General features: G+C 61.0%; 50 protein-coding genes (2 of these 50 running past the window's edge). 20 read left to right on the top strand and 30 right to left on the bottom strand.

The genetic code is table 11. The features are described 5' to 3' along the window. Positions 1–398: the 5' end (the start) of an aminofutalosine synthase MqnE gene (gene mqnE / locus OHL11_RS17015; protein ID WP_263372744.1), read on the bottom strand. The gene continues 751 nt to the left of window position 1, outside the view; the window shows 398 of its 1,149 coding nt (coding positions 1–398); it begins with the start codon at positions 396–398; the stop codon falls past the left edge of the window. Between the two features lie 131 nt (positions 399–529). Here mqnE and tmpT point away from each other — a divergent pair, with 131 nt between their 5' ends. Then, the gene (gene tmpT / locus OHL11_RS17010) at positions 530–1,168 is read left to right on the top strand and encodes a thiopurine S-methyltransferase (protein ID WP_263372743.1); all 639 of its coding nucleotides are present in this window, start codon (positions 530–532) and stop codon (positions 1,166–1,168) included. 56 nt (positions 1,169–1,224) lie between these two features. Here the strand turns inward: tmpT and OHL11_RS17005 are convergent, their stop codons facing one another. The 7 genes from OHL11_RS17005 to OHL11_RS16975 form a co-directional block, all read right to left on the bottom strand. Then, positions 1,225–3,357: a WD40/YVTN/BNR-like repeat-containing protein gene (locus tag OHL11_RS17005; protein ID WP_263372742.1), complete on the bottom strand. Its 2,133-nt coding sequence runs from the start codon at positions 3,355–3,357 to the stop codon at positions 1,225–1,227. A gap of 161 nt (positions 3,358–3,518) precedes the next feature. Further along, on the bottom strand, positions 3,519–5,153 hold the full coding sequence (locus tag OHL11_RS17000; RefSeq protein ID WP_263372741.1) for a hypothetical protein: 1,635 nt from the start codon (positions 5,151–5,153) through the stop codon (positions 3,519–3,521). A gap of 225 nt (positions 5,154–5,378) precedes the next feature. After that, on the bottom strand, positions 5,379–5,990 hold the full coding sequence (locus OHL11_RS16995) for an NADH-quinone oxidoreductase subunit B (RefSeq protein ID WP_263372740.1): 612 nt from the start codon (positions 5,988–5,990) through the stop codon (positions 5,379–5,381). Positions 5,991–6,080: 90 nt separating this feature from the next. Then, positions 6,081–6,803, bottom strand: coding sequence for a hypothetical protein (locus OHL11_RS16990; protein ID WP_263372739.1), 723 nt, complete (start codon positions 6,801–6,803; stop codon positions 6,081–6,083). Further along, positions 6,793–9,357 carry a [protein-PII] uridylyltransferase family protein gene (locus OHL11_RS16985; protein WP_263372738.1) on the bottom strand — a complete coding sequence of 855 codons (2,565 nt, stop codon included), beginning with the start codon at positions 9,355–9,357 and terminating at the stop codon, positions 6,793–6,795. The genes OHL11_RS16990 and OHL11_RS16985 overlap by 11 nt, the downstream gene beginning before the upstream one ends. Positions 9,358–9,429: 72 nt before the next feature. Further along, positions 9,430–9,768, bottom strand: a complete 339-nt coding sequence (locus tag OHL11_RS16980; RefSeq protein ID WP_263372737.1) for a P-II family nitrogen regulator — start codon at positions 9,766–9,768, stop codon at positions 9,430–9,432. A 33-nt stretch (positions 9,769–9,801) separates the two neighbouring features. Further along, positions 9,802–11,196, bottom strand: a complete 1,395-nt coding sequence (locus tag OHL11_RS16975) for an ammonium transporter (RefSeq protein ID WP_396270041.1) — start codon at positions 11,194–11,196, stop codon at positions 9,802–9,804. Positions 11,197–11,233: 37 nt separating this feature from the next. Between OHL11_RS16975 and OHL11_RS16970 the strand changes: the two genes are divergently transcribed. After that, positions 11,234–11,557: a hypothetical protein gene (locus OHL11_RS16970; protein WP_263372735.1), complete on the top strand. Its 324-nt coding sequence runs from the start codon at positions 11,234–11,236 to the stop codon at positions 11,555–11,557. Next, positions 11,529–12,422 carry an N-acetylneuraminate synthase family protein gene (locus OHL11_RS16965; protein WP_263372734.1) on the top strand — a complete coding sequence of 298 codons (894 nt, stop codon included), beginning with the start codon at positions 11,529–11,531 and terminating at the stop codon, positions 12,420–12,422. Before OHL11_RS16970 ends, OHL11_RS16965 begins: the two co-directional genes overlap by 29 nt. Here the strand turns inward: OHL11_RS16965 and OHL11_RS16960 are convergent. Beyond that, positions 12,402–13,529: a GGDEF domain-containing protein gene (locus tag OHL11_RS16960; protein WP_263372733.1), complete on the bottom strand. Its 1,128-nt coding sequence runs from the start codon at positions 13,527–13,529 to the stop codon at positions 12,402–12,404. The genes OHL11_RS16965 and OHL11_RS16960 overlap by 21 nt on opposite strands. A gap of 73 nt (positions 13,530–13,602) precedes the next feature. On the opposite strand from OHL11_RS16960, the gene OHL11_RS16955 reads away from it, so the two are divergent. Next, complete coding sequence (locus OHL11_RS16955) at positions 13,603–14,127, top strand: KdsC family phosphatase (protein ID WP_263372732.1); 525 nt, start codon at positions 13,603–13,605, stop codon at positions 14,125–14,127. After that, entirely contained in the window at positions 14,124–15,956 is a 1,833-nt protein-coding gene (locus OHL11_RS16950) for a thiamine pyrophosphate-binding protein (protein ID WP_263372731.1), read from the top strand. The genes OHL11_RS16955 and OHL11_RS16950 overlap by 4 nt, the downstream gene beginning before the upstream one ends. Here OHL11_RS16950 and OHL11_RS16945 read toward each other — a convergent pair whose 3' ends face one another. Both OHL11_RS16945 and OHL11_RS16940 read right to left on the bottom strand, forming a co-directional pair. Further along, positions 15,957–16,394 (bottom strand): hypothetical protein, encoded by a 438-nt coding sequence (locus tag OHL11_RS16945; protein WP_263372730.1) that lies wholly within the window; start codon positions 16,392–16,394, stop codon positions 15,957–15,959. Further along, the gene (locus OHL11_RS16940; RefSeq protein ID WP_263372729.1) at positions 16,378–17,064 is read right to left on the bottom strand and encodes a hypothetical protein; all 687 of its coding nucleotides are present in this window, start codon (positions 17,062–17,064) and stop codon (positions 16,378–16,380) included. Before OHL11_RS16940 ends, OHL11_RS16945 begins: the two co-directional genes overlap by 17 nt. Positions 17,065–17,240: 176 nt before the next feature. Between OHL11_RS16940 and OHL11_RS16935 the strand changes: the two genes are divergently transcribed. The 6 genes from OHL11_RS16935 (at position 17,241) to OHL11_RS16910 (ending at position 21,893) form a co-directional block, all read left to right on the top strand. Further along, on the top strand, positions 17,241–18,122 hold the full coding sequence (locus tag OHL11_RS16935; RefSeq protein ID WP_263372728.1) for an SDR family oxidoreductase: 882 nt from the start codon (positions 17,241–17,243) through the stop codon (positions 18,120–18,122). Between the two features lie 74 nt (positions 18,123–18,196). Beyond that, a complete protein-coding gene (locus OHL11_RS16930; RefSeq protein ID WP_263372727.1) occupies positions 18,197–18,808 on the top strand; it encodes a D-sedoheptulose 7-phosphate isomerase in 612 nt (203 codons plus the stop codon). A gap of 6 nt (positions 18,809–18,814) precedes the next feature. Next, entirely contained in the window at positions 18,815–19,486 is a 672-nt protein-coding gene (locus tag OHL11_RS16925; RefSeq protein ID WP_263372726.1) for a hypothetical protein, read from the top strand. Between the two features lie 65 nt (positions 19,487–19,551). Beyond that, entirely contained in the window at positions 19,552–20,544 is a 993-nt protein-coding gene (locus OHL11_RS16920; protein ID WP_263372725.1) for a phosphorylase family protein, read from the top strand. Beyond that, positions 20,544–20,834: an ankyrin repeat domain-containing protein gene (locus OHL11_RS16915; protein WP_263372724.1), complete on the top strand. Its 291-nt coding sequence runs from the start codon at positions 20,544–20,546 to the stop codon at positions 20,832–20,834. Before OHL11_RS16920 ends, OHL11_RS16915 begins: the two co-directional genes overlap by 1 nt. Before the next feature lie 15 nt (positions 20,835–20,849). Next, positions 20,850–21,893, top strand: a complete 1,044-nt coding sequence (locus OHL11_RS16910; RefSeq protein WP_263372723.1) for an NAD-dependent epimerase/dehydratase family protein — start codon at positions 20,850–20,852, stop codon at positions 21,891–21,893. Here the strand turns inward: OHL11_RS16910 and rfbH are convergent. Then, positions 21,834–23,216, bottom strand: coding sequence for a lipopolysaccharide biosynthesis protein RfbH (gene rfbH / locus OHL11_RS16905; protein WP_263372722.1), 1,383 nt, complete (start codon positions 23,214–23,216; stop codon positions 21,834–21,836). The genes OHL11_RS16910 and rfbH overlap by 60 nt on opposite strands. A 98-nt stretch (positions 23,217–23,314) precedes the next feature. Between rfbH and rfbF the strand changes: the two genes are divergently transcribed. Then, positions 23,315–24,085 (top strand): glucose-1-phosphate cytidylyltransferase, encoded by a 771-nt coding sequence (gene rfbF, locus OHL11_RS16900; protein ID WP_263372721.1) that lies wholly within the window; start codon positions 23,315–23,317, stop codon positions 24,083–24,085. 19 nt (positions 24,086–24,104) lie between these two features. Beyond that, on the top strand, positions 24,105–25,532 hold the full coding sequence (locus OHL11_RS16895; protein ID WP_263372720.1) for a M28 family metallopeptidase: 1,428 nt from the start codon (positions 24,105–24,107) through the stop codon (positions 25,530–25,532). A gap of 59 nt (positions 25,533–25,591) precedes the next feature. On the opposite strand, the gene OHL11_RS16890 is transcribed toward OHL11_RS16895, so the two are convergent. From OHL11_RS16890 to OHL11_RS16880, 3 genes are all read right to left on the bottom strand, one after another. After that, a complete protein-coding gene (locus OHL11_RS16890; protein ID WP_263372719.1) occupies positions 25,592–26,728 on the bottom strand; it encodes a ribonucleotide-diphosphate reductase subunit beta in 1,137 nt (378 codons plus the stop codon). Between the two features lie 26 nt (positions 26,729–26,754). Next, positions 26,755–29,616, bottom strand: coding sequence for a ribonucleoside-diphosphate reductase subunit alpha (locus OHL11_RS16885; RefSeq protein ID WP_263372718.1), 2,862 nt, complete (start codon positions 29,614–29,616; stop codon positions 26,755–26,757). A 377-nt stretch (positions 29,617–29,993) separates the two neighbouring features. Then, on the bottom strand, positions 29,994–30,989 hold the full coding sequence (locus OHL11_RS16880) for a winged helix-turn-helix domain-containing protein (RefSeq protein ID WP_263372717.1): 996 nt from the start codon (positions 30,987–30,989) through the stop codon (positions 29,994–29,996). A gap of 11 nt (positions 30,990–31,000) precedes the next feature. On the opposite strand from OHL11_RS16880, the gene OHL11_RS16875 reads away from it, so the two are divergent. Genes OHL11_RS16875 through rfbG form a run of 4 tightly spaced genes read left to right on the top strand, consistent with a single transcriptional unit; the run spans position 31,001 to position 33,978 of the window. Next, complete coding sequence (locus OHL11_RS16875; RefSeq protein ID WP_263372716.1) at positions 31,001–31,756, top strand: hypothetical protein; 756 nt, start codon at positions 31,001–31,003, stop codon at positions 31,754–31,756. Between the two features lie 28 nt (positions 31,757–31,784). Beyond that, a complete protein-coding gene (locus OHL11_RS16870) occupies positions 31,785–32,471 on the top strand; it encodes a CDP-alcohol phosphatidyltransferase family protein (RefSeq protein WP_263372715.1) in 687 nt (228 codons plus the stop codon). Beyond that, on the top strand, positions 32,468–32,893 hold the full coding sequence (locus OHL11_RS16865) for a GtrA family protein (RefSeq protein ID WP_263372714.1): 426 nt from the start codon (positions 32,468–32,470) through the stop codon (positions 32,891–32,893). Before OHL11_RS16870 ends, OHL11_RS16865 begins: the two co-directional genes overlap by 4 nt. Before the next feature lie 5 nt (positions 32,894–32,898). Then, positions 32,899–33,978 (top strand): CDP-glucose 4,6-dehydratase, encoded by a 1,080-nt coding sequence (gene rfbG, locus OHL11_RS16860; protein WP_263372713.1) that lies wholly within the window; start codon positions 32,899–32,901, stop codon positions 33,976–33,978. A gap of 59 nt (positions 33,979–34,037) precedes the next feature. Here the strand turns inward: rfbG and glgX are convergent, their stop codons facing one another. The 4 genes from glgX to OHL11_RS16840 form a co-directional block, all read right to left on the bottom strand. Then, positions 34,038–36,203 (bottom strand): glycogen debranching protein GlgX, encoded by a 2,166-nt coding sequence (glgX, locus tag OHL11_RS16855; RefSeq protein WP_263372712.1) that lies wholly within the window; start codon positions 36,201–36,203, stop codon positions 34,038–34,040. Between the two features lie 83 nt (positions 36,204–36,286). Further along, positions 36,287–38,383, bottom strand: a complete 2,097-nt coding sequence (locus OHL11_RS16850) for an NHL domain-containing protein (protein ID WP_263372711.1) — start codon at positions 38,381–38,383, stop codon at positions 36,287–36,289. 63 nt (positions 38,384–38,446) lie between these two features. After that, the gene (locus OHL11_RS16845; protein ID WP_263372710.1) at positions 38,447–39,775 is read right to left on the bottom strand and encodes a replication-associated recombination protein A; all 1,329 of its coding nucleotides are present in this window, start codon (positions 39,773–39,775) and stop codon (positions 38,447–38,449) included. Continuing rightward, a complete protein-coding gene (locus OHL11_RS16840) occupies positions 39,775–40,557 on the bottom strand; it encodes a TrmH family RNA methyltransferase (RefSeq protein WP_263372709.1) in 783 nt (260 codons plus the stop codon). The genes OHL11_RS16845 and OHL11_RS16840 overlap by 1 nt, the downstream gene beginning before the upstream one ends. Before the next feature lie 72 nt (positions 40,558–40,629). Here OHL11_RS16840 and OHL11_RS16835 point away from each other — a divergent pair, with 72 nt between their 5' ends. Together OHL11_RS16835 and OHL11_RS16830 are read left to right on the top strand one after the other, a co-directional pair. Beyond that, positions 40,630–41,271 carry an L-threonylcarbamoyladenylate synthase gene (locus OHL11_RS16835; protein ID WP_263372708.1) on the top strand — a complete coding sequence of 214 codons (642 nt, stop codon included), beginning with the start codon at positions 40,630–40,632 and terminating at the stop codon, positions 41,269–41,271. 97 nt (positions 41,272–41,368) lie between these two features. Continuing rightward, entirely contained in the window at positions 41,369–42,043 is a 675-nt protein-coding gene (locus tag OHL11_RS16830; protein ID WP_263372707.1) for a YdcF family protein, read from the top strand. On the opposite strand, the gene OHL11_RS16825 is transcribed toward OHL11_RS16830, so the two are convergent. The 9 genes from OHL11_RS16825 to lnt all read right to left on the bottom strand — a co-directional run bounded on the left by OHL11_RS16825 (position 42,044) and on the right by lnt (position 56,157). Further along, complete coding sequence (locus OHL11_RS16825) at positions 42,044–44,575, bottom strand: phosphocholine-specific phospholipase C (protein WP_263372706.1); 2,532 nt, start codon at positions 44,573–44,575, stop codon at positions 42,044–42,046. A 143-nt stretch (positions 44,576–44,718) separates the two neighbouring features. Further along, positions 44,719–46,125 carry an aminotransferase family protein gene (locus OHL11_RS16820; protein WP_263372705.1) on the bottom strand — a complete coding sequence of 469 codons (1,407 nt, stop codon included), beginning with the start codon at positions 46,123–46,125 and terminating at the stop codon, positions 44,719–44,721. A gap of 15 nt (positions 46,126–46,140) precedes the next feature. Continuing rightward, entirely contained in the window at positions 46,141–47,589 is a 1,449-nt protein-coding gene (locus OHL11_RS16815) for an NCS1 family nucleobase:cation symporter-1 (RefSeq protein ID WP_263372704.1), read from the bottom strand. Then, positions 47,586–49,001 carry a dihydropyrimidinase gene (gene hydA, locus OHL11_RS16810; protein ID WP_263372703.1) on the bottom strand — a complete coding sequence of 472 codons (1,416 nt, stop codon included), beginning with the start codon at positions 48,999–49,001 and terminating at the stop codon, positions 47,586–47,588. Before hydA ends, OHL11_RS16815 begins: the two co-directional genes overlap by 4 nt. Before the next feature lie 63 nt (positions 49,002–49,064). Next, positions 49,065–50,486 (bottom strand): NAD-dependent dihydropyrimidine dehydrogenase subunit PreA, encoded by a 1,422-nt coding sequence (gene preA, locus OHL11_RS16805; protein WP_263372702.1) that lies wholly within the window; start codon positions 50,484–50,486, stop codon positions 49,065–49,067. Then, a complete protein-coding gene (locus OHL11_RS16800) occupies positions 50,486–51,886 on the bottom strand; it encodes an NAD(P)-dependent oxidoreductase (RefSeq protein WP_263372701.1) in 1,401 nt (466 codons plus the stop codon). Before OHL11_RS16800 ends, preA begins: the two co-directional genes overlap by 1 nt. Positions 51,887–52,061: 175 nt before the next feature. Continuing rightward, positions 52,062–53,315, bottom strand: a complete 1,254-nt coding sequence (locus OHL11_RS16795; protein WP_263372700.1) for a Zn-dependent hydrolase — start codon at positions 53,313–53,315, stop codon at positions 52,062–52,064. A 117-nt stretch (positions 53,316–53,432) separates the two neighbouring features. Further along, a protein-coding gene (gene prfB / locus OHL11_RS16790; RefSeq protein ID WP_263372699.1) for a peptide chain release factor 2 occupies positions 53,433–54,567 on the bottom strand; the annotation gives its coding sequence in 2 pieces (ribosomal slippage) (positions 53,433–54,497 and positions 54,499–54,567; 1,134 coding nt in all). 6 nt (positions 54,568–54,573) lie between these two features. Further along, positions 54,574–56,157, bottom strand: coding sequence for an apolipoprotein N-acyltransferase (gene lnt / locus OHL11_RS16785; protein ID WP_263372698.1), 1,584 nt, complete (start codon positions 56,155–56,157; stop codon positions 54,574–54,576). A gap of 172 nt (positions 56,158–56,329) precedes the next feature. Here lnt and OHL11_RS16780 point away from each other — a divergent pair, with 172 nt between their 5' ends. Further along, on the top strand, positions 56,330–56,602 hold the full coding sequence (locus OHL11_RS16780; RefSeq protein ID WP_317890661.1) for a hypothetical protein: 273 nt from the start codon (positions 56,330–56,332) through the stop codon (positions 56,600–56,602). 54 nt (positions 56,603–56,656) lie between these two features. Here OHL11_RS16780 and OHL11_RS16775 read toward each other — a convergent pair whose 3' ends face one another. Both OHL11_RS16775 and OHL11_RS16770 read right to left on the bottom strand, forming a co-directional pair. Beyond that, positions 56,657–57,283 (bottom strand): class I SAM-dependent methyltransferase, encoded by a 627-nt coding sequence (locus tag OHL11_RS16775; protein WP_263372696.1) that lies wholly within the window; start codon positions 57,281–57,283, stop codon positions 56,657–56,659. A gap of 19 nt (positions 57,284–57,302) precedes the next feature. Continuing rightward, positions 57,303–57,671, bottom strand: the 3' portion of a protein-coding gene (locus OHL11_RS16770; RefSeq protein WP_263372695.1) for a bactofilin family protein. Its footprint extends 177 nt past the window's final position; 369 of the gene's 546 nt are visible here — the last part of the coding sequence; its start codon lies beyond the right edge, outside the window — the gene reads right to left on this strand; its stop codon occupies positions 57,303–57,305.

The following is a 57,671-nucleotide window of genomic DNA, read 5'->3' as shown; positions in this document are numbered from 1 at the left end:
AACGGCAGATCCGGGTGCAGACCGCCAACGATGTGGAACTCGGTAACGGCTTCAGTCAGGCCCTGACCTGCAGTTTCCCATGCCTCTTCCAACGCCATCGTGTAGGTGTCGGGATCGCCCTTCTTGCGTCCAAAGGCGCACAGACGGCAACTTGCCACGCAGACGTTCGTGGGGTTGATGTGGCGGTTCACATTGAAGTACGCCAGATCGCCGTGCAGGCGTTCGCGCACGAGGTTCGCCATCCAGCCCACGGCCAGAATGTCGCCCGAGCGATACAGCGTCACGCCATCCTCAAAGGTCAGCCGTTCGCCGCGCTGTACCTTCTCAGCGATCGGTTCGAGCAAGGGGTCGTCGGTCTGGAAACCATGTCGCGGCTTCTGCGTGAGCGGGGTCTGCATAGGAATATTCTACGCCCGGTGCACCCGACTACCAAAGTGCGCGGGCCTTAGGCTCTTTACGATTTTCACTTTCGATCCAGCGGCGAATGCTCTACTCTGACGACGAAAACAGAGCCCGCTGAGAGGTCCGCATGGAACCAAGTTTCTGGCATCAATCCTGGCAAAACAACCGCATCGCCTTCCATGAGGGCAAGCCGAACTCCCTGCTTGTGAAGCATCTTCCCGCGCTGGGATTGAAGCCGGATGCGTGCATTTTCGTCCCCCTGTGTGGCAAGACCGCCGACCTACGATGGCTGCGCGATCAGGGCTTGCGCCCCATCGGCGCAGAGCTTAGCGAACTCGCCGTAGCTCAGTTCTTCGAAGAGCTCGGCACCGCTCCACGCGTCGAGGATGCAGGCGCACTGAAGCGATTCAGCGCAGACGGCATCACCATCTACCTTGGCAATATCTTCGACCTCACGCCCGAAACGCTTGGCTCCATCGACCTGGTCTACGACCGCGCGGCGATGGTCGCCTTTCCGCCCGAGACCCAGCCGGCATACGCCGAGCAGGTGCTACGCCTGAGCGCCGCCGCGCCGATCCTGCAGATCACCTTTGAGTACGATCAGTCAACGCAGCCCGGGCCGCCCTTCTCCACTCCCGAAACGCAGTTGAACGCGTACTACGGCAAGCACTACGCCTTGGAGCTGCTCGAACGCATCGACGTCCCGGGTGGCCTGAAGGGTATCAGCCCGGCGCAGGAAAGCATCTGGCTGTTGGAACCGCGATAACGCTTGCAAGAGTGAAAAGGCGTGGCCCGAGAGCCACGCCTTTTCACTCTTGCAGACTATTTGCCGAACTTCGAGTTCACCATGCGCGGCTGCACGACCATGCCATCAAAGAGCGAGGCCCCGATCAGGTGGTCACCCACCGGTCGCACGAATCGCAGATTCCATCCGGTCTCCACGTAGTTCACCTTGTACTCAGGAAGCGTAACGGAGAACGCAAACGGCGAAGCGCTCGACGTGACGAGAATCCGGTGCTGCAGCGCATCGAAGTGGATATTGTCGACCTGCGTAATGAAGAGGTTCTTCAACGTCTTCCAGTTCTCGCCGAGGTCGGTGGAGTAATAAACGCCCTCGCGGCCACCCACCCAAAGATTGCCGAGTTCATCGACCGCAACCGCGCCAATCTGCGTGAGGTCCGCCGGAAGTGCCACCGTGTCCCACGTCTTGCCCATGTCAACGGACAAAGCCATCCGCTTCAACGTCGCCGCCAGAAGCATCTTCGGATTCCCGGCGAGGAAGCGAGCATCGGGCATCGCCAGCGTAACTACCGGACTCCAGGAGGCACCGTCATCCTCCGAACGCACGATGCCGCGCGTCGTGCCTGCGAACACCGTGCTACCGATCGGCTCAAGCGCGTAGATCACCTCGTCCATGCGCGTCGGCGCAGGAGGCGGCGTGGAACGCACGGGCTTGCGTGCCGGGGGAGTCTTCTTTCGGGTCTTGGTGTTTGCCGGAGCGCCGTAGTAGAACGCCACGTTGGCTTTGTGCACCACCTTGCCCCGTGTCGCTGGCGCGGCCTTCTTCGTAGCAGGCTTACCAGTCGCCGGAGCCTTGTGCGGCTCGGGCTTTGCCGCTTCCGGCGCCGGAGGGGGCAAAAGAACGCTCGAGTCCTTCCATTCATCTTCAGCGAGCCGGAAGACGCCGTGTCCTGTGCCCGCAAGCACCGTACCGCTTGGCAACGAGGCCAGGCTGAAGACGTCTCTACCGCCGAGTCCGGTGCTCTGCTGCGCCCAATGAATGCCACCATCGCTGCTGGTAAAGACGCCCCCGGTCGTCTTGTCGTTCACGACACCGACGTACATACGACCGCTTCCCTTCGCATCCATCACGTAGGAAACAACCTGACGCGCCGAGAATCCTGTATTCGACGACTCGAAGATCGCGCCGCCATCGAAGCTTACGAGCACGCCACCGCGATCAGTCGCCAACAGCAGATGTTGCGAGTTCGTCGGGTCGACCCAAACGTCGTTGACGATCACGTCGCCGCCTGTCAGGCGCACCCATTGCATGCCACCATCAAGCGTGCGATACAGCCCTTCCGTTGTTCCGGCGTAAACCGTACCGAGAAAGCGTGGATCCTGCGTCAGCTTACGCGTGCGGCGAGCAGACGACGGAATACCGTTGATCTTGCGGAACTGGACGCCCGCGTCATAGCTCTTGTAGATACCCGAGCAAGCGCTGGCGTAGACGGTCTTAGGGTGCTGCGGATCGATGATGATCGAAAACACGTCCGAGTCATCGATGATGCCGTTCTTGATGTTCTCCCAGTTCTTGCCGCCGTCAGTGGTCTTCCAGGGGAGATGCCATGTGCCGGCGTAGATCACGTCCGGGTCCGTCGGGTCGATGGCGACCGACTCCACCTCATGGATCTCCGTAGAGCCCGGGGGCGAGATGAGCGCCCAGTGATCGCCGTTGTCCGAAGAGCGAAAAACGCCCTTGAGCGTGCCCGCGACGAGGTAGCGCGGATCCTGCGAGGCGCGCGCCAGCGAGCGAATCGATTGCCCGCGCATCTGCGCCTGGTCGTACCAGGTCTTGCCACCATCAATCGAGACGTAAAGCCCACCCTCAGGACGGTCCACCACCCAGGTGCCGACGATCAGTCGCTTTGGATTCTCGGGATCGATGAGCATGTGGTCGATGACCAGATCATTGCGATGCGCGATCTGCGCGAGACGTGCCCAATCGTGGCCGCCATTGCGGGACTCATAGATCCAACCATTTGCCGTACCGAGGAATAGATGGTGAGCGTCGCTCGGGTCCTGCGCAATCGCGCGCGCGTCGCCGCCATAAGGGCCGAGGGGAAACCAAGGCACAACCGCCAGAGCACGCAGGCCCAGCGTAGAAACGAGAAAGAGAAAACAAGCCCAGCCAAACAGGCGATACCGCATGCCGCGCACCCAAAGCTCCATCATTTTGTCTACTTCAATCTTATGCGACAAGACCGCGGCGTTTTGCCCTGTCCGTCGATCTTTCGTAGCGATGGTTTATTTCCCATCAGCTACGATGCAGCCGGTAGAAATGCGAAGGCCGACCGGAAATCCGGTCGGCCTTCGGTTAGAAGCAAGCCAGAGGCTTACATCTTGTGGTGGTGCTTCTTGTGGGCCATGTGAGCCGTGCGGGGCACAGCCTTGACCTTGGCTTCGTCGACCGGGGTGAGACCCGTCATGTCGAGCGTTGCACCGACCGGGATCAGGGTCGTCGCGCTGCTCTTCGTGCCGGCTGCACCGGTGTAGACCGAGATGCGCGAGGCGTCGAGGCCCTTGTCCACAACGAGGTATTCCTTCTCGTTGACTGCACGTTCTGCAGCCTTGTGGTCAGGCATCTTCTCCGTGGGCTCCGAGCTGCCGATGACAGCCAGCTTGGACTGCGGATCACGCTGTGCCGAGAGAGCGATGTCGTCAAGGCAAGCCTTGGCTTCATTGTCCACGCGGGTCGGGCGCTTCTTGTCCTTGTCGAAGGTGATGGTGCAGAGGCTCTTGGTGACAACCGGTGCGGGCGGCGGAGCCGAAACCGTCACGGTGGTCATCTGCGATGCCGTCTGGCCCTTGTCGTCGACAACGTTGCAGGTCACGGTAATCGTGCCGGGAGCAACGCCGGTCGTCTGGAGGGTCGCCGTCGAGGTGTTGCCGCTCACGGTACCAGCAGTTGCCGAGTAGCTGTAGGTCAGCGGACGGTTCTGCGGGCTTACGCCGTTAGCAGTGATGGTCGAAGGATCGCCCGGGTTCACGGTCGACGGGGTTGCCGAGCAGCCAACTGTCGGGGGCTGGAACGCGGTCACAGTGAACGTAGCCGAGCAGTCCGAGAACTGGCCGGGCTTCATGCCCTGCGAAACGTGGCCCTTGACCGTGTAGGTGCCAGCCGAAAGCGTCTTCGTGTCGACCGAAGCCACGTTCGAAGTGCCAGCAACCGGACCTGCATCCGAAGTCCAGGTGTAAGCTGCATCCTTCTTCGGGTTCAGGTTGGTGGCCGTACCGGTCACCGTGATCACATCACCCGGGTAGATCGTGCCCGTCGGAGCCGTCACAGCGCAAGCATAGGTGACAGGCGGCGGAGGAACGATGTGGCCGAAGTGCATCAGGATACCCGACGAGAGCTCAGCCGAACCGAGGTTCGCGCGGCCGCCGAGGTTGCCAGCGGTCGGGATCGTCGTCGCCGGACCATAGTTCAAGTGGGTGTAACGGTAGTCAGCCTCGAAAAGGCGAATGCCGAACATGTGGTTGAAGAACGGCAGATCATAGTCCATACCGCCGCCGACCATCAGACCCGCACCCCAGGTCCAGGGCTCGTGCTCGAGCGTCGCGGGAACTTCGCTGTTCGGGCCACCGCCGCGAATACCGCCAGCGAGACCGTGAGCAAAGAGCGTGAAGTTCTGCATCGGAGCGCGGAAGATCGGGCCAGCGTAACCGGAGTAGAAGCCATCATTCTGACCATCCGGGTTCGCGACTGCAACGACTTCCAAACCTGCGTACTTGTTGAAGTAGTAAGCTCCGCTACCGATCGCGCCTACGTCAACCGACGAGAAGCGGATGTTGGACGGCTTCACCACACCATGGTTGCCCATGTACGAATAGCCCAGGAAAACATCCGCGCGCGAAGGATTCGTTCCGCTAGGAGCGGCCGTCTGTGCGATCAGGCTCGCCGAACCCAGGCTGACCGCACATGCAGCCAGCGCGTACCGGCCGATATTGCGAAAACGACGTTGAGACATTCTAAAATCCTCCACTCAAATAACTGCAGTTTGTTGCGGACTTTCACGTCCAGGCCCGCTAATGTTTGTTAGTTCCCCAAAATTTTACCGCAGATGATTTTGGTGTCCAGAACAAAATCACTGCAGCGCTTCAAGTTAGCACTCTACCCAAAGAAACTCTTTGGGCAATCTCTTCGTCTCAGGCCGAACCTTGGTGGTTATTGCTCCCCCAAAGTCCGCCCCTTGCTAGGCCAGGTTCAAAGCTTCCTTGAACGAACCGCGGCTGGCCTGAATCTTTTCCTGCAAAAGCGTGATCGCGTAGAGCAGCTGCTCCGGACGCGGCGGGCAACCCGGCACATAAACATCGACCGGAATCACCTGATTCACACCCTGTACCAGCGCGTAGTTGTTGAACACGCCGCCCGACGTGGCGCATGCGCCCATCGAGATAACCCACTTCGGCTCCGGCATCTGTTCATACAGACGACGAATCACCGGTGCCATCTTCTGCGAAACACGACCCGCGATGATCATGATGTCGCTCTGACGGGGCGAGGGGCGAAACACCTCAGCACCGAAGCGTGCAATGTCATAACGCGAACCGCCCATCGACATCATCTCGATAGCGCAGCAGGCAAGGCCGAAAGTCATCGGCCAGATCGAGTTCTTGCGAACCCAGTTGATCGCAGCGTCCATGGAGGCGAGTACAACTCCATCCGGAAGCTCGCTTCCCCAAACAACCTCGTCCACCTTGTCACGGTTGATGCCCAGGCTCTCGATGGAACCGAACAGGCGGCGGTCGGCGCTCTCAGTGGGGCGGCCGTTGGTCGTTGTCGTATTGGCGGAATTCTGGCTCATACGCTCAAGTATAAGGGCGTTCGCAATACTTCTGTAATCCCTTGTCTCGCTTTCACAAGCTGCGGTTATTTATAACGATGCGAAACCGAACTACCGGGTTGGTTTCGCGTCGCAGGAAAAGTGTTCTGCGACGAGAGCACCTGCCGGTTTCGCACCTCGCGGCAGCTCGATCCAAACCTTAAAACGGATGCGCGCGAGGCGTCCGAGCGCCGACGGCGGCTCACCCTGCACCACCTCGTGGGGTGTGTCCGCCCATCGAGACGCCACCGAAGCAGCCATCGGCGCCTGGTCGCGTAAGCCCGGGACAAGCTCCACATCCATCAGCTGGAAGCGCGCTTCCGGTTGCGTCACCACGAGCCGTGCCAGTTCATTCATGGCGCTGCCGTCCTTCGCCAGAACGCGTTGCTCCAGGGAGACGAGCTGGTCGAATCGCTGGCGATCGACCGCGTAGCGGAAGTGGCGAGGGTTCCAGGCACCCGCGTCCTGAGCGCGGAACGCCCAGTCCGTCGAGATCAACAGCGGCGACACAGAACGATACGGCGGCGTGGCCACCTCGGCCCAGTCATGCGGCTCGCGGACCTCATGCCCCTGCCGCATCTCCAGCACACGCACGATCCAACCAGACTTCAACGGCTCGACAAAGAGCTCCAGCCCGGGCGTGAACTCCTGGCGGAAGGCTTCTCCGCTGCCTACCTCACCTTGCACGGTGACTGCGGAGCAAGCCCCTTCCGGCACCGCCTTCACCGGCTTCGACGCGTTCGCGAGCGGAGCGGCCATCAAGCAGAGTGCTGCCATCCATCGACTAATTCGCATTGAGTTCAATCGCTTCTTGCAACGCATCTCGGAGCTGCTTCTTTTGATCTGGAGAAAGGCGTTCGGCGTTGCTCGAAAGGTAGAAGACATCAATCGCGACTTCCCCTTCCGTATCGATGAGCGCAACCTCGACGTTCAAGCCAGCGGCAGAGATCACCGTGCTCACCGCGCGCAGCAGTCCGGGAACGTCCTGCGTCACGATCTGCAGCAACGTTGCGTGGCTGCTCGCAGAGTCATCGAACTCAATCCGTGTTTCCACCAGCACGCGCGGCGCACGGCGCTTGGCGCGACGACGGCTGCGCAGCATCGACTCCACATCCGCCCGGCCGGCGACCATCTCCCGCACGCTCGTCACAAAACGCTCGCGTTCGCTTTCGTTCAACTCCAGCGTGCGGAACGTGTCGGTGAAGCGGAAGCTATCGACAACGACACCCGCCGCATTGGCAAACGCGTCTGCGGTCACGACGTTCATCCCCCACGCCGCAAGCGCGCCCGCCATGCCCGCGAAGAGGCGCGGGCGGTCCTGCGTGACGAGCGTGATCTCGCACATGTTCATGCCGTGCCGGAAGGCGATCTGAAACGGCTCCTCGGCGAAATGGCGCGTCATCTCGAAGTGGCGGAAGATCGTCTCCGGCGCGCGGGTCTCCAGGTAACGCTCCGGGAAGCCTTCAAGGAAGGTCGTCGCGATCTCTTCTTCGCCGCGTGCCAGCTCCATAAACCTCGCCACACGCGTATCGCGACGGCGCACGCCCTTCACGCGGACTTCGCCGGTGCGCACGCGCTCTTCATCGACACTGCGATCCAGCTGGTTGGCCGTGGACATCGAAAGACGCCACAGGTTCTCGGCCTTCCACGGCGTCAGCGCGTCCGGGTGCACGGCGTTGATGTCCGCATAGGTGAACAGGGTCAACATGCGCAGCGCTTCCGGCGTCTGCACCTTGCTGGCAAAGGCGCGCACAGTCTCCGCGTCGAAGATGTCGCGGCGCAGAGCGGCGGACATCTCCAGATGGTTCTCGATGAGCCCCAGCACGAGGCCGGCATCGTAGGAGTCCATCTCCAGCCGTTCGATCACCGAGGTCGCCATGCGCGCGCTTTCGGCTGCGTGGTCATCGCTGGCCCTGCCCTTGCCGGTGTCGTGCAGCAGCGCGGCGAGGTACAGCAGCCCGGGGTTCTGCAGCTCACGAATCATGGCGCCGAACTTCACGCGCCAGTCGGGCGCGCCCTGCGGAGCCGGCTGCTCGAGGCCGTGCAGCGTCTCGATCAGCACAAAGGTGTGCTCATCGACGGTGTAGCGATGGTAGGCGTCGCGGATCACCAGCGCGTCGATGCCGTGGAACTCCGGCAGGATCAACTCCAACATGCCGATCGCGTGCATGGTCCGCAGCGCGTTCGCGGCAAACTCGCCGGTCAGGATCTTTGAAAGCGAGCGCCATAGTCCGGGGCCTTCTTCCAGATGCGCACTCAGCAATGGAATGCCGTCGCCGATGCGCTCTTCAGACTCGGGCGAGAGCTTTGTGCCGGTGGCCGCCATCGCAGCGAACACCGCAAGCACGACCTCAGGTTCATGCGCGGGGTCGCTGCCCGACGCCATGCGGTCTTCCAGCTCAATGCGACGATCGCGAATGCGGAAACCTGTGCCCGAAGGAATCTTGAGCGACTTGACGGTCTCATCCGCGCTGAGCCGCATCCCTGTCAGTTCGGCCTCGCGCGCATGGGCACGCTCCACCACGCGCGCATGGCGGAAGTACACACGCATCCAGTAGGAACCGTCGGCGCTGCGGCGGTCGGGACCACGGCTCAAGCCAATGCCGAGTTCAGCAGCCGCGTCCTGCGAGCGCCACTCCAGCGTGTTGTCGTCGCGCTCGTGGCGATAGTGCAGGAACACGCGCACCGAGGTCAGGAATTCTTCGGCTTCGCGGAACTCCTCGGCCTGCATCATCGGCACGTCGCGTCCCTTCGCCGAAAGAATACGGTGCAGCCAGATCGCCACATGCCCGTCGCGAAGACCGCCGGGGCAGTCCTTGATGTTGGGCTCGAGGTGAAAGAGCGTGTTGCCGTACTTCTTGTGGCGTTCGCGCGTCAGTGAACCGAGCTCCGCCAGAATCGACTTGTCGTGCTTGAAGAGCCGTGGGAGGCAACGCTCCTGCATCCGCGACAACAACTTCGAGTCGCCGCCGAGAGGGCGGAAGTCCATCAGGCTGAGCCCAAACTCGGGGTTCGTGGCCTCAAACTTTTCGCAGTCGCTGGTGGGTCGAGACGAGAGTGCGATCTTCAGGCCACAGTCCCAGAGAGCCTGCGACACGTGCCGAATCGCTTCTTTCGCCAGATCGTTCTTCTCGACCAGAAAAAGCAGGTCCACGTCGGAACTGGGGAAGAGCTGTCGGCGGCCGTAGCCACCCACCGCGCCGAAAGCGACGCCGTTGGCGAGCTTTGGCTCTGCGGCCATTTCGGCCGACCACAAGCGGCCTACCAATTCGTCTACCAGCGCTGTGCGCGCGGCCAGAGCAGCCGGTCCATCGGCTGTGCGCTCGAAGTCACGGCGGATGTCAGCCATCCGCCGTTCGTATTCGGCACGCAATGTTTCTTCGCTTGTCGTCAACGCTTCCCGATCGTGGTTTAGGTGCTCTTAGAGCGCGATTTCGCCGCGCTCGTCATTGCGAATGCGGATAGCTTCGTCGATCTTCGAAACGAAGATCTTGCCGTCGCCGATGCGGCCCGTGCGGGCTGCGGTGATGATGGCCTGGATGGCTTTCTCGGCCATGTCGTCGGTCACCACAACCTCGAGCTTGATCTTCGGCAACAGGTCCACGGCGTACTCGCGTCCGCGGTAGAACTCCGTATGGCCCTTCTGGCGGCCGTGTCCACGCGCCTCCAGGATCGTGATGCCCGCGATGCCGGCTTCGACCAGCGCGTCCTTTACGGCTTCCAGCTTTGACGGCTGAATGACCGCCTCAATCTTCTGCATGTCGTTCTGCTCCTCTTGCTGCGTTGGTTGAGGTTAGGCAACGTCCCAGTCGTAGCCTTCTTCGCCATGCTGGGTAATGTCCAGACCTTCGCGTTCGTCTTCCTCACTCACGCGCAGACCAATCAACTTATCGACAACAAACAGAATAATCAACGTGCCGACGATGGAAATCACCCAGGCGATCGCCACGCCGATGAACTGGTTGAGCAGCTGCTTGTGATTTCCGGCGAAAAAGCCGTCGATGTTCGTACCCTTGTTCACAAAGGCACGCGCAAACAAACCGGTCAGGATCGCGCCCAGCGTACCGCCCGAGCCGTGTACGCCGAAGGCGTCCAGCGAGTCATCGTAGCCGAAGATGTTCTTCACCTTCACGACCATGTAGAAGCAGAAGACGCCGGTGATCAGACCGATCCAGAGCGCAGCCATCGGCGTGACGAAGCCTGCCGCCGGCGTGATGCCGACAAGGCCCGCTACCGCACCCGAAATGCCGCCCAGCGCGCTCGGCTTGCCGTTGCGGATCCACTCTGCCGCAAGCCAGCCGCAGGCCGCAGCGGCAGCCGCGAAATGCGTCGCCACGAAAGCACTGGTCGCCAGGCCCGAGGCCGCGAGCGCCGAACCGGCGTTGAAGCCGAACCAGCCCACCCACAGCAGACAGGCGCCGATGAAGCTGAGCACCACCGAGTGCGGCGGCATCGGCTTCTGCGGATAGCCCACACGCTTGCCGATGTACAGAGCCGTCACCAGCGCGCTGACGCCCGAGGTCACGTGGACCACCGTGCCGCCCGCGAAGTCGAGGCATGGGAATTTGCCGCCGGTCGTGTTCAACAGACCGCCAACGCCCCAGACCATGTGCGCCATCGGTGAGTACACGAGGATCGCCCAGAGGATCAGGAAGACCACCATCGCCGAGAACTTCATGCGCTCGGCAAACGCGCCGGTGATCAGCGCCGGGGTGATGATCGCAAACATCAACTGGTAGACCATGAAGGTCTGCGAAGGAATCGTCGCTGCGTAGGGGCCAGGGTCCGTGCCCACGCCGTGCAGGAAGACATTCTGGAAGCCGCCGATGTACGGCGCCAGTGCTCCATGCCCCGGGGCAAAGGCCAGCGAGTAACCGAACAGCGCCCACAGCACCGTGATGATCGCCATCATGGCAAAGGTCTGCATCATCGTCGCGAGGATGTTCTTCTTCCGAACAAGGCCGCCGTAGAAGAGCGCCAGACCAGGGCCGCTCATCATCAGTACCAGCGCGGCGGAGACGAGCATCCAGGCGTTATCGCCGGCGCTCTGCGCGCTGGCAATCGCCGTCGCGTTGGCGGTATTCGCCTTCTCCAGCGCGGCGATGCGCTCGGTCGAGGCCGTTGCCGCCGTTTGCGCCCAGGCACTGCCCGCAGTGAGCAGCAAGGCCCCCACCGCGCTCACGCGCATCCACTGCTTTGACTTGACTACGCTGCCACACAAACCCATGAGCACCATCCTGTTATCCGGCAATCCCGGACGGAAAATACTTCATCCCCTGCACGCCAAGGCGCTAGAGAAAGAGAACTTTGAGGTGTGCCGCTACGGCTCAACGAGGTGCCGCGCGGCGGACACGCAATGGAGGAATCAGTTGCGTTTACTCTACAACACCCTGTGCGGAAATCTGTCCGCTTTTGGAACGACAAGCCCTCTTTTACTGCGGAAACTCGACCTCAACGGCGCGCGGCCTTGCAACAATCGCCGTATTCGCCGGGCGCTTCGCCCGGCCAGCGGAGCTGTCTATGAAGAGCGTCAGGATCGGCAAGCGTGAACTCGGCCCGGGTCTCCCCTGCTACATCATTGCGGAGATCGGCATCAACCATAACGGCGACCTCGACCTCGCCAAGCGCCTCATCTCCGTCGCCGTCGCGGCGGGCTGCGACGCGGTCAAGTTCCAGAAGCGCACGGTTGAGGTCGTCTACAGCGCCAAGGAACTCTCTGCTCCGCGCCCGAATCCCTTCGGCACCACCAACGGCGACCTCAAGCGCGGCCTCGAGTTCGACGAACTCGACTACGCGGAGATCGCCAGCTTCTGCCAGCAGGTGAAGATCGACTGGTTCGCCTCACCGTGGGACGAGGCCTCGGTCGACTTCATGGAGCACTTCGACACGCCTGCTTACAAAGTCGCCTCGGCGTCGCTTACGGATGACAACCTGCTGCGCCGCATCCGCCGCACAGGAAAGCCCGTCATCGCTTCCACAGGAATGAGCACCTATGACGAGATCGATCACGCTGTCCGCGTGCTCGGCACCGACGACCTCGTACTCCTGCACACGACCTCGACTTACCCCGCGCAGTACGGCGAGCTCAACCTGCGAGCCATTCCCTCGATGGCCGAACGCTACGGCGTACCGGTCGGATACTCCGGCCACGAGACGGGTATTCCCACTTCAGTGGCTGCCGCGGTGCTCGGCGCCTGCTGTGTGGAGCGCCACATCACGCTCGATCGGGCGATGTGGGGTTCGGATCAGGCAGCATCGCTCGAGCCCAACGGCATCAGCCGTCTTGTGCGCGACATTCGGCTCTGCGAACAGTCCATGGGCGACGGCATCAAGCGCGTCTACGACGAAGAGATCCCCGTCATGCAGAAGCTGCGTCGCGTTGGCGCAAACGCATTAGCTCAAGCGGGAGCGTGATTGCTTTTGCCGGTAGAGGTCCATATCGCTCGCGTGAACGAAGTCGGCGTACGTGCTTTCCGTGCGAGGAACGGCGGTGTAACTACCGATCGAAACCGACAAGTCGTAGGGCTTGTGGTCGTGCGTCCGCAGGTCCTTGGACGCGAGCTCGGCGTGGATACGCTGACAGATCATCTCCGCGGCAGCCATCGGGCAGTCCAGCAGCAGCACCATGAACTCGTCACCGCCCACGCGCACCGCAAGATCGCGCGATCGGATCGACTTCTCGAGTGCCTCGGCGACTGCCAGCAACCCGGCGTCGCCGATCATGTGTCCGTGCGTGTCGTTGATCTGCTTGAAGAGATTGATGTCTACGGTCAGCAACGAGACGGGGCGTTGATGGCGTGCGGCCGAAGCGATGATCTGCGGTGCAAGCTCCTCAAGCCCACGGCGATTCAGCAGGCCCGTCAACGGGTCTCGCATCGCCATGTCGCTCAGCTCGACATGGCCGCGGACCATATCCATCCACAGAAAACACATACACATGCCAGCGATCAGCACCACGCCGACCCAGCGAATGTTGCCGGTGAGATGTGCGCCACGCACCATCGCCACCACAAACACCGTGCTGTTCAGGATGTGGGCCGCGAAGATCGTGGCCATGATGTAAGCCGGCACACGCACCTCCGGAATCTTCGTCCGCAACAGCAGAATCACCGCCGGCACCAGAAAGAATGGCATTCCAATCGAGGCGATGAGGATGCGGATCGGCAGGTTCGGATGGACGTAGGTGTAGAACGCCAGAAAGCCTGTGACGATGAACGCCAGAACGACAAAGTACGGCACAACCGGACGCTCGTAGTTGATGTAGAGCGCCAGCGCCTTGTTCAACAGCGCCAGCATGATCAGGAAGAAGAGATTGCCGCAGACGATCGTCAGGAACGGCGGCCACACCTCGCGAAAGGACTGCAGCTCAAGGCCAGCCGCGCCGAAAAGCGTAGCCGCAAAGAACCAGCGGATGCTGGCATTGGCGTTCGACAAGCGACTGGTCTGATGCGCGAGAAGAACTACCAGGCCCAGGACCAGCAACATGCACGCCTGCAGTTGTTGAACCGAATGAACATTCATGAGAACTAGGTCCAGTTTAGTCGCTTCCACCACAAATACGCGGAGTTCCTCGACGCTAGGCCGCAAACTCCTGATGATGAAGGCCGTGGCGTTTGACGTCGATGGCGTCCTGACGGACGGACGTCTCACCTGGAGCGCGGCCTCCGATGCGGAGACGAAGAGCTTCCACTTCCGCGACATCATGGGGCTGTCGTTGTTGCGCCGCGCGGGAATCACGCTCGCGCTCATCTCGGGCGAACCCTCACCCTTAGTCGATCGCTTCGCCGCGAAGCTGCGTATCCCCTTCGTACGCAAAGGCGTCCGCGATAAAGCATCTGTACTACGCGAGTTTGCGGAAGCCCACGCGTTGAACCTTGATCAGATCGCCTTCGTCGGCGACGACGTGAACGACCTGCCCGCGATGGAGCTTGCAGCGCTTGCCGCCTGCCCGGCTGATGCGGCGGCCGAGGTCATCGCCTTTGTGCAGAAGGCCCACGGCTTCGTGACCGTGCGCAACGGCGGATGCGGCGCCGTGCGTGAGTTCGCCGACGCCATGCTCCGTGCGCGCGGCTTGACCGGCCGCGAAACCTTCCAACTCCCTGCACCCGAGACACCATGAAACTTTCCGATTACGTCTTCCAGTTCGTCGCCTCCAAAGGCGTTCAGCACGTCTTCCTCGTCAGCGGCGGCGGGGCCATGCACCTCAATGCGTCGCTTGCGCAGAACGCGAATCTTGAGGCGATTTGCAACTCGCACGAGCAGGCCTCCGCGATGTGCGCCGAAAGCTACGCGAAGGCCACGAACGGCCTCGGCGTTTGCCTCGTCACCACCGGCCCGGGAGGCACGAACGCTGTCACCGGCGTCGCTGGCGCGTGGCTCGACTCCACGCCAACGCTCTTTCTCTCCGGGCAGGTCAAGCGACCCGACCGCATGTTCGATGCCAACGGCAAGCACCTCGGGATGCGCCAACTCGGCGTGCAGGAAATCGACATCACCTCGATCGTTGCGCCGATCACCAAGTACGCCAAGGTGCTCACCGACCCGCTTGACGTGCGCTACGAGCTGGAAAAGTGCTTCCACCTTGCAACGACAGGCCGCCCCGGACCGGTGTGGCTTGATATCCCGCTCGACGTGCAAGCCGCACCGCTTCCTGATCCGACGACGCTTCGAGGCTTTGATAGCGCTGAGCGGGATCGAACCACCGACCACAGCCTGCAAGCAGAGGTCGCACGCGTCGTCGAAGCACTCCGCAAAAGCTCTCGCCCCCTGCTCTTCGTCGGCAACGGCACGCGGCTTGCCCGCGCGGAAGAAGCCTTCACCGAGCTACGCCACATGCTCAACATTCCCACAGTGGCCACGTGGTGTGCCGCAGACCTCGTACCGTCCGACACGGCGAGCTTCGTGGGCCGCCCCGGCAACGTTGCAGCGCGCGGAGCGAACTTCGCGTTGCAGAACTGCGACTGCCTGCTCGTGCTTGGCGCGCGGCTCGATATGGCGATCACCGGCTACGCGCCACAGCACCTCGCGCGCGAGGCGCATCGCATCGCGGTTGACATTGATCCCGCCGAATTGCAGAAGCTCGCTCCGCATCTCCAGCAGCCGATCGTTGCGGACGTTGGACTCTTTCTCGACGAGCTTCTAGCGCAACTCAAGGCGATGCATGATCCGCTCGACCACGAACGCTGGGCGGCATGGAACGCGCGCGCCGCGGACTGGAAGCATCGCTACGGCGTGGTCACCGAAGAACATCGCAAGCCGGAGGGACTGGTCTCGATCTATCACCTCGCGGAGGTGATCGGCACAGAATCCATGCCGCAGGACAAGATCGTCTCCGGCTCCTCGGGCGCGGGCATCGAGATCTTCCTGCTCGCCTGCCCCACCCGCAACGGACAACGCCTCTTCCACACGGCGGGGCTTGGCTCGATGGGCTATGGCTTGCCAATGGCGATCGCCGTCTCTCTCGGCAGCGAGCGCCAGCGGACGATCCTCGTCGACGGCGACGGCGGCTTCCAGTTCAATATTCAGGAGCTGGAGACCGTGCGCCGCCTCAACCTGCCGCTGAAGATCTTCGTGCTGAACAACGGTGGCTATGCGTCGATTCGCGCCTCACAGGAAGCCTACTTCGGCCAGCCACAGCTTGGTGCGAGCCGCGAAACCGGCATCACCGTGCCCGATCTCACGAAGGTCGCGAACAGCTACGGCATTCCTGCAGTCACGATCCATGACCAGACGCGGCTGCGGCTGGAGGTGCAGCGGGCGCTCGCGCTCGAGGGCCCCGTGGTGATCGATGTGCGGGTGATCGCTGACGAAATGCGCGCGCCTCGGCTGCAGAGTTATCAGCGTGAAGACGGCTCGTTTGTCTCCAGGCCGCTGGAAGACCTCTTCCCGTTCCTGCCACGCGAAGAGTTTCTTTCCAACATGATCGTGAAGCCGCTGGAGGAGGAGTGATTACACGCGGCCGCTAATGCCCGTCGCGCCGCCAACGTTCATGGTGAACACGCTTGCGCCCGTGTAGCCACCGACGATGATCATGTAGCCGTTGATCATCGCGAATGACTCCGGCCCAGGAATATTGTTGAAGGTGCTCTTCACCGTCATCGCCTGAGGTGCGCTCGCGTCCAGTTGCAAGATCGTGCCTTGCGCGTAGCAACCCACAAAGACGGACGTGCCGACGACCTGCACAGGAATCGCCGCGCACGACGGCAGCGAAAACGTCTGCAAACTACGCAGGCTCGACAGCACCGTTGCGTCAATCGAGATGATCTGCCCTGCGTCATACAACGTCACGTAGGCGATGTTATTGCTGAGCACGATCTTTTGCGGAGAGTGCGCCACCGTCAACGGCACTCCCTGCAGCGTCAGTGTCGCTTCATCCAGCGCTTGCACGTTGCTCGATTGGTCGATAGGGCTTGCTCTCTGAGCCGGCCGCGACCAGAACCTTGCCCGCTCCCACGGTCAGCGCGCCGGGGTTCACGAACCCGCCGGAAGCAGGGCTGGCCAGCGTCGTAGTCTTCACCAGTACGGGCACCACCGGGTTCGATAGATCAACCTTCGCCACAGCACCGTTAGAGAGGTGGCTCACCCCGAAGAGGGGGATAAACATCGTCTTTCCGTCCATCGCGACGCCGGGAAACGGCGTTGACAGGCCGGTCATCGTTCCAAGAGGAGAGAGCGTTCCGGCTGCGGCGATCCTGAGTGTGACGAGCGACTGCGTGTCATAGCAAACAACCGCCAGTGCCGTGACGCTGGAGGTGGAAACGACACCCATGCCGCTAGGATCGGCGCATGGCATCGAGTAACTCGCAACCAGCGATTGCTCCCCGTTGCTAACGCTATACGTGAAGATCTGTCCCGTTCCCTGAAAGCTGATGAACTCGAAAGAGTTGTAAGTGGCCACCGCGATCGGAGCTCCGGCAGCACTCGGCGTCACCTGAGAGATCACTCGAATGGGGTCTGACGCGGCGGGGCCCGTGCCGCAACCCACCAAGGCAACACTAGCGGTTGCGAGTACGAGTGCCTTCCATAGCCATTGCCAGTGGAACCTGACCGTCTTCAACCCTTCATATCCCCTTCAAGGAAAGTCCGCACACGCCGACGCACAGAGACGCAGGCGACAGAGCCAGAAGCTACTTACGGAAGGACAGAGTTAGCGTAACAGACGCAACGCACTGAGAAAGCAGCTTCTTTGCGGTCACGACGTGCTCATCACCCGCAGCCGCTACACTATCTCTTGTGAGCTCACAGAATGGTTTTCTAGTCGTCGGGTCAACAGGTCAGCTTGGAACCGCGCTTTGCGCGCAACTCGGCGCGCGGGCGATTCCCGCAGCGCGTCGTCCGCCAAGCGAAGCAACGGTGGTGCTCGACCTCGAGCAGCTGGCCGCAGAGCCATCGCTGGCCGCAGAAATCGTTGCTGCCACCAAGCCCGCAGCCGTCATTTGCGCCGCTGGCGCAACGGATGTCGAGCGCTGCGAAACGGACCAGGCATGGGCCGCCGCCGCCAACCATCTTGGCCCGCTGGCGCTGGCTCGCGCCGCGAAAGACGTGCCCTTCGTCTTCCTCTCCACGGACTACGTTTTCGACGGCGAAGCAGGCCCCTACGCAGAGGACGAAGCCCCCCATGCCCTTTCGGTGTACGGCCAGACGAAGCTCGATGGCGAGTTGGCAATCCTGCGCGAGCATCCGAACGCTCTGGTGCTGCGCACAACCACCGTTTACGGCCCCGATCCACAGAAGAAGAACTTTCTCTACACGCTGACCCGCGTTCTGAACGCAGGCAACACGATGCGCTGCCCCACCGACCAGCTCGCTACGCCGACGCATGTCGACGATCTGGCAACCGCCACGCTGAAGCTGCTCGAACAAGGCGCCACCGGTCTGGTGCACGTCGCGGGACCGCAGTTTCTCTCACGCTATGAGTTCGCGCAGATCGCCTGCGAAATTCTTGGCCTGCCGACAGATACATTGCAGTCGCTCACCACGCCAGAGCTTGCACAAAAGGCCGCGCGCCCGCTGCTCGGTGGCTTGAAGATCGACAAGCTGAATGCGCTCATCGGCCCTGGAGTGATGCGCGCGCCGGAGCAAGGTATACGCGACTGGAAGGCAACGCTCGCCTAGCCTCAAGCAACCTCACAGCCGCCGTCGTGTTCTACCTTCCATAGGCCCTGACGCCAAAACATTCTGGAGTTTGCATGATCGAGATCGTCAAGAAGCAGTTGCTGCAGTCCGTTGAAACGATGACGAAGGTCGCCGCCGATGAAAGCCTGCACGCCATCGTGGTGGAGGCTGCACGCCTTACGGCAGAGAGCATGAAGAACGGCGGCAAGCTGCTCGTTTGCGGCAACGGTGGATCCGCCGCGGACGCCCAGCATCTCGTCGCCGAGTTCGTCGCGCGGCTCACCATCGACCGCCCAGCCCTGCGCGCCATCGCACTCACCACGGACTCGTCGATCCTCACGGCGATCGGCAACGATCACAGCTTTGAGCACATCTTCGAACGCCAGGTGGAAGCGTTGGGGCGCGAAGGTGATGTGCTGCTCGCGATCTCGACCTCCGGCAACTCGAAGAACTGCGTCCTCGCGCTCGAACAAGCGAAGAAGATGGGCATCCACACCGTCGCCTACACCGGCAACGACGGCGGCAAGATGAAGTCGCTCGCGGACCTGAACGTCATCATCCCATCGAACGTGACGATGAACATTCAGGAATCGCACCTCGCGCTCGAACACATCCTCTGCATGCTGGTCGAACTCTTCTACTTCGGCCCCGACTTCGGCAAGCAGCCCAAAAAGCTCTCTGAGTAAACGGCCGTGACCAAGGAACACCTCTCCATCTCGATCACACCAGATAGCGTGGATATCCGTTTCCTTCCATCTCGATCGAAACCGCGAGCGCGCCTCTACGGTCTTTTGATTTTCTCTGCGTTTCTTATAACCATGGATGTCCTGGCTCTCCTCTTGCCGGGCAAACATGGCGATCCGAGCATGTGGCACTTCATGATTGACGGTGGCCGCGATAGTCTGGATCTGACCCCGCTGATCCTCATAGCCATCGGGAATGCGTTGCTTTGTTGGCCTTGGTCCAGCTATATTCGCGCGGCCTATCCTCCTGACGAGAGCATTCACTGTGACAAGAGCGTGCTTGTCGTAAGTCGCGCCGCTTGGTTCGACTTCAAAAACCGAACAATGAAGTCCAAGACCTACCCTCTCGGCCAGGTATCAGGACTTCGATACGCAACTATTGCCTCCAACTGGGGCGCTTCTATAAGAGGCATACGTTTCTCCTCGCAAGGTCGCCGTTGGATGCTTCCAGAGATCGAGCCCGAAGAGGCGAAGAAGGTGTTGTCGGGGCTCAGAGCACTAGGAGCGGATGCTCCGGAAGACCCGAAGCTTGATAAGCTCATCGCCGAGGCGGCCTACATGAGAGGTGGGGACACCGGTTGGATGGACCGAAGTTGGATGGATTCAGACAACAAGCAGTGACCACGTAGCATAGCGATATACGAAACTTCATTTCCACAGATCAAACAATGCGATAGCGTTACAGCATGATCCTTCGCACGCTTGCATCGCTCGCGCTGGCCGCTGTATCGGCCACGGCTTTTGCGCAGTTCCCTGCTTACGACGCAGCGCCACGCATCGGCGTGCTCATCCCCAAGGGACCACCTGAATACAGCCAGTGGTACACGGCGCTCAAGGATCGCAAGGACGTCGTTGACGGTCCTTTCCAGTACAACTCCGGCACCATCGCGGGCGTGCCCGTCGTGCTGTATCTGCAACCGACCGATGGCGTGCTCGCGCGGGCGCTCGGCGAATTCAGCATGATCCGCGACTTCAACGTGAAGACCGTGATTTATGCAGGCACCTCCGGCGGCCATCTTCCGAAGGGACAAATGGGCGTCGGCGACATCGTGCTCGGTGCACAGAACGTGAACCACGGCGCGTACCATCTGCTCGCTGACGGCACCATCGACCCCGGCACCTTCAACTCCATGCAGAAGGACATGCTGCACTTCGACGGTCTCTATGCCGACCCGAAAATGCTGCAGCTGCTCGCCTGCTCCGCCAAGCGCGTCGCCGACACGACCAAGCTTCCCGCCTTCAGCGAGCCCGTGCGCAGGGACACTACGCCACAGGTCTTCTACTTCGGCATCCAGGGCACCTCGACCATCTGGAGCGATAACAAGGCCTACACCGAAGCCACGATGAAGGTCTTCCACGAGATCGACGAAGACGGCGATTGGGCGTCGAACCTTGCGGCAACGCTCTACAAAGTTCCGTTCATCGAGGTTTCGGTGATCTCAAACAGCATTTACGCCTATCCGACCGCGGATCACGGCACGCCGAAAGCTCCCAAGGGCGAAGCGAACTCGCATCTGCTCGCGCAGCGCATCTCCAACCGCGTGGCGCTCGACCTGATCGAGCATGATGGTCAGCGACTCCTCACAGGTACATGGACCGAACCCACGACCAGCCCTTTCCCGGAGTCGTTCTACAACGATCCGCTGAATCCACAAGCGCTGCTGAAAGACTGTAAGTAATGGCTATCTCGTATCGTGCAGCACAAAACCTCATCAAGCGCGGCGACGCAGAAGGCTTGCGCGCGGCGCTCGCCGCAAAGCTTGATCCGAACGCCGCGAACCCCAACGGCTGGACGCTCCTCATGCTCGCTGCCGTTGAAGGCAATGTCGAAATGGCCGAAGCGATTCTTGAGCGCGGCGCCAGCACCAACAACCGCAACAGCAAGGGCGAAAACGCTCTGGCCATCGCAGAAGCACGCGGCCACGAAGAGTTTGCAACCTTCCTGCGCTCACGCGGAGCTTCACTCTAGCCGATAACGTTCGTGATGCCCACGCGCCCGATTCCGAACGAGGACCTAGCGCATGTGCTCGAACACGCGCGCCCTGCGTTTGAAGCTCTGCGCGATGCGAAGATCTTCATCGCGGGTGGCACCGGCTTCTTCGGGCGCACTCTCGTCGAATCGCTGCTCCATGCCAACAGGACGCTGAGCTTAGGCATCACGGCCACGCTCTTGACGCGGGATGCACAGAGCTTCGCCGCAAGCGCGCCGCACATCGCGGAAGACCATGCGATCAAGCTGTTGCAGGGCGACCTCGCAGAGTGCGAGCTTCCCTCTATGGACTTCACCCACGTCCTCCATGCCGCCGCAGACTCCGCCGGAAAGCAGGCGCTCGTCAGCGAAGTAGCATTGGCAGAGTCGATCGTTGCAGGCACGCGCAACCTCCTGCGGCAGTTGCGCGCTCAGTCTGTGCGTCTGCTCTACCTCTCCAGCGGAGCCGTCTACGGCAGGAGCTGCTCAGAAAATTTCCTCGACGAAGACACTCCGCTGCTCGACGCTCACGCCACTGCCGCGAATTATGACGAAGCGAAGGTGCTTGCGGAGGAACTCTGTCTTGCGGCGTCCCGCAACGCAGGTTTCGACGTCGTCATCGCACGCTGCTTTGCTTTCGTCGGACCATATCTTCCACTCGACCAGCACTTCGCTCTCGGCAACTTCATCGACGACGCATTGCAGCATCGCCCCATTCACATTCGCGGTGACGGTTCCCCCCGGCGAGCATGGATGCACACGGCGGACCTTGCTGTCTGGCTATGGACGTTGCTTGTGCAAGGTCGCTCGCAGCGTGTCTACAACGTGGGCTCTGACGAAGCGTACAGCCTTCGTGAGGCGGCGCAGATCACCGCTGACACACTGCTGCCCGGCCTCGCGATAGACGTCGGAGAAGCACTGCAGGCCGGACCAGCGAAGAGCTACGTGCCTTGCGTGCAACGTGCCCGCCATGAACTCGGCCTGCAGGTGCGCATCCCCCTAGCGGAGGCTCTGGTGCGCACCGCTCGCTGGCATCGAGTCCTGAACGATCACCAGTAGGCCGGCGACGGCTTGCGCAATGAATGCATCGACCGTCCGCACGACATGGTCCAACATCGCCTCATCCAACCCCGGATAAACGCCGAGCCAGAAAACATTCTGCATCACCCAATCGGTGTTCTCGAGCGCCCCCACGACGCGATACTTCAACCCTTGATACGCAGGCTGACGCACGAGATTCCCCGCAAACAGATTCCGCGTTCCGATCCTGGCCGCGTTCAAAGCCCGCACCATCTGATCACGGCTAAACGGAGCATCCTCCTTGACGCCCACGGCAAACCCAAACCAGCTTGGCTCCGCCTCGGGCATGGCGACGGGCAGCACAAGGTACTCTTCAAACGCTGCAAAGGCGCGCTGTAGATACGCGAAATTCCTGCGCCGCGTCGCGATGAACTCGTCCAGCTTGCCCAGTTGGCTCACACCCAGCGCCGCCTGCATATCGGTCGCCTTCAAGTTGTAGCCAACGTGCGAGTACGTGTACTTGTGGTCGTAGCCGCAGGGCAACGTGCCGAGTTGCTGATCGAATCTCCGCCCACATGTGTCATCCGCGCCGGGTTCGCACCAGCAATCCCGCCCCCAGTCGCGAAAGCTCTCGACGATTGTCCGCAGCAGCGGGCTATTCGTCAGCACGGCTCCGCCTTCGCCCATCGTGATGTGGTGCGCAGGATAAAAACTCAGCGTGGCAAGGTCACCAAACGTGCCGACCTGCCTGCCCTTCCAGGTGGAACCGAGCGCGTCGCAACAGTCTTCGATCAGCCATAGATCGTGCGCGCGGCAGAAAGCCGTCACTGCGTCCAGATCGAAGACATTCCCCAGCGTATGCGCAATCATCACGGCCCGCGTGCGGTCACTGCGCGCGGCCTCCAGCATGTCGGCATCAATCTCATAGGTCGACCGCGTCACGTCCACAAATACGGGCACAAGCTGGTTCTGAAAGATCGGGTTCACCGTCGTTGGAAAACCACACGCGACCGTGATCACCTCATCGCCGGGCTTCAATCGCCGCTCGCCGAGTCGCGGTGACGTCAGAGCGCTTAATGCGACGAGGTTTGCACTCGACCCCGAGTTCACTAGCGATGCTGAACGCACTCCAACCCACCGCGCCAGCCTGCGCTCGAACTCCTGCGCCCAGCGCCCCGTCGTGAACCAGCCATCGAGAGACGCATCGACGACGGCTGAGAGATCATCGGCATCGATCACCTTGCCCGACACCGGCACCGCACTCGAGCCCGCCACAAACTCGCGCGCAGCAAACTGCTCCGCATGAAACTCTCGCGTCAGTTCAAGGATCTGCTGGCGTATCGCGTTGGAACGGGTGCTCATCGTGAGGCTCAGGTTAGCAACGAAAACCCCGCGCCCCTGCTGTACGATGAGGGCATCGTGAGCTTGTCGTTCCAAATTGAAATGAGCGGTTTCTAAGAATGAAAGCAGTCATCCTGGCCGGCGGTCTCGGCACACGCATCAGCGAAGAAACATCGTCGCGCCCGAAGCCGATGGTGGAGATCGGCGGACGCCCGATCCTCTGGCACATCCTGAAGCTCTACTCGCAGCACGGCGTCAACGACTTCATCATCTGCTGCGGCTACAAGGGCTACATGATCAAGGAGTTCTTCGCGAACTACTTCCTGCACACCTCCGATGTCACCTTCGACCTGCAGCAGAACAAAATGACCGTGCACAACTCCGTCGCTGAACCGTGGCGCGTAACGCTCGTCGACACCGGCGACGCCACCGGCACCGGCGGTCGACTGCGCCGTGTGCAGCAGTACCTCGAAGGAGAAGACGCCTTCTGCATGACGTATGGCGATGGCCTCGCTGACATCGACATCACCGCGAGCATCGACTTCCACCAGCAGCACGGCAAAGCCGTCACCATGACGAGCGTGCAACCGACTTCGCGCTTCGGCGGCCTCGGCCTCGATGGCACGACAGTCACCTCGTTCGAAGAGAAGCCGAAGAACGAAGGCGGCTGGGTGAACGGCGGTTTCTTCGTGCTCTCGCCCAGGGCACTCGCCTCGATCACGGACGACGCGGAGATGTTCGAGCGCCAACCCATTGAAGATCTCGTAGCCGCCGACGAGGTGCGTGCGTTCTTCCATCGCGGCTTTTGGCAAGCGATGGACACGCTGCGTGACAAGAACCAACTCGAAGCTTTATGGCAGAGCGGCAGAGCGCCGTGGAAGACCTGGTAGCCCCCGAAGGAGAAGCCCGATGAAACACGTTGTTCTCGCCACGACCTTGCTGGCAGCCGGAGTCTGCTCTGCTCAAACGCGGGACTCGCTGGCGTATGGAAAGCCGCTTGCGAAGCAGCCTGCAGATGCGAAGATCGCCGCAGCCCTGCGAGGCGTCTCCCCCGACAGCATCAGGAGCAACATCGCGACGCTGGTGAAGTTTCAGAACCGCAGCACGATCTCCTCGAACACAAAGGACCTTCCGCCAAACACCGGTGTGCTCGCGGCGAGTGACTGGATTGAGCAGCAGTTCAAAGCCATCAGCGCCCAATGCGGTGGATGTCTCGAAGTGAAGGTCGACGACTTCATCGAACCCGCAGGCACCGGCAAGTTTGCACGTATCACCGAGCCCACCCGGCTGCGCAATGTCTACGCGATTCTGCGCGGCAGCGATCCGCAAGCAGCGAAGCGTATGTACCTCGTCACCGGTCACTACGACACGCGCGTTGCGGATGTGATGGACACTCACGACTTCGCTCCGGGTGCGAACGATGATTCTTCAGGAACGGCCGTTTCGCTGGAATCGGCGCGTGTGCTGTCGAAGCTGCACTTCCCGGCAACGCTCGTCTTCGTTGCCGTTGCGGGCGAAGAGCAGGGGTTGAATGGCAGCAAGCATCTTGCGCAGCTTGCGAAGAAAGAGGGCTGGCAGCTCGAAGGCGTGCTGAACAACGATATCGTCGGCGGCGACACCACGCCCGGCGAGAAGCTGCAGAACAAGTCGCTCGTGCGCGTCTTCTCACAAGGCATCAACACTCACGCATCGACGGAGGAGATCGCGAAAGAGATCACGCTCGGCCTCGAGAACGACTCGCCGTCGCGCGAGTTGGCACGCTTCGTCCTCGCAGTGGACCGCAGCTATTTTCCTGCGCAGCCCAAACGGTTCGATGCCGTGATGGAGCTTCGCCTTGACCGCTTCCTCCGCGGGGGCGATCACTCGTCGTTTTCGGCGCTTGACTTCCCTGCTATCCGTTTCACTGAGTGGCGCGAGAACTTCAACCACCAGCACCAGCACGTTCACACAGAGAATGGTGTCGAGTACGGCGATCTGCTCAAGTATGACGACTTCAACTACATCGCCAACGTGGCCCGCTTGAACATGGCGACGCTCGCCTCGCTCGCAAGCTCTCCAGGCATTCCGCAGAACGTGCGCGTGGTGACCTCAAACCTCGATAACAACACAACACTCAAGTGGGAGGTCCCCGCCGCGCCCACTACTGGCGAACTCGCATACCGCATTGTCTGGCGCGATACGGCAGAGAACGAGTGGCAGCGCTTTGTCTCCACCGACGCGCATGAGTTGACGCTGCCTGTGTCGAAGGACAATGTTTTCTTCGGTGTCGAGGCCTGCGATAAGGCGCTCGTGCACTGCAGTCAAGCCGTACCGCCCATGCCTGAACGTCGTCAGTAGCTTTCATGCAAAGCGAAAGGCACGGCTCGCGCCGTGCCTTTCGCATTTGTAGTTGAAAGCTACTCCCAGGTAAGCGATCCGCCGTTCTGGTACTCGATCACGCGCGTCTCGAAGAAGTTCTTCTCCTTCTTCAAGTCCATCGCTTCGCTCATCCACGGGAACGGGTTCTCTGTAGCCGGGAAGACAGCCTCGAGGCCGATCTGTGCGCAGCGACGGTTCGCGATGAAGTGCATGTACTGTTCGCACAATGCGGCGCTCAAGCCAAGGAAGCCCGTGGGCATCGTGTCGCGGCCATAAGCCGCTTCAAGCTCTGCCGCAGAGCGCAACATACCGCGAACCTCTTCCTGGAACGCATCAGTCCAGATGTGCGGATTCTCTGCCTTGATCTGATTGATGACGTCGATGCCGAAGTTCAAGTGGATCGACTCATCGCGCAGGATGTACTGGTACTGCTCGGCGATACCGACCATCTTGTTGCGGCGTCCGAGCGAGAGGATCTGCGCGAAACCGGTGTAGAACCACATGCCTTCGAAGACGACGTAGAACGCGATGAGATCGCGCACGAAAGCCTGATCGGCGTCAGCGGTGCCGGTCTCGAAGTTCGTGTCGCTCAGGTGCTGGGTGTACTTGATCGCCCAGCTCGCCTTTTCGGTGATCGACGGCACTTCGCGGTACATGTTGAAGAGTTCGCCTTCATCCAGACCAAGCGACTCCACGATGTACTGGAAGGTGTGCGTGTGCACAGCCTCTTCGAACGCCTGACGCAACAGGTACTGGCGGCACTCAGGGTTAGTGAGGTGACGATAGATCGCCAGCACAATGTTGTTCGCGACCAACGACTCCGACGCAGCGAAGAAGCCGAGGTTGCGCTTGATCGCACGACGCTCATCATCGGTGAGGCCGTTCGGCGACTTCCACAAAGCGATGTCCGCCTGCATGGAAACTTCCGTCGGCATCCAATGATTGTTGCAACCGGCGAGATACTTCTCCCACGCCCACTTGTACTTGAGCGGCAGGAGCTGGTTCACGTCGGCGCGGCAGTTGATCATCGCCTTGTCGTCCACGCGAACACGCGCGGCGCCACGGTTGATCTGGCCGAGACCGGTCGGGTCGTTGCCCGCGATGTCCTCATGCGAGGGTTGCGTAAGCACCAGAACCGAGTTGTCTTCTTGTACAGGTTCGTTCCAATCCAGCATTGTCTATTCCTTCTCTTTCCGGGGGCTTACTGGCAAGCTTCGCATTCGGGATCGTCAATCGCGCACTGCTTCGGCGCGGCGACGGCAGCGGCGACTGCTGCAGGGGCCACGGCCACTGCGTTCAGCTTGCCGTCGGTGCGCTTCACCGTGGACTTCTCCACGTGCGTTGCCGAGCTGGAACGCAGGTAGTAGGTCGTCTTCAGGCCAGCGTGCCATGCTTCGCGATAGAGCGCGTCGAGCTTCTTGCCGTTCGGCTGCGCGATGTAGAGGTTCAACGACTGCGCCTGATCGATCCACTTCTGGCGGCGTGCAGCAGACTGCACAATCCAGGTCGGCTCGATCTCGAAGCTCGTCGCGTACAGCTCGCGCAGGTCTTCGGGAATGCGCTCGATGCGCCCCAGCGAACCGTCGAAGTACTTGAGGTCCGAGACCATCACTTCGTCCCACAGGCCGCGCGCCTTCAGGTCATGCACCAGCGAAGCGTTCACGACGGTGAAGTCACCGCTCATGTTCGACTTCACGTAGAGGTTCTGATACGTCGGCTCGATCGACTGCGTGACACCGCAGATGTTCGAGATCGTCGCGGTCGGTGCGATCGCCAGCGTGTTCGAGTTACGCATGCCGATCTCGACAACCTTCTTGCGCAAACCGTTCCAGTCCAGCGTCGACGACAGGTCGAGGTTCAACAGGTGCGAGCGGTTCTTCTGCAGAATGCTGATGGAGTCGATCGGCAGGATGCCCTTGCTCCACAGCGAGCCTTCAAAGGTCGGGTAGCGGCCGCGCTCTGCAGCAAGCTCCACAGAAGCCGCGATCGCGTGATAGCTGATCAGCTCCATGCTGGTGTCAGCGAACTTCGCAGCAGCTTCCGAAGCGAACGGAATGCGCATTGTGTACAGCGCGTCCTGGAAGCCCATCACGCCCATGCCTACCGGACGATGACGCAGGTTGGAATTGCGCGCCTCCGGCACCGTGTAGAAGTTGATGTCGATGACGTTGTCGAGCATACGCATCGCCGTCGTTACCGTCTTCTTGATGCGAACTTCATCGAGACCATCGGGCGTCGTGTGGTTGGCCATGTTCACCGAACCCAGGTTGCACACCGCGATTTCCTTCGCGTTCGTGTTCAGCGTGATCTCCGTGCAGAGGTTCGAGGAGTGCACCACGCCGATGTGCTGCTGCGGCGAACGCAGGTTGCACGGATCCTTGAAGGTGATCCACGGGTGGCCGGTCTCAAACAGCATCGAGATCATCTTGCGCCACAGGTCCACAGCGCGGATCGACTTGGAGACCTTCATCTCGCCCTTCTGCGCCTTCGCTTCGTAGAACGCATAGCGCTCTGCAAACGCGTTGCCGAAAAGGTCGTGCAGATCAGGCGTTTCGTCCGGCGAGAACAGCGTCCAGCTCGCATCCTTCTCCACGCGCTCCATGAAGAGATCGGGGATCCAGTTCGCCGTGTTCATATCGTGCGTACGGCGACGATCGTCACCGGTGTTCTTGCGCAGGTCGAGGAACTCCTCGACGTCGATGTGCCACGTCTCGAGATAAGCGCACACAGCGCCCTTACGCTTGCCGCCCTGGTTCACCGCAATCGCCGTATCGTTCGCAACCTTGAGGAAAGGAACCACGCCCTGCGACTGGCCGTTGGTGCCAGCGATGTGCGAGCCGAGGCCGCGTACCGGGGTCCAGTCGTTGCCGAGGCCGCCGGCGTACTTCGAGAGCAGAGCGTTGTCCTTGATCGACTTGAAGATGCCGTCGAGGTCATCACCGATCGTCGTCAGGAAGCACGACGAGAGCTGCGGGCGCAGCGTACCGGCGTTGAAGAGCGTCGGCGTCGAGCACATGAAGTCGAACGAGCTAAGCAGGTTGTAGAACTCAATGGCACGCGCATCGCGATCGAGCTCGCGGATCGCAAGGCCCATCGAAACGCGCATCAGGAATGCCTGCGGCAGCTCGAAGCGGATGCCTCCCTTGTGCAGGAAGTAGCGATCGTACAGCGTCTGCAGACCGAGGAACTGGAACTTGCCATCGTTCTCGGGCTTCAGCGCGGCAGCGAGGCGCGGCAGGTCGAACGCACCGAGTTCGCGGTCGAGGAACTGCATCTCGACGGCCTTCTTCACGTACTCCGGGAAGTACTCGGCGTAGCTGACATTGATGCCAGCCTGCGTGTTCTGCTGTGCCGCCGGCATGATGAAGCCGATGGCTTCGTTGCGGAGCAGGTTCAACAGCAAGCGTGCGCTGACGTAAGCGTAGTTCGGTTCCTTCTCAACGAGCGTGCGGGCCGACATCACCTGCGCCAGGCCAAGCTCCTTGAGCTGCAGGCCGTCGTAAAGGTTGCGGCGTACTTCGGAGAGCACTTCCTGCACGGAGACGCCTTCGAGACCGGCGCATGCCGCCTCGATCGTCTTCAGCAACTGTGCATCATCCAACGGCTCCACACGGCCATCGGGAAGCTTTACTTTGTAGGCCGGGCTCGACGTGGCAGCAGCAGCAACTTCCGGAGCCGCCTGGCGCTGCTTGGAGCGCTCTTCGCGATACAGCACGTAAGCGCGCGCGATCTTGTGCTCGCCCGAACGCATCAGCGCGAGTTCGACCTGGTCCTGAATGTCTTCAATCTCAATGGTGCGCGAGCCGCCAGCGCGGCGCTCGAGCGCGCCTACGATCTGCGACGTGAGCTTACGCACAGACTCGTGAATGCGGGCCGAAGCCTCCGCACCCGTGCCCTCGACGGCCACGAAAGCCTTCGAGATCGCCACGGAAATCTTGTTTGCATCAAAGGGAGAAACGGCGCCGTCGCGACGAACGACACGCAGTGCAGTCACGGCCTCCGCCTCGGAGGACATCGGGACTGGCGGTTGAGGCGAAAAGCTGGGCGATGTGTGGGCTGCCATGGAGCGTCTCCTTGCCGTAGATGGTCGAGCGAAGAGACAACGGTGCCGCGAGTCGGAACGCCTCGTCGGACTATTGCTTCCTCGCCTTCCCTCGAAGGCGGTTCGTATTCTTTGTTTCCCGGTGGCTGTTTTCAGGGCCAGAGGATGAGCCGTCTGGGGGTCGAGTCCGCGTCAAAAAAGCGGCTCGTACCCTGGCGTTCAGTCTCTGCTGTGACCGCAAGAAGCGGCTCCGGAATTGCACCGGACTCCCTCACGCCGTTTGTCGCCATTCGGCGCAACCATCGGAATGAGGCAACTATATCTGGGCGTTTCCCCAGTTGCAACACTAGATTTTGTGGATATCGTGCAGGATCATAGAATGCCCGGGCGAACCCGCGTCACGCTTGAAGATTCTCTGCAGCACCCATCAAAACCAGTGATCTTTGGGCAAAGGGTGCGTAAATCAGCGGGACAATACAGGCGATCGCGGCTCCCACGCTGAGGTGGTGCAGGAGCAAAATCGGCCCCAGAGCCCATCCGAGGTCGACCACAAGCAGTAGTGGCCACATCCGAAGGAACCTCAAGCGAAAACCGGGCGCCGAAAACAGCACCGCAGAGATGAGGAAAAGCCTCACCGCGATCAGCAGCGCCGCAGACACCCAGACGGTTGTGAAGACGCCTTCCGGCCAGGGTGAGAGCAGGTCGTGGACCTCGGCGAGGTTGGCCAGCGTGCCCACGTAGAACGCGAGGTACATCGCCTGCAGCGCCAGGAAGAGTCCGCGCACGAGCTGCGGTGAGCTACTCGGGAGATCTTCCGGTTGAGCCAGCAGCGTCCACTCGGGCTTCGCCGTGATTTCTACTACAGGCTTGGAAGCTTCAGCATCCCGCAGGATCTTCTCCACCGGTGCCACAAACCGGTAACCCCGGCGCGCAAGCGTCTCCACGAACTTCGGGGCGGATGCCCTATCGCCCAGCGCCTCGCGCAGGCGATTGATGGCTGAGTTCACGCCGTGCTCGAAATCCACGAAGGTGCCCGTTGGCCAAAGGACGGCGCAGAGATCCTCGCGCGTCACCAGCTCGCCCGGTCGCTCCAGCAGCAGTTGCAGGACCTGCAAGGGCTGCACATGAATCCGCACCCGCATCCCACGATGCCGCAGTTCTCCGGTCGCTGCATCCAGCTCAAAATCGCCGAAACGATAGAGCGGTGCGGCCGGGTTGGGCGTGGGCTGGGAACTCATGGCTCGCGCCAGTGTACCGAACTCGCCGCGAGAAGGCTCATCACACGCCACTAAGGCCCCCCGGTAAACCTCACAATTCAGACCACTTCCGCCGTGAGATTCGTTTGAGGTGAGTTTGAGCCTCTTTCCATTGCCGCGCTCGCGAGCGGCGGCCACACTCAGGAACCATGAAGCCGATCTTCTCGTTCCTTCTTTTGATGTGCGTGGCCGTCCTCACCTGCGGCATCGCCCAGGCTGAGGTTCCCAGCCGAGCCAACAACGATGCCTTCGACCGCTATGCGGCAGAGGTGGAAGCTCGCCTTCCTCGCCAGAAGGCCGCCTTCGCGAGCGTCCACGAAGGCCAGCCAACGCTCCGGCGGATGACGCCGGATCTGCCGCCGCCAGACCTCCGAGGCGCAATGCTGCATCACTGGCAGGGCGACTTCTTCCTGCCGGGAGGGCGTGCCGATGAGCTGCAGGCGCTCCTGCGCGACGTGAACCGGTTCCCGCAGCGTTTCGCTCCGCAGGTCGAGCGCGCCACCGCCCTGCCCTCTCCGCCCGGTCACCTGCTCAGCGTGATGCGCCTCCGGCAGCACCACGTGTTGACCGTGGTGCTCGACGGCCACTTCGATACCACTTTCCCCGCACAGGGCTACAGCATTTCGCGCTCCACGCGCGTTGACGAGATCGCTAATGCAGGTACCGCCGGCGAACACAGTTTGAGCGACCGCGAGAACCACGGCTTCCTGTGGCGACAGAACACCTACTGGCTTTGGTGGGAGCGCGACGGCGGTCTGTACGTGCGGCTCGAAACACTCTCGCTCACGCGCGACATCCCGACCGGCCTCGGCTGGGCTGTCCGCCCCTTCGTCGAGAGCATTCCGCGCGAGTCCCTCGCGTTCACCCTGCAGCACGTCGCCGACGCGCTGCGCCACGCCCGCTAAGACGTCCTCGCAGAGCCAGGAGAACACCATGTCCACGACCACAGCCCTTCCTACCTTCGCCCACGCCACGCGCGTCAACCGCTCGCTGACCGCAGCATTGGAGAAACGTACACTCCTCTGGCTCGCGGAGCGCACGCCTGCGTTCGTGAACTCCGACCACCTCACGCTACTCGGCTTCCTCGCTCAAATCTCCGCAGGCGCGAGCTTCGCGATGACGCACTGGGACCGGCGCTTCCTGCTGCTTGTGCCGATCTCCATCGTGCTCAACTGGCTGGGCGACAGCCTCGACGGAACCCTGGCACGCGTGCGACGGCAGGAGCGTCCGCGCTTCGGCTTCTACGCCGATCACGTCGTGGACCTCTTCGGCGCGCTCGCGCTCATGGGCGGCCTTGCGCTGTCGCCGTACGTCCATGCGGTCGTGGCGATGGCGATGCTCATCGGCTTCCTGCTGCTCTCGGCCGAAAGCTTCCTTGCGACCTATACGCTCGGCAAGTTCGAGCTCTCCCACGCACTCTTCGGTCCTACGGAGATCCGCATCCTGCTCTGCTGCGGCGCAGCCGCACTGTGGCACTCGCCAAACGCTCACCTCTTCGGATACAGCTTCCTGCTCTTCGACATCGGGGGCGTCATCGCTTCGTTCTGCATGTTCGCCATGGCTGCCTGGTGCGCGGCAAAACACACCGCGCAGCTCTTTCGCGAGGAGCCGCGGGCATGACACGGCTTGAACGCTGGCTACGCTTCAATGGAGTCGGCATCATGGGTGCCGCGCTGCAACTCTCTTCCGTGGCCCTGCTCCATCGCTTCGCGCCGCGGCATTACATGCTGGAATCGCTACTCGCGCTGGAGATCACGCTGCTTCACAACTTCCTCTGGCATCGCCGGTGGACGTGGCAAAACACGAACGCATCGTGGCCGCAGTCGCTGCTGCGCTTCCACCTTACGAACGGCCTTGTCTCTTGCGTCGGCAACCTCGTGTTGATGCCGATTCTGGTAAGCATCATGCGATGCCCACCAGTCATCGCGGCCGCCATGACGATCATTGCCTGCTCGCTCATCAACTTCGCCGCGAGCGAACGTTGGGTCTTCGCCTCCGCATCTCCGCTCGCGTCGCGAAGGCGCGGCGAAGTATCCTGTTAGCGATCATGCCGACGATTTCAGCAGAGTTCTGGCGCGGCAAACGCGTCTTCCTCACAGGACACACGGGCTTCAAAGGCAGTTGGCTCGCGCTCTGGCTTGCGAGCAAAGGCGCTGTTGTTCGCGGCTATGCGCTCGATCCTTCGACGACGCCGAATCTCTTCACCGATGCGCGCGTCGCGTCGATGATGGAAGACGTGCGCGGAGATATTCGCAACGGCGCACAGCTCGAAGCATCGCTGCAAGCTTTCGCGCCAGAGGTCATCTTTCACCTGGCCGCACAGCCACTCGTGCGCGCAAGCTATGACGATCCCCTGGGCACCTACGAGACCAACGTACTTGGCACGGCTCGCCTGCTCGATGCCGTGCGCCGCACGCCGTCTGTGCGAGCCGTCGTTTCCGTGACGACCGATAAGGTCTACGAAAACCCTGAAACGGCCGAGCCATTCCGCGAAGGTGATCCACTCGGCGGATACGATCCTTACTCCTCGTCGAAGGCATGTGCGGAGATCGTCACCGCCGCTTATCGGCGTAGCTACTTCCCGCTCGACCGTATTCACGAGCATCGGTGTGCCATCGCCACAGCGCGCGCTGGCAATGTCGTCGGCGGCGGCGACTGGTCGCAAGACCGACTGCTTCCTGACCTGATTCGCGGCTTCCTCGCGAGAGAAGCAGTGAACATCCGCCACCCCAATGCTGTGCGCCCCTGGCAGCATGTGTTGGAGCCTCTTGCCGGTTACATAGCGCTTGCAGAGCATCTGCTCTCGGACGAGCGCTCACGTTATGCCACGGCCTTCAACTTCGGCCCCGCAGATGCAGATGCCAAGCCCGTGAGTTGGATCGTTGAGCATATGAGCCAGCGCTGGGGTGAGGGCGCGACGTGGGAACTCGACACAAGCGACCATGTGCATGAAGCGCAATATCTGAAGCTCAATACGGACCGCGCTCGTGATGAACTAGGGTGGCAACCTCACCTGCCACTGGCGAGTGCGCTGGATTGGCTCGTGGACTGGTACAAGGCATGGCAAGCGGGCGAAGATATGCAAGCCTTCACGCTTCGTCAGATCTCCTCCTACGAATCACTCTAAGCCATAAGTAAGGCAGGCCGGACAGATGTCCGGCCTGCCTTACTTGTAAGTTGATTGAGTTAGATCGTTCGTGCCGGACGCTGTTTCGAAGCCGACTTCGCGACGCTCTCCACACTGTCGCTATAGACGCGGATCGCGCGTCCACCGACGATCGCCTTGTCGTGCGTTTCGCTCTCTGCGAACGGATCTGCGATGTTCTCGGTGTCGAGCACCTGCCGCCACGGCGACTTGCTCGGAGGATCAGGCAGCGTATACTCCACGCCCTGGTCCGATGCGTTGAAGATGATCAGGAAGCTGTCATCGACGATCTTCTGTCCATCTTCATCCATCTGGTTGAGCGTCTTGCCGTTGAACATCACGGCCACGGACTTGGACCACGGCTCGTTCCACACCTCTTCCGAAAGCTCGTTACCGTCGGTGCCGAACCAGGTCACATCGCGCACCACGGACCCACGAATCTGCGAGTCCTGGAAGAATTTGCGGCGATGCAGGTTCGGATGGTCCTTGCGCAGTTGAATCAGCTGCGCCGTGAAGTCGTGAAGACGCTTGCGCGGCTCGTCGAGGTTCCAGTCGTACCAGGTGAGTTCATTGTCCTGGCAGTAGCAGTTGTTGTTGCCCATCTGCGAACGCGCAAACTCATCACCACCGGCGATCATCGGAACGCCCTGACTCAGCAGCAGCGTCGTCAGGAAGTTGCGCGTCTGACGCTCACGCAAATTGTTCACATTCTCGTCGTCGGTCGGGCCTTCCGCGCCCATATTCCAACTGTCGTTGTTGTCCGCGCCGTCGGTGTTGTTATCGCCGTTGGCTTCGTTGTGCTTCTCGTTATAGCTGACGAGATCGCACAGCGTGAAACCATCGTGCGCCGTGATGAAGTTGATCGATGCCGAAGGCTTGCGGCCGTCGCCTTGATACAGATCGCTCGAGCCACAGATGCGGTAAGCGAAGTCTGACAACACACCGTTGTCGCCCTTCCAGAAGCGACGGACGGTGTCGCGATACTTACCGTTCCACTCCGCCCAAAGCACGGGGAAGTTGCCCACCTGGTAGCCGCCCTCACCAACATCCCAAGGCTCAGCGATCAGCTTCACGTCGGCCAGCGTCGGGTCCTGATGAATCGTATCGAAGAACGCGCCGAGCTTGTTCACGTCGTGCAGCTCGCGAGCGAGCGTTGATGCGAGATCAAAGCGGAAGCCGTCGACGTGCATCTCGGTCACCCAATAGCGCAGCGAATCCATCAAAAGCTTCAGCACCTGCGGGTGGTACACGTTCAGCGTGTTACCCGTTCCCGTGTAGTCCATGTAATGCTGCGGGCTGTCCTGCACGGTGCGGTAGTACACCGAATTATCGACACCCTTGAAGGAGAGCATCGGCCCCTTTTCGTTGCCTTCGCAGGTGTGGTTGTACACCACATCGAGAATGACTTCGATGCCCGCGGCGTGCAACGCCTTCACCATCTCTTTGAACTCAACGACCTGCTGGCCGTCGTCGCCGGAGGAACTGTAACGCGCCATCGGAGCGAAGTAGCCCAGCGTGTTGTAGCCCCAGTAGTCATGCAGACCGCGATCGGCAAGATGGCCTTCATCGATGAAGTGATGCACAGGCAGCAACTCCACCGCCGTGACGCCAAGCTTTCTCAGGTACGCGATGCTCGACTCATGCGCAAGGCCTGCATAAGTACCGCGGAGCTTTTCGGGGATATCAGGATTGCGCTTGGAGAATCCACGCACATGCATCTCGTAGATGATCGATTCCGCGATCGGCGTCTCGGGCGGGCAATCATTGCCCCAGTCGAAATGGCCATCGACCACGACAGACTTCGGCGTATACGCGGCCGAATCCTGCTCGTCCTTCTTCATGTCGTCGCCGCTCATCACGTCGTACGGATAGATCGGGCCCTTATGGTCGGGCTCGCCGGCGATCGCCTCGGCGTAGGGGTCGACCAACAGCTTCGCCGGATTGAACCGATGGCCGTTCGCCGGATCCCACGGTCCATCCACGCGGTAACCATAACGCTGGCCCGGCTTAATGTCCTTCACCAAGCCATGCCACACGAAGGCGGTCGTCTCTTTGAGATCGACGCAATCGGTCTGCTTACCGTCGTCGTCGAAAAAGCAGACGGTGACGCGGGTGGCGTTCTCGGAGTAGATGGCAAAGTTGGTGCCCTGCGAAGTCACGGTCGCGCCCAACGGATGGGGCTTACCTGGAAGAAGCTTGCGTTCCATAGTGGCGGTATCTTTCTCGTCTGAAGTGCTTTCAAAGAGGTAGATGCACGCTGGGCTGCGGAAAGCTGTATCGAACGCGTACGCTATTCGACCGTGAGTTGAACCGTCGCGCTGTGCGTCACGATCGCACCCGCCAGATTCGTCCCGGTTCCTGTCACCGTAATCGCGTACTGCTTCGTCTTGAGCGAGCTGTCCGGCACCGTTCGCGCTCCGCACCCTGCAAGACCGATCAGCAACGACGCGAAGGCCACTCGGCGGTAGCGGCGGCGGAGCGAAAGCGCTCCCAGCGGAAGGAAAATGGCGTACCAGAGCCCTGAGCTAAGTAAGCTTTGAGCAAGGAGCTTGTCCGTGGGGAAAGACATCACCGTGGTGGCTCCGCCAGCTCCCGGCACGACCTGCGGAGGAGCGAAGGTCACGGTCACACCGCTCGGCAGCCCACTTGCGCTCAGCGCGACCGCTCCGCTGAAGACTCCGCTGATCGAGGTCAACCCTAAGGTGTAATTCGCGACGGAACCAACGGGGAGCGTCTGGTTCGCGCTCCCGCTCGTCGCGATCGAGAAATCCGGTTGCAAGTTGACGATCGCAGTTTGTGCGGTAGACGCGCTTGCCGAGAAGTTCGCATCGCCGCCGTAACTCGCGACGAGCGAATGCGAACCTGCTGCGGCGTTCAGCCAGACCGCGACAGCACTCCCGCCGCTGAGTTGCGCTTGCGCAACGACGCTTCCCGCGTCGAGAAAGCTCACCGCACCTGTCGGTGTTCCCTGCGCGGCCGCTACCTGTGCGCGCAGCGTCATCGGCATCCCGGCGTAGCTGCTTGCAATGCTCGACAGTGTCGTGGTGGTCGCGGCGGGCTGGCCGACGATCGTAAGCGTGACAACGCTGCTGGTCGCGGCGGGGTTGAACCCGTCGCCGAGATACTGCGCAGTCAGCGAGTGCGCCCCCGGCGTCAGTGAAGTTAGAGAAAAGGACGCGGCTCCGCTTGAATTCAGATTTGCTGTGGCGATCAGCGAGGCTCCGTCGAGCAACTGCACGACTCCCCGCGGCGTGGCCGCTTGTCCAGTGATAGCCACACTCGCAGTAGCGGCAGTCGCCGTGAGCGCTACCTGCGAATTCCTTCCTGCGCTCATCGCAGCTGCATGATAGACGTCGCCGTCCCCTAGCAAGGCGCGAATCACACGGTTCGACGAGTCCGCGAAGGCAAGCGCTCCATACGGCGAGGCCGCGACGCCGCGCATGTTGTTCGCTGCGGCTGCATTCGCAACGGCTCCGTCCGTTGCCGCGCCTTGTGTTCCGCTCGCCGCCACGGTGGTGATGATGCCCTGCGCAGAGATCTGTCGCAAACGCTGATTGTTGGCGTCCGCAAAAACGATGCTGCCATCGCTCAGCGCGAGCACACCTCGCGGCAATGACAACTCTGCCGCTGCGGCTGCGCCACCATCGCCTGAATAACCGCGCACACCCGTGCCCGCGAGGGTTGTGATCGTGCCATCCGTCGCGACGATCCGTAGACGATGATTGCGAGAGTCCGCGATCACCACGCGGCCGTCGCTTAACGCCGCCACACCTTCCGGGCCATCCAGCAATGCCGATACCGCCGGGCCGCCATCGCCGCCGAAGCCTTGTGCACCGACGCCGGCAAAGGTAGTGATAATGCCGCCCGGCGCGATCTTTCGCACGCGCTGATTGCCTGCATCGGAGACCAATAGGCTTCCATCAGACAGCACGGTTAGCCCCACGGGCGTGCGCAACTGCGCGCTCGCGGCTGCGCCACCATCGCCGCTGAAACCGCGAACTCCCGTACCCGCAATCGTCTGGATGGTGCCATTCGTGCTGATGGAGCGAACGCGCGCGTTGCCGGTGTCCGCGACGTAGACGATGCCCGCGCGGTCTACCGCAATCGCCTGCGGAGCATTCAGCAGCGCAGCCGTTGCCACGCCGCCATCGCCTGCAAAGCCCTGCTCCCCCGTACCCGCCAGCACCAGCAGCGCGCCGCCGACCGTTTGCTCAAGCACCTGGTTGCGCGCCATGTCGGCGATGTAGAGGTTGCCCGCCGCATCATAGGCGATGCCCGCAGGCTTCAGTGCCAGCGGAGCGATCTGCGCACGCACGCGCACACACGTCGCCAGGCACACAACGAGCATCAACACGCATCGGCGAAGCCATGCGGCAGCGAGCAGCAAACGGAATCCTCCTCAGCAAGTTTTGCGGATTCTGTTCAACAGCATATCGCTAAAGTTGTGCGCTTACTCTCCGCGACGCAGCCGATCGACCTCAGCGAGCCGTTGCGCCAGCAGCTTCTCGCGGCCTTCGTTCGTGGGCTCGTAGTAGCGACGGCCGATCAGCGACTCCGGCAGGCACTCCATCGCCGCAACCTTGCCCTCAAGATCGTGCGCGTACTGGTAGCCCTTCCCGTAATCCAGCTCCTTCATCAGCCGCGTTGGAGCGTTGCGAATATGCAGTGGCACAGGCTCTGCGGGGCGGCTGTCGATGTCCGCCAACACCTCGCCCCAGCCCTTGTAAACCGCGTTCGACTTCGGCGCCAGCGCAAGGTAGACCACCGCCTGTGCAATCGCGAGTTCCCCTTCGGGCGAGCCGAGGAAGTGCATCGCATCGCGCGCGCTCAGGCAGAGGTTCAGCGCCTCCGGCGCAGCGAGGCCGATGTCTTCTACGGCCATACGCACTACGCGACGCGCCACGTACGTCGGGTCCTCGCCACCACGCAGCATGCGGCCCAGCCAATACATCGCCGCATCGGGATCGGAGTTGCGTACGCTCTTGTGCAACGCCGAGATAAGGTCGTAGTGTTGCTCGCCCTTCTTGTCGTAGAGCAGCACCCGCTGCTGCAATGCCTCTCCTACAAGCTCGCGCGTCAACACACTCTCGCCGCGACCGGTCGCCAGCTTTGCCGCCACTTCCAGCGCGTTCAGTGAGTTCCGCGCATCGCCTGAGCTATAGCTTGCGATCATCTCCAGCGCATTATCGTTTGCCGTCAGCGCCAGCGCGCCAAGGCCACGCTCCGTATTCTCAAGCGCTCGCCGCAACAGCGCAAGCACCTCATCCTGCTCGAGCGCACGCAACGTATACACGCGGCAACGGCTGATGAGCGCAGCATTGATCTCAAAGGAAGGATTCTCTGTCGTTGCACCGATCAGGCGAATCGTGCCCTTCTCGACATACGGCAGAAACGCGTCCTGCTGTGCCTTGTTGAAGCGGTGAATCTCGTCCACGAACAAGATCGTGCGAGAGCCGAACTGCGCAGCTTTCTCCGCATCGACCATCACGGCTTTGATCTCCTTGATGCCGCTCAACACCGCAGAGAACTCGATGAAGCTCGCCGAAGTCTCGCGCGCGATGATCTTCGCCAGGGTCGTCTTGCCTACACCCGGTGGCCCCCAGAAGATCAGCGAGGCCGAGTCGTCATTCTCTATCTGCAGGCGTAGCGGCTTGCCCGGCCCCAGCAGATGCGTCTGCCCGAAGAACTCGTCGAGTGAACGTGGTCGCATACGCTCGGCCAGCGGCGCGGTGCGAACCGGCTCATCGCTTGCAGGTAGTCCTGTCGAAAAAAGCCCCATTACAGCGCTCCCCGCTGGCGCATCGCCTCATAGAGAAGCACCGATCCAGCCACCCCGGCGTTCAGGCTCTCCACCGCGCATGGAATCCATACACGTCCCGTCGCCATCGACAGCGCTTCGCTCGAAAGCCCTGCTCCTTCGTTGCCGATCATGATCGCCACCGGCTTTATCCACTTCGTCTCGAGTACCGACTGCGCGCGCTCGCTCTGTGCCACTGCCGCGAATGCCTGCACGCCTTCACGCTCTACGCGCTTGCGAATCTCGGGCAGGATCATCCGCTCCATGGGAATGCGGAAGACGCTGCCTGCCGACGATCGAATCACCTTGGGGCTCCACGGATTGACGGTCGCCAGGGTAGCCAGCACGCGACCTCCACCAAAAGCGTCGACAGAGCGCAGCAACGTACCCAGGTTCCCGGGGTCCTGCAGGTCTTCGACGATCAACGCCACATCGCCGTCGTTCGATGGCAACGGAATCTGCATCGTCGCCGCGATGCCCTGCGGAGAGTGCGTCTCTACGGCACCTGCGAAGACCTCGCGAGAGAGCAGCACCCACTCCGTCGGCTGCAACTCTGCGAGCGCAGGACGCTCCAGCAGATGTTCGCTGCCTTCGCGGACGAAGACTGTTTCCAGCGCGATGCCGGAGCGGTGTGCCTCCGACAGCAGGTGTTCGCCCTCCAGCCCGACGAACTCGCCGGGCTTCGAAGCCTTGCCTTCAAATGCTGCACGCAGGGCTTTCACCCGGCTGTTGGTGCGACTCGTAATGTGCGCTGCCCATTGCATACGCTTCCAAGTTTACGCGCCACCACCAACAGGTAAATGCGATACCCTTCTAGGCAAAGAGGGACAGCACACTTGACCGCCGAAGTTCTCCGCATGGACCGTGAAGAGCCCGAGTCACACCTCGTGGCGCATGTTGTCGAAACGCTGCAAAGAGGCGGCGTTGCTGCCGTCCCCACCGACACGTTTTACGGCCTCGCCGTAGACCCTGTGAACCTTCGCGCGGTGGACCGCATTTACGAACTCAAAACGCGTGCTCGCCACAAGCCGCTCTCTCTGTTGCTCTCAGAAACCTCGCAAAGCTACGAGCTTGCGCGCAACCTCGATGGGGCGTTCGATCGCCTCGCGGAACGCTTCTGGCCCGGTCCGTTGACGCTCGTTGTTCGTGCGGGATCGAAGCTGCCCCTGCGCGTTACCGCGAACACCGGCAACGTCGCGATCCGCGTCCCGGAAGCCCCGATCTGCCGCGCGATCGTCTCCAGGCTCGGCGTGCCGATCACTGCGACGTCGGCGAACCTTGCAGGTCTGCCGGAATGCACCTCGGCGAATTGCGTGCTCGAGCAGTTCGGCGATCTGATTCCGATGATTGTTGATGGCGGCCAGACCGTACGGACGCTGCCCACGACGATCGTCGATCTCTCCGGCGGCGGCAACTCCTGGATGATCCTGCGTGAGGGTGCTATCCCCACGCATGAAATCGCTCTGGCGCTGCAGTAAACAGGCTATTGAACAACACACGCCGCCCGTATCGCGGTGAAGGGCAAGCATTTTCGCAGCGACGCCGCCTGCTGCCGCATCCAACTTTTAGCTGAAGATGAGCACACGACGATCCAACTCAGGCCGCAAGCAAGGCAACGCCGCGAAGCGATTCTTCGTGAGCGTGCTTGTGCTCGTGTTGCTCGGAATCGTCGGCTGGTTCCTCTGGCTCTACGGGCAGATCAACGACACCGCACAGATCGACAACGCGCAACAGGCCGACGCGATCGCTGTCTTCGGGGCGGCGGAGTATGGCGGCCGGCCCTCACCCGTGCTGCACGCGCGCCTCGATAAAGCCGTACTGCTCTACAACAAGAACATCGCGCCTTACGTCATCACCCTCGGCGGCGGCCAGGACAAAGACTCCGGCAAGACCGAGGGCGGCGTCGGTCGCGATTATCTGCTCGCGAACGGCATCCCCTACGACCACATCATCCCGGAGACGCGCTCCATCGACACCGAGCAGCAGGTGCAGTTGCTCGCCGACATCGCGCACAAGAACCACTTCAACAGCATCGTCGTCGTCTCCGACGGCACGCATCTCTTTCGCATCGCGCTGCTATGCCGTCGCGCAGGTCTGAAGGTCTACACCTCGCCGCGAGCCACCGTGGGCCGCATCGACACCATCGACTCCGCGCAGCGCATGTGGCACGAGATGCTCAGCTATACCTTCCTGCGCACCAACCTGCATGTGAGCTGGATGCACCGCTGGCTCGAAGGCAAGCTCAACTAGCTACACTTCGACCATGCCACCCATCAAGGGATCGGTGAAGCTGCTTTTGCCCGTATCGACGTGCCCCGCATAGTGAACGGCCATCTCCGAGTCCACCGACTTCACGGTGAAGTCGTACCAGCCATGCGACTTGGACGACGTGATCGTCAAGGTAGCCGACTGACCGACATCGATCTGCTTACTCTGCGTGCCCTGGCCATAGGAATGATCCACGACCGTAACCGTCACAGGCTTCGTCGAGGTGTTCTTCACCTTCGCATGAACGTTCCCCGTCAGGCCGGTGGCATTTTCATACGCACAAGCGACCGACATCGGTGACACCTCCGCGACGTTCCCGCGGAAGCTGCGATAAAAACCATTCGGGCCGTGCACGTCGATCTCATATCGACCGTCCTTGAACGCCTTCAGCGGATAGTTCTCCCGCAGCGTATCGCCAGCGCGCACAGCGTAGGACGCAACGAACATATTCTGGTTCTTGTCACCATGCGCCGCCACACCGCTGTTCATGCTCGTATTGCGCAGATAAACGTTGAACGGCACACCTGCGCTTCTCGCTCCATGCTGCGTGTTTCCTGCTCGCATCGCCACCGAGAACACCTTATGCTCCGCGTTGATTGAGCCTTCGCAATACATCTCATACGGCAGCGCGCATGCGTTGCGGATTCCCTTCTCCTGCGCGGCCGCTCCGGGCATCTTGTGTCGATCGGCGTTGTACGCAGCCATCTGCTCTGCAGTGAGCTTCTGGAAGTTCGACGGAATCTCCTTATAACGCGCCTTCTCGATGCCTTCAACAAACTTGTCGCGATCGAGGAATGGGAGCTGCGCCACTGAGTGGTCCGCCGGACGGAAGACCGAGGTCAGATCACCGCAGATCGCGCGGCGATACTCACTGACATTCGTCTCCTTCACCGTCTTGCCCGTCTTCGCTTCGACAAATGCCTCAAGGAACTGGATCACCGACGTCGTATCGCAAACCTCAGAGTTCACCCAACCACCGCGGCTCCAAGGCGAAGCCACGATCATCGGCACGCGGAAGCCAAGCCCGATCGGCCCACTGCGGGCGTCCTTCGGCTTCACCCCCTGCGCGATCTCGTCCGTGTGATACGTGTACTCCAGCGCTGTATCGATGCCTTCCGATGCGCGCCCCGTTCCGCGATTGCCCGGTTCGGCAGCGGTAAAGGAAGGAGCATGGTCGAAGTATCCGTCATTCTCGTCATAGAGCAGGATGAAGATCGTCTTCTTCCACACCTCGGGGTTCTTCGTGAGGATGTCCACCGCCTCCGACAAGAACCACGCGCCATACCAGGGGTGAGAAGGATGATCGCTGAACTTGCCCGGCGGCACGAGCCACGAGACCATCGGCAGAGTGCCTTCATTCACGTCCTTGCGGAACTGATAGAGTACGTCTCCCTTCGGTACATCCATCTTGATCTTGCGATCGCCGTCCTCGAAGTGAAGCGTCTCCAGCGAGTGATAGTGCTCATCGCCTGCGTTCGTTGTGAACGCGCGCATGTGAAGTTCCTGCTCGGTCGCCGAGAGATTCGACAGCGATCCTCCATGCTCCAAGAGAGCTTGCAGGGCCTGGAGATGCGCCTGCTTCTGCTCGATCTCGGCCTTTAGATCGTCCTTCATCGTGGGGTCGACATTCTTCTGCTGCAGCGCGGCGATCTCCTGCTGAGTGTCAGCGATATTCTTCTGCAGCTTCTTCGTGCTCGCGTTCGACAGGTTCACGTTGTACGCGGCGAAGTGCTCGAGCACGTTGCCGACGTTACCGAGCCAGTCATGGCCGCCCTCTTCAAAGGTGGCCACGTTGATCTCATTCTGATAGCAGTTCCAGTTCACCCCTGCCTCGGTGAGGCGCTCAGGAAATGTCTTCCACTTCAGGTGTCCGCTGCTGAACTCGGGGTTACGCATGTACACCGCCGAGGTCGCCTTCTGCTCATCGCGCACCGTACCGGTCCACAGCAGCGAACGGTTCGGCGTCGTGCTTGTCATGGCCCCGCAGTAGTGCTGATCGCAAACGGTGAACGCATCGGCCAGGGCGTAGTAGAAAGGAATGTCCTCACGCGTGTAGTGCCCCATCGTGATCGGCACGTCACGGTAGTCAGCGTTGCTCGAACGCTTTGCATCGATCCACGCATTGTGATGACCGTGGTTCCACGCATCCACCTGGCTGTTGCGCGAGTGCGGGATCGATCCCATCCACGTGATCTTCGTGTCCTTGATATCGAGCCGCCAGGGCATGTACGTCTCGCCCGTCAGGCTTGTCTGCAGAAACACGGACTGCCCATTTGCCTGGCGCGTTGCGCGCGGATCGTTGAATCCACGCACGCCCTGCAGCGTCCCCAGCGCGTGATCGAACGAGCGATTCTCCTGCATGAGGATGACGACGTGCTCGGCGGCTTTCCATGTGGTGCCCGGATCAGGCGCAATCGCGAAAGCCTTCTGCACCGCCAGCGGCACACCTGCTGCGAAGCCCGTTGCACCTGCCAGCATGCTGGCCTTCTTCAGAAAATCACGCCTTGTCTGCACCGCAATCACCTTCGCCCATCAGCGAGAATCGAATTTCACCTAAGCGTAACGCGGCAAAGTTACGAGACCGTGAAGCACTCCATCGTGCGCAAACAACAAGGCCCGCCAAAACGCGGCGGGCCTTGTTGTTTACGGGTGTCAGACTACGCGTCCGAGGTTACGGAGGTCGATGCGGGCTCCTCCGTCGGCATGCACTGCTCATCCGCCAGATGCAGCCACTTGTCCAACAGGTTGATGCCCCACTCGATCTCTTCCTTCGTCACGATAAGCGGCGGAGCGATCACGAAGTGCGATACCCACGCCTGAATCGTCATACCTTCGGCGAGGCACTTACCCGCGATCTGATCGACCAGCAACGCCTTGCCCGAGATCTTGTCCGCGTAGGTGTTGAACGGTTCCTTCGTCTTCTGGTTCTTCACCAGATCGACCGCCCAGAACAATCCATGACCACGAATCTCACCGATCGACGGATGCTTCGCCTTCAGCGCGACGAGCTTCTCGTGCACAAACGGCTCCAACTCCTTCGCACGCTCAACCAGCTTCAGACGCTTCATCTCGTTGATCGTCGCCACCGCCGGCAGCAGCGTCATCGGATGCGCTTCATACGTGTGGCCGTGCGCGAAGTAGTTGTCCTGGAAGAAGTCGCCAATCTTCTCACTCGTCGCGCAAAGGCCGAGCGGCACATACGCGCTCGTAATGCCCTTCGCGGTCGTGAGAATGTCCGGCGTTACACCCCACAGGTCCATGGCAAACCACTCACCCGTGCGGCCCCAGCCCGCCATCACTTCGTCAGCGATCAGCAACACGCCGTTCTCGTCGCAGATCTTGCGCAGCTTCTGCATGTAGCCCTTCGGCGGAACGATCACGCCGTTTGTACCGACGATTGGCTCCACCAATACCGCAGCGACATCGCTCTCGTTGCGGATCATATGCTCGATGTAGTCAGCACACGCAAGACCGCAATCCGGGTACGAGTGCTTCAGCGGGCACTTGTAGCAATGCGCTTCCGGCGCAAAGATCACGCCCTGCGCCTTGCCACGTGGTTCCATCGGCCAACGGCGCGGATCGCCCGTTGCTGCAATCGAGCTGGAGGTTGAGCCGTGGTACGAACGGTAGCGCGAGATGATCTTCGTCTTGCCCGTGTACATGCGAGCGATCTTGAACGCCGCTTCATTGGCGTCCGTTCCGCTCGTGGTGAAGAAGAACTTGTTGATGCCCTTCGGCAGCACTTCGAGCAGCAGCTTCGACAGCTCAGCACGCGCGTTCGTTGCATAGCCCGGCATCGCATAGGCCAGATCCTCAGCTTGCTTTTTGATCGAGTCGATGACGACCTGGTTCTTGTGGCCGAGGTTCGAGCACATCAGCTGCGACGAGAAGTCGAGGTAGCGCTTGCCATTCGCGTCGATCAGGTAGCAGCCTTCGGCGTCGACGATATGCATCGGCGACCAGCCCTTTTGGTAGCGCCAGGTGCCGTAGTTGGTGTCCTTGGTGATCTGCACGACTTCTTCAGAAGTCATCGGGTTGCCAAACGGCAAAGAAGTTGAACTCATAGCAGTTGCCTTTCGTTACGAAACAACAGCCGATCGCCGCACGCGGTGACCGAGCATCATCACAAAGTAAAGCGCGCCCGAGAGGAAGAACCCGACGAACCACGCATAGTCATAGAGAAACGAAACTAAAGGCATCACGCGCCCGACGAGCGCAGCCGCGACACCCACCACGAGCGAAATCATCGCCGCAGGATTGATGCCCTTGCTGTATTCGTACATGCCGCCGCGGCGATAGAGCGAATACGTATCGAGCTGCGTGCCACGCACAAGGAAGTAGTCCGCAACCATGATGCCTGCCACCGGGCCAAGCAGTCCCGAGTAGCCCACCAGCCAGCCAAAGACATACGAACCGAAGCTTGCCATCAGCTTCCACGGCATCATCGCAAGGCCGAGGAAGCCAGTGATCAAGCCACCGGTGCGGAAGCTGATCACGCTCGGCGCAAGATTCGAGATATCGTTCGACGGTCCTACTACATTCGCACCGATGTTCACGTTGAGCGTCGCGATCAAGAGCGCGACGAGACCGAGGAACGCAAGGAACGGCTGATGGAATTCGCCAAGAAGTTCAACCGGGCTCCAGATTGGTCGACCAAACACTATGGTCGATGCGGACGTGCACGCGATGCCGATGAACGAGTACAGCACCATCGCCACCGGTAGACCGAACGCCTGCCCCACGAGCTGCGATTCCTGGTTCTTCGCATAGCGCGTGAAGTCGGGGATGTTCAGCGAAAGCGTTGCCCAATAACCCACCATCGCCGTCAAGGACGGGAAGAAGAAGTGCCAGAACGCGCTGTGCGTGGCGAAGTGGCTCGGCGCAGAGAGCATCGGCCCGAAGCCGCCGGCCTTATGCAGCATGAAGAACAACAGCAGCCCGCTCATGATGAGCATGAACGGCGCTGAGAAGCTCTGCAGGAAGCGGATCGATTCCACGCCACGCCAGATCACGAACATGTTCAGCGCCCAGAAGCCGAGGAAGCAAACCCACGTCACCACAGGCGAGCCCGTCGTCGATGGCGCAAGCACCGCCACCATCTGCGCGATGGCTTGGCCTCCGATCCACGACTGAATGCCGAACCAACCGCAGGCTACAATCGCGCGCAGAATCGCAGGAATATTCGCGCCCATCGGCCCAAAGCTCGCACGCACAAACACGGGGAAAGGTATGCCGTACTTCGCGCCCGCGTGTGCGTTCAGCAACATCGGAATCAGCACGATCACATTGCCCAGCAGGATCGTCAGTACCGCCTGCTTCCAGTTCATGCCGCCCGCGATCAGCGAGCTGGCCAGCATGTACGTGGTGACCTCCATCGACATGGAGAACCACAGCGCAAGGTAGTTGTACGTCGTCCACGTTCGACGAATCGGCTCTGTCGGCGCGAGATCGTCGTTGTACAGACGTGGGTCCGGTGCGGACTCGAAACCTTCACGGCGATGCGGCGTTGCGGGGTCGGATACGATCAAGCAGCAAATCCTCCGGCATTACATTCGCGCTTCACAAAGCGCCCACGGCCCGTCGCGCCGAGGAACTTGCCCGGCTGCGTTTGATTGTCCACCACCATCTCGCCGCGCGAGAAGACCTTGGCCGCGTTGCCCTTGATCTTCCAGCCTTCAAACATGCTGTAGTCCGTGGCCATGCACTGCGTCGCGGCCTGAATCGTGTACTCCGCGTTCGGGTCCCACAGCACGATGTCCGCATCCAGCCCTTCGGCGATGCTTCCCTTCTTCGCGCCCATGCCGAAGATCTTCGCAGGGTTTGTGCAGCTCAGCTCCACAAACTGCTCCTGCGTGATGCGCCCGCTGTTCACGCCGAAGTGCCAGAGGATCTGCATGCGGTTCTCAACACCCGGGCCGCCGTTCGGAATCTTGCGGAAGTCATCTTTGCCAAGCGCCTTTTGCTCCATCGTGAACGGGCAATGATCGGTCGACACCACCTTGATCGAGCCATCTTGCAACGCATTCCAAAGCGGCTCCTGATGCCACTTCTCACGCAGCGGCGGCGTGAAGACAAACTTCGCTTCATCCCAACTCTTGCCCGGCATCTGATCGTCGATCGACAGCACGAGATACTGCGTGCAGGTCTCCGCCAACGCCTTCGCGCCGCGCGCCTGCATGTGCTTCAACGCGTCGAGCGCAAACTCATTCGACAGATGCACGATGTACACCGCGGCGCCCGTCATATCAGCAAGCGCTATAGCTCGATGCGTCGCTTCCGCCTCGGCCTTCGGGTCGCGGCTGAGCGCGTGGAAGTGCGGAGCCGTCTTACCCTCCGCCGCCATGCGCGCGACCACCACATCAATCGCGCTGCCATTCTCCGCATGAATCAGGCACAACGCATCAAGCGCCGCAGCCTTCTCCATCACGCGAAACATCAACTCATCGTTGATCATCAGCACGTTCGGATACGCCATGAAGAGCTTGAAGCTGGAGATGCCAAACTTCGTCATCTCCTCCATCTCCTTCAACGTCTCCGCGCCGCCCTCGCCGTGCAGGTTCGTCACGGCCATGTGCAGCGAAAAGTCCACGCACGCCTTGCCATCAGACTTCTTCAACCAAGTTTGCAATGCTTCGTTCAACGTGCCGCTCTGGTTCTGCAACGCGAAGTCGATCACGGTCGTCGTGCCACCAACGGCCGCCGCCTGCGTGCCGGTGGTGTAATCGTCCGCCGAAGTCGTACCACCGAACGGCATGTCAAGATGCGTATGCACGTCGATGCCGCCTGGCATCACCAGCAAGCCAGTCGCATCCACAACCGTATGCCCCGCCTCGCTCAAGCCCGCGCCGACCGCAGCGATACTCTCGCCTTCCATCAGCACATCCAGCCGCGCGGATTGCTCCGCGCTCACAACGGTTCCGTTCTTGATCAGTGTTCCCATACGTCTTTCTACACCTTCACAAACACCGCGAGGACCAGGCAAATGCCAAGCCCTCGCGGATGATTACAAATTCGGGTTGAAGTCATTCGGCCCATGCACGCCATCCGGCACGTATCCCGCCGCCACACGTTCGGCCCACGTGATCGGCTCAGGAGCCTTATCCTGCCGCTCCATCGTGATGCAATCCGGCACCGGGCACACCAGCGAGCATAGGTTGCAACCCACGCAGTGGTGCTCGTCCACGCGCGGAATGCGCGAGAGCGGCGTGCGATACGGTCCATCGAGACCAGGGCCATCCAGATCGAGCTTTGGAATCGGCGTCGTTGAAACCTTGCGAAGGCTCTCCGCAAACACCTGGTCCGGAGTCTCGTACGTACGCGGTCCATCGCCCACGCGGTCGAGATGAATGCACTGATGCGCGCCATCCCAGCACGCCGTGTAGCAGAGCTGGCAGCCGATGCACTTGTCCTCGTGGATGTGCGCGACCACGTGATAGTTCATGTTGAGGTTCTTCCAATCATCGACACGCGGCAGGCTCGCGCCGCGGAAGTCGTCGATCGTCTCGTACCCCTTCTTGCTCATCCAGTTCAGCAGGCCGTCGGCCATGTCTTCCACGATCCGATAGCCGTAGTGCATCGCCGCCGTGCAGACCTGCACGTTGCCGGCGCCGAGCAGAATGAACTCCGCCGCATCCTGCCAGGTGCCGATGCCGCCGATGCCTGAAAGCGGGAGCGCCGCATTCGGATCGCTCATCACCTGCTGCACCATGTTCAGCGCGATCGGCTTCACCGCCGGTCCGCAGTACCCGCCATGCGAGCTCTTGCCATCCACCTTCGGGCGCGGCTCCAGCGTATCTAGGTCGATGCCCGTAATCGAGTTGATCGTGTTGATCGCGCTCAACGCATCCGCACCCGCAGCCTTCGCCGCACGAGCAGGCACGCGAATGTCCGAGATGTTCGGCGTCAGCTTCACGATCACCGGCGTACGCGCGACTTCCTTCACCCACTCGGTGATCTGCGCGCAGTACTCCGGCACCTGCCCTACAGCAGAGCCCATGCCACGCTCGCTCATACCGTGCGGGCAGCCAAAGTTCAATTCAAGTCCATCGCAGCCCGTGTCTTCAGCGCGCTTCACCATCTCGTGCCACGCTTCGCGCTTGGACTCCACCATCAGCGACGCGATCACCTGATGCTTCGGATAGCGGCGCTTCACCTCCGCCATCTCGCGCAGGTTCAGCTCCGTCGGGCGGTCGCTGATGAGCTCAATGTTGTTGAAGCCCACCATCTTCTGTCCGTTCAGGTCCATCGACGAGTAGCGCGAGCTGACGTTCGTCACCGGTGCGCCGATCGTCTTCCACACCGCGCCGCCCCAGCCCGCGTCGAACGCACGCATGATCTGCTCGCCGCAATTCGTCGGCGGCGCGCTGGCGAGCCAGAAAGGATTGAGGCACTTGATGCCAGCGAAAGTTGTTTCAAGAGTCGGCATTAGTACAGCACCTCCGCGGTGATGGCCCACGGCGTTGCCGCGAATGTTGAATGATTGATGCGAGCTTCGCCCGACTGCAGATACGCTGCGATGCCCACGCCCGCACGCTTGCCATCGGCCACGGCATCGACGACTTCGCGACCGCCGTTCGTGCAATCGCCGCCCGCAAAATACTTCGGGTTCGTCGTCTGCCCTGTCGCGCGATCGATCACGATACGACCGCGTTCGAGCTTCACCTTGGCGGCATCGCCACCGAGGAAGTCTGAGTGTGTCGCCTGTCCGATCGCAAGAACGATCTCATCTACCGGCAGCACGAAGGTCTCGCCGGTCGGCACAAGCGAGCCATCAGAGCTCGGCGCGTACTGCGCGAGTTCGAGTCCTTCCACCTTGCCGTCACCGATCACCTTCGTCGGCTGCACATGCCAGAGGAATTTCACGCCCTCCTGCTTGGCGTGCTCGTACTCAAACGCGAACGCGGACATCTGCGCAGGGCCACGGCGATAGACCATGTGGACCTCCCTGGCACCGAGTCGCACCGCAGCGTTCGCAGCATCGATCGCCGTGTTGCCCGCACCAACGACAGCCACGCGCTCCGGCGCCGAGGTCAAGGCTCCGCTCTTGTAATCAGCAATGTAGTTGAGCGCATCGGTGACTCCAGCAAGCGCTTCGCCAGTCACGCCCAGCTTGTGAATCGCACCGAGCCCAATGCCAAGGAACACCGCATCGTACTCAGCTTCCAGCTTCGCGAGCAGTTCCGCATCCACGACGGTGTTGAACTGGAACTCCACACCCAGCTGCGCGAGCAGATCGACCTCTTGCAGCGATGCCCGCAACGTCAACTTGTATTCAGCGATGCCATAGGTGTTCAAACCACCGGGCAACGAACGCGCGTCGTAGATCACCGCTCGAATGCCACGGCGACGAAGCTCAGCCGCGCAGGACAACGATGCAGGACCACCGCCGATGAGCGCAACCGCCTTGCCCGTATCCGCCCCCGGCGTAAACGGCAGCGGCGCTCCGCTTTCGTGGAGCGCTTCCATCGCAAAGCGCTGGAGGCGACCGATCTCAATCGGCTCTTTGTTGTAGCGGTGCATCACGCAAGCGCCTTCGCAGAGCACGTCCACCGGGCAGGCGCGCGAGCAGCTTGCGCCAAGAATGTTTGCGTCGAGGATCGTCTTCGCAGATCCTTCAAGATTGCCCGTGGCAATCTTCTTGATGAACTTCGGCACATCAATGTGCGTAGGACAAGCCTGCATGCACGGAGCGTCGAAGCAGTACAAACATCGATGAGCTTCGACCACTGCGGCCGTGGCATCGAACGGCGGATGAAGATCAGGAAAACGCGCGGCAATCTCTGCCGAAACCGGCGCCTGCGCTGCGAAGCTTTTCGACTCACTCATCGTGAAACAGTTCTCCCGGCTCTCTTGCAACCTGCGGTGGAACGGAAAACAAAAGAGCGAAGCCCTTGGCGCCAAATATGACAACGCCGACCTGAGGGCTCTTCGTGCTAAGTGAAAAACTGATTATCCATCAAACCGTGAAAAACGCAAAGCGCGACGGTTACGGTCGTGATTCCTACCCCAGAAGCCAGGCCATCGTCTTCTCGCTGAGACGGTACATCGCATCCACGGAAAGCTCGATATGCTCGCGCTCCGAGTTCTCCAGCTTGTTGTGCGAGAGTCCGTTGAGCGACTGCACGAACATCATCACCGTGGGTATACCCACGCGCGCGACCTCTGCAGCATCATGCAGCGGCCCCGACGGGAGATGCACGCTTGTACCCACCGTCTCCTTCACGGCGTCATCGCAGAGCTGAATCAACTCCGGGTGAAACGGAATGGGCTCAATCGACCAGATCTTCGACCATTCCACGGTGCAGCGTTCTTCGGCAGCAAAGCGCTCGCTGGCGACCTTCGCCTCGCGAAGCATCTCGGCCAGCACATCCTCATCCAGGTCGCGCATATCGAGCGTCGCTTCGCAACGTCCCACAACAGCCGTCACAATGCCTGGGAACGTCTTCACGCTGCCCATCGTCGCTACCGACTGCGGATGCTTCGCCGCAATCGGACGAATCTCCAGCGCGAGCTTCGCGCAAGCGGCCAGCGCATCCCGACGCACGGCCATCGGCGTCGAGCCCGAGTGCGCTTCCTGGCCGATGAACGTAATCTGCCAACGCTCCACGCCCTTAGTCCCCTGCACTACGCCCAGCGGCTTGCCGAGATCCTCGAGGATCGGCCCCTGCTCAATGTGCAATTCGAGATACGCGCCAAGCCCCTTCTGCTCCGCAGTCGCCTCGTGAATTTTGTCGATATCCAGGCCACAGCAGCTCAGGGCCGTCTCCAGCGAAATACCATCGCGGTCCGTGCGCACGCGGTCCATATCAATCGTGTGGTTGCCCGCAAACGCTGCAGAGCCGAAGAGCGAACGACCGAAGCGCGCGCCCTCTTCATCGGCCCAATCCACAAGCTTTACCGTGCAGGGCGGCTTGCCGTTGAATCGCTTAGCGAGCGCCGTCATTACTTCGAGTCCGCAGATCACACCAAGACAGCCGTCAAGCCAGCCACCGTTCGGTACCGAGTCCAAGTGACTGCCCAACACCAACGCGGTCTCTTCTTCGCCCGGTAGCGTTACCCAGTGATTGCCCGCGGCGTCGTAGTAGTCCTTCAGCGCAGGAGCGTGCTGCTCCTTCAGCTCGTTGAGCTTCTCTTCAAACCACTTGCGCGACTTCAACCACACTGCGGTCCACGCCACACGTTGCGCGCCGTTGTCGTCGCCTGTAAGAGCACGCAGCTCGTCGAGATGCTTCAGTACGGACTTCGGATCCACCATGGTTAGGCTCAGCTCCTTATGCGCGGCGACTCAACTTGTGAAGATTGTTTGCCTATCTTACTCCGAAGTTCTCAGGACGCGGCAAACGAACAACGCGCTCCGAAGAGCGCGCTGCTGTTACAACTCATCATCGTCTGCGACGGCGGCAGGCACGCCACCCTCGCGCCGCAACTTCAGATATCCGCGAATGAACGGCTCCAAATCGCCATCGAGCACCTTGTCCACGTCGCCCACTTCCACGCGCGTCCGAAGGTCCTTGGCCATGCGATATGGCTGCAGCACATACGAACGGATCTGCGAGCCGAAGTTGATCTCGAGCTTCGAGTCTTCTACCTTCTTTGTCGCCGCGCGCTTCTTCTCCATCTCGTACTCATAGAGTCGCGAGCGCAGCATCTTCATGGCCTTCTCTTTGTTCTTGTGCTGCGAACGCTCGTTCTGGCAACCAGCCACGATGCCCGTCGGCAAGTGTGTAATACGCACTGCGGAGTCGGTCGTGTTGACGTGCTGACCGCCCTTGCCGCCGGAGCGGTAGGTGTCGATGCGCAGATCATTCGGCGCAATGTCGATCACGATGGAGTCATCGATTTCGGGCGACACATAAACGCTCGCGAAGCTCGTGTGGCGGCGCTTCGCTGAGTCGAACGGCGAGATGCGTACCAGGCGATGGACACCGGTCTCTCCGCTCAGAAGGCCGAAGGCAAACTCGCCGGTGATCGTGAACGTGGCAGACTTGATGCCCGCTTCGTCGCCGTCCTGGATTTCGTTGATCTCCGTCTTGAAGCCCTGACGCTCAGCCCAGCGCAGATACATGCGCATCAGCATCTCGGCCCAGTCCTGAGACTCCGTTCCACCGGCGCCCGGATGCACAGTCACAATCGCGTTCAGCGGGTCGCTCTCTTCCGAAAGCATCGTGCGCGACTCCATCTGCTCGGCAAACTCGGCCAACGCGGTGATCTCGCGCTGCGCATCCGCTTCCACGGAGTCTTCGCCTTCGCGCATCAGGTCGAAGTAGGCTTCGATATCATCGCTGCGACGCGCCAGCTCGGCATCGTCATTCAACTGCGACTCGAGTCGCTTGCGCTCACGCATCAACGGCTGCGAACGCGCCGCGTCAGCCCACACGCCAGGGTCAGAGATCTGCGTTTCCACCTTCTGCAGTTCGGTTTTCAGGCGGGACGAGTCAAAGATACTCCCGCAGATCACGCACCTTCTCGCGGACCGGGGAGTAAGCAAATTCAAGATCAGTCAACATACGTGGCTAGTGTACTGCTTCCGCCTGCGGAGCGCTTCTGCGCCAACAAAACGCCGCGCAGATCGCCAACGTGACGATCACGCAAAGCCAACCCAGCCAGTCACCGTGCCGTGTGTAAAACGTAGTGCCTGTCACATAGCCGAACGATGCGACCAACGCTCCACGCTGGTGCCTTGGCAAACTCGCGCCCATGCGACCGTAGGGATCGATCACGGTCGTCACGCCCGTATTCGTCGAGCGCAACAGCCAGCGATTGTTCTCGATAGCACGCATACGCGCCATGTCCAGATGCTCCCACGGAGCGCTGGAATCGCCATACCAGCCGTCGTCGGAGAGATTGAGTAGAACGCTTGCGCCGCTCTTCGCCAGTTCGCGAACCTCGGTGCCGAAGATGGACTCGTAGCAGATGAAGACGCCGATCGCCTGCCCGTCGTGATGCAGCAGCGTCTGCTCCGCGCCCGGCGTGAAGGTCCCCACGTTGTCCAGGAGATGACCGGCAAAGAAGAAGAGGTCTTTGTACGGCGTGTACTCGCCAAACGGCACGAGGTGCATCTTGTCGTAACGACCCTGATAGCTGCCGTCGGCGGCAAAGTAGCTTGCTGCGTTGTAGACCTTCGCCAACTCCGGAGCCGCTGCGTTGCGCTGCATCGCAATGGAGTTCGCAATGACCGGCGCATCGGCGCTCTTGGCAAGGCTGCTCAGCGTCTCGCGGAACGCCGGGTCATCGTCGATAAAGTCCGCCGGAGCCTCGGGCCAAGCGATCAGATCAACCTTTCCCGCGGCCGCCAGCGTGCGCTGAGACAGATGCGTCAGGTTGTCGAGAAGCTGCTCTCGCGTTTCACGTGGCCCTGCCTCCGCACCCACCGAGAGATTGTCCTGCAACAACACGGCACGATGTGTCGCGGAGATCGGCTGCGGGTGCCATGTAGCTTCTGCGGCGGTCAGCAGCACAACCAGCACCGCCGTTCCGAGGAAGATCGTGCGCTGCAGCAGTCCAGAGCGCACGCGCCAGCGAGCGAGCCACAGTGCGTTGATCGCGGCAACGAGGAACGACAGCCCCATGACTCCGGTCACCGGCGCAAACCGCGTCAGCGCGAGGTTGTCGATCTGCGTGTACCCGAGCAGGTCCCACGGAAACCCTGTGATGCGTGCGCGTGCCAGCTCCAGCGCAACCCACGCAAACGGAACAGCAAACAACGCTACCTGCACGGAGCCCCGATTTCGTAGCCATCCGATCAACGCTCCGAAGAGTGCATGGTAGAGCCCAAGATAGAGCGCGAAGAGTATCAGGATGACGAAAGCTACCGGCGAAGGTAGCGCACCGTACACATGCATCGTCGGGTAAATCCAATAGCAGTTTCCGAGATACCAGAGCACGCCGCACAGGTAGCCCACACAGGCTGCGCTCTTTGTACTTAGCGGTTTACCATCGCGATCTTTCCCCAGCAACGCGAAAAGTAGCGGGACAAGACAGAACCAGCAGAAGAGTCTCCGCCACAACGGCACAGGGCCTGCGATCGGAAAAGGCAGCCATTGCAACAGCGCAGAAAGCGTTGCAAGCCACCAGGCAGCGAGAGGAACCTTCTTCATCAAGCCGATGCTAACATCCGCGGCGACTATAAAAAGCTATAGAAACCGTTGCTTTGCGCGCAGAGAAGTCTATACATTTAGAGATGGCGGTCATTGATCAAAATGAGCCGGATATAAGAATGAGTCGCACACCAAATGGGGTTCCTCTTTATTCATGGATGTAACTCGAATTTTGTCGGAAATTGATGCAGAGATTTCGCGCCTGCAAGAAGCTCGCGCAGCTCTGGTGGCCATCGGTTCCACCGGTACCGTAGCGGGAACTGCGACTCGTCGTCGTGGACGTCCCAAGGGAAGCACAAACGGCGCGAAGGCAGCAGCACCCTCCGCGCCGCGCCGCAAGCGCAACCTCTCTCCAGAAGGTCGCAAGCGCATCCAGGAAGCAATGAAGCGCCGCTGGGATGCACACCGCGACGGCAAAGGAAAGTCAGCCAAAGCGACCAGGTAACAACAGAAAAGCGCTCGGGATCACCGAGCGCTTTCTTCTTTTCATTCCTCCGAGCTAACGAACCGCAATCACTTCGCGCGTATTGTCCTTGCCCAGCAAGAAGCGACGATCCGCATAGCCATCCAGAAACTGCTCAATCTGACGCGGCTGATAGAGGCCGAGGATCGGGAAATTCCCTGTCGGCACGGTCAACACTTCCGGCTTGTCCGTTACATGGAAGCGCACATACTGCGTGCCAGGACCGTCCATCTTTCCGTGGCTGAAGGCGAGCAAGCGTCCGCCCGGGTGAAGCTTCTTCGCAAGCCGCTCAAACAGCAGCGGCACAGAGCTCGGTGGGAGATAATCAGCCGTGTCCCAGAGCAGTACCGCATCGAACTCCTTGCCGGAGAAATCGAAGTTGGCTTCAGCAAAGCGCTCGTGGTCGAAGACCGTCTTGCCGTCTTCCCCCACCTTCTGCCATTCCGGCTTTGTCGCATCTTCTACAACGTTCGCCATGTAAACGCTGTGCCCTAACGACGTCAGAAAGTTGATGTTCGCCGGCGATGTGTCTCCGAAGTCGAGCACGCGCAGACCTTCGTGGCTCTTCAGGTATTCAAGTGTTTCGCCCCAACCGCGCGAAGCACGCGTAGACGGCGCACTGTTGCCGCCGCCCGCGTCCTTGTTCCGACTGAAAATTCCCATCTAAGCTCTCCGGCTTTGCTTACTCGTCGTCCGACGACGACGAAGCTCCACCCAGATTGCGAACCGCTGCCGCCAGACCTGCCGGCATCTGTCCTGCGGGGCGCGGCGAACCGAACAACGAAGACTCTGACGGAACGCTCTGCTGTGCCACCGGCTCAGGCGCGGGCGAGTAGTGCTCCACCGCCGCCGGCGCTTCAAAGCGAGTCTGCTCCGCCACCGGCGAAGCTTCTGCCGCGGGCGGCGTTACGCGACCGCGGAAGCGGGCTTCATCCTCAATCGAAAAACGCCGCGTGAACGCATCACCCACCACTGAAGCGTTGGCTCGAATCTCGACTCGTTCCGTCGCGCGCAGCGTGCCTTCCACCGTGCCCATCACCACCACATGCTG

The organism is Granulicella cerasi (genome assembly GCF_025685575.1).
In the GTDB taxonomy this organism is placed as follows: domain Bacteria; phylum Acidobacteriota; class Terriglobia; order Terriglobales; family Acidobacteriaceae; genus Granulicella; species Granulicella cerasi.
This window is presented reverse-complemented; position numbering and strand designations above follow the sequence as displayed.

Excerpts from the sequence above, each read along its gene's own strand:
- tmpT (WP_263372743.1), top strand. The coding sequence starts at position 530 with ATGGAACCAAGTTTCTGGCATCAATCCTGGCAAAACAACCGCATCGCC.
- OHL11_RS17005 (WP_263372742.1), bottom strand. The coding sequence starts at position 3,357 with ATGATGGAGCTTTGGGTGCGCGGCATGCGGTATCGCCTGTTTGGCTGG.
- OHL11_RS17000 (WP_263372741.1), bottom strand. The coding sequence starts at position 5,153 with ATGTCTCAACGTCGTTTTCGCAATATCGGCCGGTACGCGCTGGCTGCA.
- OHL11_RS16995 (WP_263372740.1), bottom strand. The coding sequence starts at position 5,990 with ATGAGCCAGAATTCCGCCAATACGACAACGACCAACGGCCGCCCCACT.
- OHL11_RS16990 (WP_263372739.1), bottom strand. The coding sequence starts at position 6,803 with ATGCGAATTAGTCGATGGATGGCAGCACTCTGCTTGATGGCCGCTCCG.
- OHL11_RS16985 (WP_263372738.1), bottom strand. The coding sequence starts at position 9,357 with ATGGCTGACATCCGCCGTGACTTCGAGCGCACAGCCGATGGACCGGCT.
- OHL11_RS16980 (WP_263372737.1), bottom strand. The coding sequence starts at position 9,768 with ATGCAGAAGATTGAGGCGGTCATTCAGCCGTCAAAGCTGGAAGCCGTA.
- OHL11_RS16975 (WP_396270041.1), bottom strand. The coding sequence starts at position 11,196 with ATGCGCGTGAGCGCGGTGGGGGCCTTGCTGCTCACTGCGGGCAGTGCC.
- OHL11_RS16970 (WP_263372735.1), top strand. The coding sequence starts at position 11,234 with ATGAGCACCATCCTGTTATCCGGCAATCCCGGACGGAAAATACTTCAT.
- OHL11_RS16965 (WP_263372734.1), top strand. The coding sequence starts at position 11,529 with ATGAAGAGCGTCAGGATCGGCAAGCGTGAACTCGGCCCGGGTCTCCCC.
- OHL11_RS16960 (WP_263372733.1), bottom strand. The coding sequence starts at position 13,529 with ATGAATGTTCATTCGGTTCAACAACTGCAGGCGTGCATGTTGCTGGTC.
- OHL11_RS16955 (WP_263372732.1), top strand. The coding sequence starts at position 13,603 with ATGATGAAGGCCGTGGCGTTTGACGTCGATGGCGTCCTGACGGACGGA.
- OHL11_RS16950 (WP_263372731.1), top strand. The coding sequence starts at position 14,124 with ATGAAACTTTCCGATTACGTCTTCCAGTTCGTCGCCTCCAAAGGCGTT.
- OHL11_RS16930 (WP_263372727.1), top strand. The coding sequence starts at position 18,197 with ATGATCGAGATCGTCAAGAAGCAGTTGCTGCAGTCCGTTGAAACGATG.
- OHL11_RS16920 (WP_263372725.1), top strand. The coding sequence starts at position 19,552 with ATGATCCTTCGCACGCTTGCATCGCTCGCGCTGGCCGCTGTATCGGCC.
- OHL11_RS16915 (WP_263372724.1), top strand. The coding sequence starts at position 20,544 with ATGGCTATCTCGTATCGTGCAGCACAAAACCTCATCAAGCGCGGCGAC.
- OHL11_RS16910 (WP_263372723.1), top strand. The coding sequence starts at position 20,850 with ATGCCCACGCGCCCGATTCCGAACGAGGACCTAGCGCATGTGCTCGAA.
- rfbH (WP_263372722.1), bottom strand. The coding sequence starts at position 23,216 with ATGAGCACCCGTTCCAACGCGATACGCCAGCAGATCCTTGAACTGACG.
- rfbF (WP_263372721.1), top strand. The coding sequence starts at position 23,315 with ATGAAAGCAGTCATCCTGGCCGGCGGTCTCGGCACACGCATCAGCGAA.
- OHL11_RS16895 (WP_263372720.1), top strand. The coding sequence starts at position 24,105 with ATGAAACACGTTGTTCTCGCCACGACCTTGCTGGCAGCCGGAGTCTGC.
- OHL11_RS16890 (WP_263372719.1), bottom strand. The coding sequence starts at position 26,728 with ATGCTGGATTGGAACGAACCTGTACAAGAAGACAACTCGGTTCTGGTG.
- OHL11_RS16885 (WP_263372718.1), bottom strand. The coding sequence starts at position 29,616 with ATGGCAGCCCACACATCGCCCAGCTTTTCGCCTCAACCGCCAGTCCCG.
- OHL11_RS16875 (WP_263372716.1), top strand. The coding sequence starts at position 31,001 with ATGAAGCCGATCTTCTCGTTCCTTCTTTTGATGTGCGTGGCCGTCCTC.
- OHL11_RS16870 (WP_263372715.1), top strand. The coding sequence starts at position 31,785 with ATGTCCACGACCACAGCCCTTCCTACCTTCGCCCACGCCACGCGCGTC.
- OHL11_RS16865 (WP_263372714.1), top strand. The coding sequence starts at position 32,468 with ATGACACGGCTTGAACGCTGGCTACGCTTCAATGGAGTCGGCATCATG.
- rfbG (WP_263372713.1), top strand. The coding sequence starts at position 32,899 with ATGCCGACGATTTCAGCAGAGTTCTGGCGCGGCAAACGCGTCTTCCTC.
- glgX (WP_263372712.1), bottom strand. The coding sequence starts at position 36,203 with ATGGAACGCAAGCTTCTTCCAGGTAAGCCCCATCCGTTGGGCGCGACC.
- OHL11_RS16845 (WP_263372710.1), bottom strand. The coding sequence starts at position 39,775 with ATGGGGCTTTTTTCGACAGGACTACCTGCAAGCGATGAGCCGGTTCGC.
- OHL11_RS16840 (WP_263372709.1), bottom strand. The coding sequence starts at position 40,557 with ATGCAATGGGCAGCGCACATTACGAGTCGCACCAACAGCCGGGTGAAA.
- OHL11_RS16830 (WP_263372707.1), top strand. The coding sequence starts at position 41,369 with ATGAGCACACGACGATCCAACTCAGGCCGCAAGCAAGGCAACGCCGCG.
- OHL11_RS16820 (WP_263372705.1), bottom strand. The coding sequence starts at position 46,125 with ATGAGTTCAACTTCTTTGCCGTTTGGCAACCCGATGACTTCTGAAGAA.
- hydA (WP_263372703.1), bottom strand. The coding sequence starts at position 49,001 with ATGGGAACACTGATCAAGAACGGAACCGTTGTGAGCGCGGAGCAATCC.
- preA (WP_263372702.1), bottom strand. The coding sequence starts at position 50,486 with ATGCCGACTCTTGAAACAACTTTCGCTGGCATCAAGTGCCTCAATCCT.
- OHL11_RS16800 (WP_263372701.1), bottom strand. The coding sequence starts at position 51,886 with ATGAGTGAGTCGAAAAGCTTCGCAGCGCAGGCGCCGGTTTCGGCAGAG.
- OHL11_RS16795 (WP_263372700.1), bottom strand. The coding sequence starts at position 53,315 with ATGGTGGATCCGAAGTCCGTACTGAAGCATCTCGACGAGCTGCGTGCT.
- lnt (WP_263372698.1), bottom strand. The coding sequence starts at position 56,157 with ATGAAGAAGGTTCCTCTCGCTGCCTGGTGGCTTGCAACGCTTTCTGCG.
- OHL11_RS16775 (WP_263372696.1), bottom strand. The coding sequence starts at position 57,283 with ATGGGAATTTTCAGTCGGAACAAGGACGCGGGCGGCGGCAACAGTGCG.